We start from the raw sequence: 56,841 nt of genomic DNA on the forward strand, positions 1-56,841 counted from the left end.
AGCTCAAAGCGTTGCTCGTTCAGTGGCTGGCCGTTGAGCAGCACGAGACCGGCAGTCGGCTGCATCAGCCCGCAAAGCAGACGTAAAAGGCTGGTCTTGCCGCTGCCGTTGGGGCCGCTGATTTGCAACATTTCGCCACTGGCCAGTCTCAATTCGAGATTTTCGAAGAGCAGCCGAAGGTCTCGCTCACAAGCAAGGGCAACGGTTTGCAGGACTGGACTGGTCAAGAGATCACGGGCCTTTACGGTTCAAGTCGGCAGCGGTGCGGCCGCTAAAGAGATGCAGGATAAATGCATTCGCGGCCCGTTCTAAGGAGCCAGATCAAGTTTTGCAAATGTTTTCAGCGCTCCGGTTGCAACGGGGCCGCATTATACATGCCATGCCCTACTCTAAAGAGGGCAATTTCCTCAGGTTGTGACCGCGTATGACAGGCGAAATGAACATCCTCCCGCTACCGCAGACCACGCCTGCGACTTCGCGGCCGCAGGTGGTGAGTGGCGATTTGCTCAAGCTGCTGACGCCCATGGAGGGCCTGATCGCTGCCGGTCAGACTGCCCGGGCCGAAGTGCTGTCGCTCAAGCAGGCGGATCAGACCTTTCAACTGTTGCTCAAGGTCACCCTCGACAGCGGCCGTCAGACCACGGTCCAGGCCACCAGCAACCAGCCGTTGGCCCAAGGCACCAGCCTGGCGATCACCCAGCCGTCGGCGGGTAATCTGGCCGTCACCGTGCAACAAACCATCGCCTCCAGCGTTGCCACCCTCACCCGTATCGACACGGCGCAACTGTCCGTTGGCACCCTGCTGCAAGGCAAAGTGCTGACCTCTCAGGTGATGCCGCAGGTCCCGGGCCAGCCGACCGTGTTTCGCTCGATGGTGGGCTTGCTCAACACCGCGTTGAGCGGCAGCACCCTGAGCATCGACAGCCCGACACCGCTGCGCATCGGCACCTTGCTGAGCGCGCTGGTGCAGGACACTCAGACGCTGAAGTTCGTGCCGTTGAGCAGCCGTCAGGAACAGTTGGCCGTCACGCAGCAACTGGTCAGCCAACAAAGCCGCCAGGGTTCGCTGGACGGCTTGATCAAGCTTCTGCAAAACCTGCCAGCATCGGACCAGACCTCAAGCGACCTGCGTGCCGCCGTCGACAAACTGCTCGCCGGCCTGCCCGATGTTCGGCAACTCAGCACGCCCAAAGGCCTGGCCCTGGCGTTGGCCAATAGTGGAATGTTCCTGGAAAGCAAACTGCTCGCCGGACAGAACCCCACGCTCGCCCCGGACATGAAAGGCGATCTGCTCAAGCTGATCGCCCAACTGACGCCAGGCCTGCCGGCCAACACCCATTTCAACGCGATCATTGCCGCCAACACACTGGCCCAAGCCATGCCGAACTTCGTGCGCAGCGCCCTTGGCATGCTCGGTCAGGTCAGTGCCAAACCGCTACCGACTAGTTTCCCACTCCCCGAACGCCTGTTGCAGAGCCAGGACGGTGAAAACGATCTGGAGCACCTGCTGCGTTTGGCGGCAGCGGCAGTTTCGCGCCTGCAAAGCCATCAACTGTCGAGCCTGGAACAGACCGGCGTCACTGACGACGGTCGGCTGATGAGCACCTGGCAGCTGGAAATCCCGATGCGCAATCTGCAGGACATCGTGCCGTTGCAGGTCAAGTTCCAGCGCGAAGAAGCCCCCGAGAAAGAACAACCAAAAGAACGCAATGAAGAACGTCCCCCGAAGCAACAGCTCTGGCGGGTCGATCTGGCTTTCGACATGGAGCCGTTAGGCCCGCTGCAGATTCAGGCGCAACTGATCAAAGGCAGCTTGTCCAGCCAGCTGTGGGCCGAACGACCGTACACCGCCAGTCTGATCGAAAGTCATCTGGCCGAACTGCGCCAGCGCCTGCTAGCGTCCGGCCTGAATGTCGGCGATCTCGATTGCCACCTCGGCACACCGCCACAAGGCCCTCAAACCCGTCTCGAACAACGCTGGGTCGACGAAACCGCATGAGAAACCCCAACGCCCCGCGCCAAGCCATCGCCCTCAAATACGACGGCAGCCACGCCCCTACCCTCACGGCCAAAGGTGACGACGCACTGGCCGAAGCCATTCTGAAGATCGCCCGCGATTATGAAGTGCCCATCTACGAAAACGCCGAGCTGGTGAAACTGCTGGCGCGGATGGAATTGGGGGAGAGTATTCCGGAGGATTTGTATCGCACGATTGCCGAGATTATTGCGTTTGCGTGGAATTTGAAGGGTAAGTTTCCTGAGGGGCGTGATCCGGAAGCGGGAATGAGGGAGAAGGATGTGACCGAGCGAGGGGATGATTATTGATCACCTGTAAACATAAGAGCTAGTGCTTCTGCTAAGAGGTAAAATCGTCAATTGCATTTCGGTATGCTCGGCCTTCGGTTTTCGCCTTTCACTCACGTAAATCAGAATTAAATATATCTACCACGAGAAAGACAACTGACGCCCGAAGAGTGGATCTCGCAAAGTTGCAATCAAACCAATCAATCGGACGCCTCGTCCATTACGCCGAGATTCCCAAACAAAATGTGCCGCCGACAATAGCCCTGCAAAATCCAAAATATGATACGCATACTCATGAGACGTGAGATAAAAATCATCAAATTTTATTTTTACACCTTGCCGAGAAACGCTCAAGTCGGGGCTATATTGCCTTAACCTTCGCATTAACTCTGGATACAAGTGGCCTATTATTTTTTTGCATTGTTCCCAATCGTGTATGTCTTGAGGCAGCGTAATTTCGATGCCGACAGTTTTCCGTAAAGAGTCTGCGCAAACAGTACGTTCATCAATACCGTGACAACGGTTCCAAATTTCAACGCCAACCTTTCCAAACTCTTTTATAACTGTAGATATACTGGCCCTTTGTACATCCGCACACGTGTTCAGACCAAGATCGTATAAGCGCTGTGAAGTCTTAGGCCCAACGCCCGGTATTTTGCATAGAGGAAGCGATCGTACGAACGATTCCACTTCATTCGGAGCAATTACAAATTGACCATTTGGTTTATTGACATCGGATGCGATTTTGGCAAGAAACTTGATTGGTGCTACGCCAGCAGAGGCGGTTAAATTCAGTTCATTATTTATAGAAGTTCGTATTTCTTGAGCGATCAAAGTAGCTGATCCGCGACAAGCCTCGCAGTCAGTAACATCAAGATAGGCCTCATCCAACGAAATCGGTTCAAAATTTGATGTATAACGGGAAAAAATCTCCTGTATTTGCAATGACACTGCTTCGTAAACTTCCATTCGAACAGGCAACACTTTGAGATCAGGACACAACTTAAACGCTCTTGCCGTAGACATAGCACTGTGTACACCATAGCGTCTTGCTAGATAGTTAGCCGTGCAAATGACCCCCCTGCTTTCTACGCTACCGCCTATCGCAAGAGGTATACCCATAAGCACCGGATCATCTCGCATCTCTATGGCTGCGAAAAAACAGTCCATGTCTACGTGAATGATTTTTTTAAAGAGTTCCGTCACATCAGGACTCGGCTGATTCTTTTACTACATATCCGTAATATATTTTTTTTCCATCGCCGCCAACTTTTACATGCACGCCTTGTATTTCAGGACTTAAAACTGGGTGCGTGTTCATCAGGTGTTCAGCCACCAATACATATTCAAGCACTGCGCCACCCCACATTTCGCCAGGAGCCAAACATAGAATGCCTGGAGGATAAGGCACTACCCCTTCAGCAGCTACTCTTCCAGCGGCTGACATTAAGGGTATCAATTCTACATCCCCCCTCACCAAGTGACAATTAGCATTGTAGGAAGACATGACAACATCAGGAAAATTACATTCTGCGAACATATCGCCCTGAAGTTTTACCAAACAAAAATCCGAATACAGCTTACTCAACTCTTGACAAAGATCCCTAACACCACAGCCATGGTAGCGCAGAGGATCACTGTTATAAATAGAGGGAACCACATCAATCAAAAGTGAATTTAATTTCACATGACATTCAAAACGACAGAGTTCAGTAACGAGAATTTCTAATTTATCAATACTCGTCGCGGGAGTGAGCAAAAACACAATTAAGTACAAGTCGCTTTTTTCTGGAACAATCCCTTGATCTCGCAGGTAATGCGCCAAAATTATCGCTGGAAGCTCGAAGACTTTATTGTCTCCTCCCTGCGCGTTAGCTCTGGAAGTCGTTAACAACAACTTACACGGATCAATAAAATATTGAGACTCACCATACCCTTTGAAGCCATGCCACTTCTCATTGCTCGAAAACTCAAAAAAACGAAAATCGCTAGCAATAACATCAGTTTCGTAATCTTTCCAAGGCTTACCATCAATGAGTGATGGAACAAATGGCAAGATGTTCTCGCAAGCAGAAAAAATCATTTTACGCGCCTCAATGCCAACGTGAACACAATCCTCCCAAATACGCTCCCCATTCCCTTTCGAATGAATTTTTGCGTTTACATCAAGGGACGCGAACAATGGGTAAAAGGGACTCGTCGAGGCATACAGCATAAAAGCATTGTTAAATCGAGCATGATTGCAGTATCTGTTTTGCAATTTAATGTGATTGTCTTTTTTATGGATCTGAGATGTTTGAGAAAAACCCGCCAGTTGTTTGTGCACCGACTGTGTGACAATGATACCTGGCGAGTCCTCACCTAAATCCAGCAAAAGAGGTGAGCAATCGTGCATAATTCTGATGAATTGTTCATAGCCTAGCCACGCAGAATCAAAAAGTATGTAATCGCATAAATGCCCTATCTTCTCAACAACCTGTTTTACATTATAAACGCTGCCATCCCATGTTCCTGATTGGAGAATCGCAAGTCGAAACGGACGGTCCTCATCCGCTTTTTCTGGCGCTACTTCTTTAAGTCTTGCTCGGAGATATTGCTCGTCAAAACAATGTGCCGGTACGCCGCCTATGACCCCATATGCGTTTCGCATGGCCTCCAAATACACGGGCGTTGCACCTGCTTGAACCAATGCACCGTGATAGCAAGACTTATGATTGTTTCTGTCAAATAGCACAACGTCGCCCTTAGTCAGTAACGCGTTCGCAACTATTTTATTTGATGATGATGTGCCATTAAGAACAAAATACGTTTTGTCGGCATTAAAAACAGAAGCCGCGTGTTGCTGGGCCTCCCCCGGAGGGCCGAAATGACTTAACAAATCTCCAAGCATGGGATCTGCATGCGGCACATCAGCTTTGAACAGGTTGTGACCAAAAAAATCTAAGAATTTTTGACCCGCAGGATGTTTTGACAAAAAATTGCTTCCCTGGTGACCAGGACAGGCGAACGTTATATTATCTCTAGAGAGATATTCAGCAAGCACTTTAAAAAACGGAGGCAGTACTTCGTTTTCATACCATTGAGCCGTACACTCTACTTCTTTGCTCAAGTTCACTATGTCACCAGACCCGACATGACGACCTCCTAACAGTTTCTCAAACCTCAAATCTTCCTCTTTAAATTTTTCGATAACCAATTCAAATATGGGAATATTTTCACTCAACCCGCACATCAGTTTTGCTACACGACTATCCAATTCCTCACTGGTTAAAACGATAACTGCAATATCACTAAAATCCCACACACAAGAAATTAGCACCTTCTCTCTGTCAGTTTTAAAATAACTTGCAGCTTGTAAGCTAGTGGCGACCTTGAACCTACCTTTTCCATTCATATTCAATCCTCTTGATTCTTGAAATCACAGTTTTTGCCGATACCGTAATCAACAAAGAAATTACGGAAAAAGAAGCGCCACCTAGCAATATAAAAAATAATCCGGAAATAAGACCAGACACAGCTTCGCTAGCATTAGCTAGGGTTGAATACAGCGCGTAATTTTTGCCTAAATCACCTTTAAGTGAAAGAAATTGAATATTTGTAATAATAGAAATATCAACTATTGCCCCGCAAAAACCAAGAAAAAATATCATTAAAAGAACACCAACAAAGTGTACGCTTATAGCGATGGAAGTGGCCAAAAAAAACACGCCGTATATCATCCACGAAGTCATCAACTGGATGGGACTAGAATGCCTGACTATTCGCACATAACAAAAACCGCCAACAACAGTACCCAATGACATGACGGAGTAGATATATCCAACCAATGCCTCATCATCATAGACGTTCATTATAGAAGACGGTAATACAAATCTAAGTAATGAAGCAGTAAATAACACGCACATTGATGTACCAGCGATGACAAAGAACAGATTTGGGTTTTCTGCCCGCATCTGTGAAGCGGTTGTTTTGGCGTCACAAAAAATATCCAGTAGAGATAACTTCTTCTTTCCAGAGGGTAAATTCGCTCTCAAAAACACCAACATAAAAACGGACAAAACATAAGTGATGGGATACATGTAAATCACATACACTTTCCCGCCCAGAGAAATAAAAAGAGCACAGGCCAATGGACCGATTATCGATGCAATATCTTCAATTATTTGAAGCACACTGTTTGCAACAGGCAAATCTTTTTGTTCAAGTGCCGTGGGTAGATATGATCTAAAACTGGGCTGGAACAGACTTCGCCCTACAGTGATTAACATAGAGCTTATTATTAACACATACACATTCAGGCTGTCATTAATATAGAACACAGACAACGATGCAGCCACACCCAATCGAAAAAACTCACTGAACAACATATTGTTTTTTTGAGGGTAGCTATCTGCAATCCACCCTCCTATTGCACCAAAAAATACGTATGGCATAAATCTGACAAAATAAACCAGTCCCAAATAGAAATAATTAGAGTCAAGAAATTCAATTGCAAGGAGCGCAAAGACTACTTCATAAGCAAATTCACCGGTTTTTGAAAAAAAACTAGAAAAGCAAAGTGGCCATATTTTGTTAAAAATAGTTGGGCATTGCATTGACCACCTCAAATAAATAAATATGTTTTCCTCGCGTAAAAAGTGCACAGCATACTTCTACAGTTCTAACCACCTCTCAGTATTTTTGATTGAATGACTTCCATTGGTTTAAACATCTCAACCAACGACTCAAGAATCAGATCAGGCTTACAAACTCCGCATGTAAAAATATCAAAAAATAGAAAACCATCTTCGGGATAGGTGTGAATGGATGCATGGGATTCAGACAAAAGAACCAAGGTAGTAACACCATGGGGAGAAAATTGCTTTGATACATAGCCACAGACGGTTGCACCGCCGGCGGTTATTGATTTAATTAAAGAGCTTTCTAGCAATGGCAAATTATTCAGCAACTTGAAATCCAGGCCCTTCAGCTCACCAAAAATATGAACCCCTGGATATGCACCGCTAGAATTAGTCATACTGAAACTCCTAGTAATTTTATAGCTATTTTCCCGCAAAAACTTCTCCAAATCGACATTCGAGATACCCCAACATTACATACATACAGCTAATATTTGAAGACGAAGAAGTACAACACATGGAAAACCATCCATATTCAACATAATATTCGAATACAGCGCCCCAACTAAGATAGGTATAATAAATCTATATTCTAAAAAACACCTCACTCTCCGTAATATCTCGGACTGAGCCTTCTAACTGTTCCGCTACAAAACTGTCCATAGCCTGCTGCTCAACTACGGGTTGCAGGTAGTACATGATATTTACGTAATTATACCAACCTGTCTTTGTCAGAAAAAAATGGGTTTCAGTTTCAGAAATCAAACCTACCGCCTTGAGAGATGTAATTTTTTGCTTGGTCTCTTCTGAGAACAACTGCGTAGCGACTCTGCTTTTATCAACCGTGCCAAAATATGGAAGCCTTAAAGCCAACGGACGTAAATAGTCCAACTCGCTGTTATGTTTAAATATTTTAAAGGTGCTACTTATATCATCTAGGGATGTAAACTCAGCTATGTATTTACTACGCAAGTTGGTATTTATTAGTTTTGCATTGTACGTACTGCTGATAGCGCTTACACCAAAGCCAATTAGGTCGTGATCATGGTATCCATATACATGTTCGTGATACTCAAATTTGTAACCTTCGTAAATCACATCTGTATTGACCAGCAGGTTCCCGACCTTACGATATCCATGCCCATTGTGTGGCATGTAGCCTCTTGAACGCATATAGGCATCAACCAACATGTTCATTGTGAATTTTTTGGTCGCTGAAGTTGGAATGTACTTCATCTTGGTCAAAACTTTATGCAGCGAGGGCTGAGTCATTATGTTGTCAATTGGATAAACATCAATGTTACTTACCCCTGTATCACAAGCCTTGCTCAGATCCAGAAGAAGTTCTTCCTCGGTATGACCGGACATCCCGTACAAAATATCAAATGACACATTGTCAAACCGATCAGACAAAATATCAACACCCTGCTTAATCTGATCGATGGTTGCAGTTAGTGTAAATAGGTCACGCCATTTTTTTGAGAAAGTCTGTAAACCAAATCGCGGATGAGTTACACCTATGCTTTTCATTGCCGAAGCTTTTTCCGCGCTAAGGCTTTTAACTTCGATCTCAAAAGAAAACTCTTTAATTTTTGTTAGGTCAAAATTTCTGTGCAAAACAGCGCCTACTCTATGTATCTGCTCCGCCGACATCATGGACGGAGTGCCCCCGCCAAAAAAAACGGCATTAATCGGGACACAATTCAAATATAACATTTTGCTTTTTAAATTAATCTCGTTAATCAATGCCTGGACATATAGTTCAATTACATTAATGTCGGTAACCCGACCTCGCGTGAATGGGCAGAACGAGCAAATGGTGTCGCAAAAAGGAATATGTATATACAACGCTCGCTTTTTAACCGTTACATTCGCCAGCGACAATATTTCATCAAGCTCCCGAAAGTCCGTAACAACACCGGAAGCAGGATAAAAGAAATTGTAAATAGGATACTGCATGTCAAAAGGAAACAGGTCTGCTCTGACGATATCCATATTAACCCCTTATCATTATAAGATATTGCGATTATTCAAACCGCAATATCTTAATTACTTCTTACCAGGCTCGAGTTGCAAACTCTTTAACAGCACTGCTATCTGGGGTTTTCTTGAAGACTTCTTTCGCACTTTTCATGGTGTTTCTCCGATAGATATATTTTTTGTCCGAGAGATTCTTGGACGACCCCAAACTAAGTATCACGCTGTAACCTGTCAATGAAAAACAGATGACAGATAAGGACCCATAAGATCAAACTCGTTAAATAACTGCAGCTCATGTAGGATACTTCATACATTGATTGTAGGACGAAATCGATGGACCCGCTCTAGACCGAGATATCTAAAGTAGGACGGTAATTAACCAATCTGGGAAACATTTGAAATCATTTGTAATAATCTATACAAAGAATCATCGCAACCGACGTTAGCTAATCGATCTCGTACACCGCCAGTCTGATCGAAAGTCATCTGGCCGAACTGCGCCAGCGCCTGCTGGCGTCCGGCCTGAATGTCGGCGATCTCGATTGCCACCTCGGCACACCGCCACAAGGCCCTCAAACCCGTCTCGAACAACGCTGGGTCGACGAAACCGCATGAGAAACCCCAACACCCCGCGCCAAGCCATCGCCCTCAAATACGACGGCAGCCACGCCCCTACCCTCACGGCCAAAGGTGACGACGCACTTGCCGAAGCCATTCTGAAGATCGCCCGCGATTATGAAGTGCCCATCTACGAAAACGCCGAGCTGGTGAAACTGCTGGCGCGGATGGAATTGGGGGAGAGTATTCCGGAGGAGTTGTATCGCACGATTGCCGAGATTATTGCGTTTGCGTGGAATTTGAAGGGCAAGTTTCCTGAGGGACAAGATCCGGATGCGCCGATGGTCGAGAAAGACATCACCAATCGCGGCGACGACTACTGATCGTTCCCACGTAGAGGCGTCGAACCGTCTGCGTGGGAATGCAGCCCGGGACGCTCCGCGTCCCATGCAAAGCCGAACGCGGAGCGTCCGTTGAGGCATTCCCACGCAGAGCGTGGGAACGATCCTCGATCGTTGGGAGGCGTCAGTTCTTGTGTACCTTACTCATCAACTCCGCCTCAGCCTGGGTCAACCCGCAGGACTGAGTCAGTTCGTCGACGCTGGCGCCCATGCCCACCAATCGCGCCGCTTGGGCAAACGACAGGCTCGACGGATCGCGCTGTTCCAGCTGAGCCAGTTTGTCCGGTAACGGGCCCACCACCGCGCGCAGTTCGTGCAGGTCTTCACCCATGCGCACGTTGCCGCTCTGGTAGTCCTCGACACGCCGGGCCAGGTCTTTGATGCGCTGATCGCGCAGCGCATCACCCTGAGCCTGTTGCGCAGCGATCAGTCGTTGGCCACGTATGTACGCCAGAAACATCGCCAGTGTGCCTGCCCAAAAGAGGAACAGGACAATGACCGCCACCTCAAGAATCAATCAGATGTTCTCCAGGTCCGACCATTCTTCTTCGCTCATCATCTTGTCCAGCTCGACCAGAATCAGCAGCTCGTTGTTCTTGTTGCATACGCCTTGAATGAACTTGGCGGATTCTTCGTTACCGACATTCGGCGCGGTTTCGATTTCCGACTGACGCAGGTAAACCACTTCGGCCACGCTGTCGACCATGATCCCGACCACTTGCTTGTCGGCTTCGATAATGACGATACGGGTGTTGTCGCTGATCTCGGCATTCATCAGGCCGAAGCGCTGACGGGTGTCGATCACGGTGACCACGTTACCGCGCAGGTTGATGATGCCCAGCACGTAGCTCGGGGCACCCGGGACCGGGGCGATTTCGGTGTAACGCAGGACTTCCTGAACGCGCATCACGTTGATGCCGTAGGTTTCGTTGTCCAGTTTGAAGGTTACCCATTGCAGGATCGGATCTTCGGAACCCTTTGCAGACGACGCCTTATCATTCATACCCTGACCCCTCGAAAAACCGCCCTAGCGGTGTATGTTCTGTGTGACGGCAGTCACTGCCGCCACCTGTTTTTATGTCGGTTTATGCACTGGTTTAATGCTGCTCATGTGCTTTGCCCCACCGCTGGCGATCAACTCGGCCAGTGCTGAAACGTCGAGCAATGCACACATGTGTTCAATCACGGTGCCCGCCAGCCATGGCCGTTGACCACGCTGGCTGCGCCATTTGATTTCGTTCGGGTCCAGGCGCAATGAGCGGCTGACTTGATGCACCGCCAGCCCCCACTCGTAACCCTGAACCGAAATAACGTACTGCAGGCCCTGACGGAAATCGTCGCGGTAGCGGTCAGGCATGACCCAACGCGCGGTGTCCAATACTTTCAGGTTGCCGGCCTGGCTTGGCAGAATTCCGAGGAACCATTCCGGCTGACCGAACAGCGGCGTCAGCTCGTGGCCGGCCAAGGAGTAAATCGAGCCCAGGCACACCAGCGGCACCGCCAGGGTCAACCCGGCGACATCGAACAACAGGCATTCGAATGGCTCGGAGGCCCATGACGGACGACCATCGGTTTCCACCGGTGGCGGCGTGTTGCTCGGCGGCAAGTGGACTTCGACCACCGGCGGCACCAGGGCTTGCAGCAGCGGTGCGATAGTCGATACCGGCGCCAGAACCGGTGCCGGTGCTTCTTCGATCACAACAGTTGCTTTCACCACGGGTGCTACCACTGGCGCTACCTTCAGCGCGGCGACCGCGGCGGGTTTCTGCGCATCACGAGCCTGCTCTTCAAGCACTGCCGCCTGGAATTCGTCCAGCGCAGCTTCAACCTCCACAACCTCGGGCAGCGCCTCGATTTGTGGCGGCAACTCTTCGGTCGCCTCCATCAGCAAGCTGTCCAGATAAGACTGGAGCGCGAGTTGCGGGCGCGAGGTGATTTTTACCGGGCGGTTCATGTCACGCCACCTGCGGGACAAGTTGTGCTGCCAGCAAATGCTTGAGCAGTGCGCGGTAGGCGAGAACACCACGGCTCTTGCCGTCAAATTGCGAAGGCGTCACGCCGGCACGGCTGGCGTCACGCAAGCGGGTGTCGACTGGAATGTAGCCCTGCCAGATTTCTTCCGGGTACTTGTCGCGCAACACCCGCAGAGTGCCGAGGGAAGCCTGCGTGCGGCGGTCGAACAGGGTCGGCACGATGCTGAAGGGCAACGCCTGTTTGCGTGAACGGTTGATCATCGCCAGGGTGTTGACCATGCGCTCCAGGCCTTTGACCGCCAAGTGCTCGGTCTGCACCGGAATCACCAATTGCTGGCTCGCCGCCAAGGCATTGACCATCAGCAAACCGAGCAACGGCGGGCTGTCGATCACGGCGTAATCGAAGTCCTGCCACAGTTGCGCCAGACTCTTGGCAATCACCAGGCCCAAGCCACTCTGACCCGGCGACTGGCGCTCGAGGGTCGCGAGTGCAGTGCTCGATGGCAACAGAGAAATACTTTCGTGGCTGGTGGGCAACAACAATTGACCGGGCAAACCTTGCGGCACGCTGCCCTTATTCAGGAACAGGTCGTAGCTGCTGTGTTCCAGGCTGTCGGGGTCGTAACCGAAGTAGCTGGTCATGGAGCCGTGAGGATCGAGATCGACCACGACCACGCGCTTGCCCGCCTCGGCCAGTAAACCGGCTAAAGCGATAGAGGAAGTGGTTTTACCGACACCACCCTTTTGATTGGCGACTGCCCAGACTCTCATTCGGATTGTTCCTCCCGGTCGAAATGGTCGACCGAGAAATAGCTCAACGTATTAATGCGGGTGACGGAGAATTGACGGCGCTCTCTCGTCCCGGCGACTTGACCGGGGTCGGTGCAGTTTGTGTGCCAGCACGCTTCAACGCGGCATCCGGATGCGCATTGGCCGTTCCGGTACCGGTGAGACTGCGGCGTACATCAAGATTTCGTGACACCACCAGCACCACCCGACGGTTGCGCGCCCGCCCCTCGGCAGTCGCGTTGTTGGCCACAGGCTGGAACTCGCCGTAACCCACCGACGCCAGACGACCAGGGTTCACACCCTGCATCGCCAGCATGCGCACGATGCTCGCCGAACGGGCCGAGGACAGCTCCCAGTTGGTCGGGTACTGCGCGGTGCGGATCGGTTGATCGTCAGTGAAGCCTTCGACGTGAATCGGGTTATCGAACGGCTTCAGAATCGCTGCGACCTTGTCGATGATGTTGAACGCGATGTCACTGGGCATGGCGTCGCCACTGCCGAACAACAGGCTGGAATTGAGTTCGATCTCGACCCACAGCTCATTGCCGCGAATGGTCATCTGATTGGAGCTGATCAAGTCGCCGAACGCGGCGCTGATGTCGTCGGCGATGCTCTTGAGCGGATCGCTGGCACCCGCAATGCCGGCGTCGACCTGCTCGGCGTCTTTAACCAGCGGCTTGGCCGGGGTCACGGTCTTCGGTCGCTCGTCGCCAATCGGGATCGGCTTGAGCGCACGATCCGAATCGGTGAACACGCCAATCAACGCTTCCGAGATGACCTTGTACTTGCCTTCGTTGATCGAAGAGATCGAATACATCACGACGAAGAAAGCGAACAGCAACGTGATGAAGTCGGCGTACGAAACCAGCCAACGCTCATGGTTTACATGTTCTTCAGGTTGGCGACGACGTGCCATGGTCCATGTCTCCCATCAATCCATGAAGCCCTGAAGCTTCAACTCGATAGAGCGAGGGTTTTCACCTTCGGCGATCGACAGAATGCCTTCCAACAACATTTCGCGATAACGCGACTGCCGCAAAGCGACAGACTTGAGTTTGGCGGCAATCGGCAGCAGCACCAGGTTGGCACTGGCCACGCCATAGATGGTCGCGACGAAGGCCACGGCAATGCCGCTGCCCAGTTGAGATGGATCGGCCAGGTTGCCCATCACGTGGATCAGGCCCATCACCGCACCGATGATGCCGATGGTCGGCGCGTAGCCGCCCATGCTTTCGAAGACTTTGGCGGCTTCGATGTCGCGGCTTTCCTGGGTGTAGAAATCCACTTCCAAAATGCTGCGAATCGCTTCCGGCTCCGCGCCGTCCACCAGCAGTTGCAGGCCTTTGCGCGAGTAGTTGTCGGGTTCGGCGTCGGCCACCCCTTCCAGACCGAGCAGGCCTTCCTTGCGTGCGATCAGGCTCCAGTTCACAACGCGATCGACGCCACCGGCCAGGTCCACGCGCGGAGGGAACAGGATCCATCCCAGAATCTGCATGGCGCGCTTGAAGGCGCTCATCGGCGCCTGCAACAGCGCCGCACCGACGGTCCCACCGATCACGATCAACGCCGCCGGGCCGTTGGCCAGTGCGCCGAGGTGACCGCCTTCAAGGTAGTTGCCGCCAATGATGGCGACAAACGCCAGGATGATCCCGATAAGGCTTAAAACATCCATCAGATACAAGCCTCGACCAGATGCTTGCCAATATCGTCCAGGCCGTACACCGCGTCGGCGAGTTCGGCTTTGACGATGGCCATCGGCATGCCGTAAATCACGCAGCTGGCTTCATCCTGGGCCCAGATCGAGCTGCCGCCCTGCTTGAGCAGACGCGCGCCTTCGCGACCATCGGCGCCCATGCCGGTCAACACGACCGCCAGAACTTTGTCACCGTAGGTCTTGGCCGCGGAACCGAAGGTGATGTCCACGCACGGCTTGTAGTTCAAACGCTCGTCGCCCGGGAGGATTTTCACCGCGCCACGGCCGTCGATCATCATTTGCTTGCCACCCGGTGCCAGCAGCGCCAGGCCCGGACGCAGGATGTCGCCATCCTCGGCTTCCTTGACGCTGATGCGGCAGAGCTTGTCCAGACGTTCGGCGAAGGCCTTGGTGAAGGCGGCCGGCATGTGCTGGATCAATACGATGGGGGCGGGGAAGTTGGCCGGCAATTGGGTCAGAACCCGCTGCAGGGCAACCGGACCACCGGTGGACGTGCCGATGGCGACCAACTTGTAGGCCTTGCGTTTCGGCGCTGGCGACGACGAGGCGGATGCGTGCGTACGCGCCGGAATCGGCGCCGGTGCCGGACGCGCAGGCGCGCTGCTGCCGTAGCTACTGACGCTCGAAGGCGCAGGCGTCGGGGCTGGCGCGGCGACGGGTGCCGGAGCGCTGTAAGTGCTGGCACGACGGTTACTGCGCGAGATGCTGAGAATCTTCTCGCACAGCAGTTGCTTGACCTTCTCCGGGTTGCGGGAGATGTCTTCGAAATTCTTCGGCAGGAAGTCCACCGCGCCGGCGTCCAGCGCATCGAGAGTGACCCGAGCGCCTTCGTGGGTCAGCGAGGAAAACATCAACACCGGGGTCGGGCAGCGCTGCATGATGTGCCGCACCGCCGTGATGCCATCCATCATCGGCATCTCGTAGTCCATGGTGATCACGTCTGGCTTGAGGGCCAGCGCCTGATCAATCGCCTCTTTTCCGTTGGTCGCCGTGCCGACGACCTGGATGTTCGGATCCGCTGAAAGAATTTCCGAGACGCGGCGGCGGAAAAACCCCGAATCGTCCACCACCAGGACTTTGACTGCCATAAACACTCCGTTAGACGGAGCGAGGCTCAGTCGCCCCGCTCCACCAGAATCAAATACGCCGTGCGGCGTAACGCTTGAGCATGCTCGGTACATCGAGAATCAGCGCAATGCGGCCGTCACCGGTGATGGTGGCGCCGGACATGCCTGGGGTTCCCTGGAGCATTTTGCCCAATGGCTTGATGACCACTTCTTCCTGGCCCACCAATTGATCGACGACGAAGCCGATCCGCTGAGTGCCCACCGAAAGGATCACCACATGGCCCTCGCGCTGCTCTTCGTGAGCGGCGGAGGCGACCAGCCAGCGTTTGAGGTAGAACAATGGCAGCGCCTTGTCCCGCACGATCACCACTTCCTGGCCGTCCACCACGTTGGTGCGCGACAGGTCGAGGTGGAAGATCTCGTTGACGTTCACCAGCGGGAACGCAAACGCCTGGTTGCCGAGCATGACCATCAGCGTCGGCATGATCGCCAGGGTCAACGGCACCTTGATGACGATCTTCGAGCCTTTGCCCTTGGTCGAGTAAATATTGATGGTGCCGTTGAGCTGGGCGATCTTGGTTTTCACCACGTCCATGCCCACGCCGCGTCCGGAGACATCGGAAATTTCGGTCTTGGTCGAGAAACCCGGCGCGAAGATCAGGTTGAAGCAGTCGGACTCGCTGAGGCGATCTGCTGCATCCTTGTCCATCAAACCTTTTTTCACCGCGATAGCGCGCAAAACATCGGCGTCCATGCCCTTACCGTCATCAGAGATGGACAGCAGGATATGGTCGCCTTCCTGTTCAGCGGACAGGATCACCTTGCCGCTGCGAGGCTTGCCCATCGCTTCGCGCTCGGCCGGCTCTTCGATACCGTGGTCAACCGAGTTGCGCACCAAGTGGACCAGCGGGTCGGCCAGGGCCTCGACGAGGTTCTTGTCGAGGTCGGTTTCTTCGCCGACCAGTTCCAGGTTGATCTCTTTCTTGAGCTGGCGAGCCAGGTCGCGAACCAGACGCGGGAAGCGTCCGAAGACCTTCTTGATTGGTTGCATCCGGGTCTTCATGACCGCGGTTTGCAGGTCGGCCGTGACCACGTCGAGGTTCGACACCGCCTTGGACATGGCTTCGTCGCCGCTGTTGAGGCCCAGACGGACCAAGCGGTTACGCACCAGCACCAACTCGCCAACCATGTTCATGATTTCGTCGAGACGCGCGGTATCGACCCGCACGGTGGTCTCGGCTTCGCTGGCCGGTTTTTCCGCCGGTGGCGCGGCCGGGGCACGAGCCGGAGCCGGTGCAGCAGCAACAGGCTTCGGCGCTTCGGCTTTAGGCTCGGGCGCTTTGGCGACGGGTTTCGGTGCAACAGCCTTGGCAACCGGGGCTGCAACCGAAGCGCTGGCGCCCGACGCGTTTCCGACTTCAGTGAACTTGCCTTTGCCGTGCAATTCGTCGAGCAGCGATTCGAACTCGTGATCGGAAATCAGATCGCTGCCAGCCGCTTTGGCGGTGGGTGCGGCCGGGACAGGAGCCGCAGCAATGGCCGATTCCAGCGCATCAACGGCAAAGTTGCCCTTGCCGTGCAGCTGATCGAGCAGTGCTTCGAACTCGTCGTCGGTGATATCGGAGCTGTCGCCTGCCGCTTTCGGGGCAGCCGGTGCGGCTGGCGCCGGGGCTACCGCATCGACGGCGAACTGGCCTTTGCCGTGCAACTGATCGAGCAACGACTCGAACTCGGCATCGGTGATTTCGTCGCTGGCAGCGGCATTACTCGCTGGCAGTGGAGCCGCCGCCGGGGCCTCGGCCTGCGCCTTGACGGCGTTCAACGAGTCCAGCAGTTGTTCGAATTCGTTATCGGTGATGTCGCCCGACTCACTGTCAGCAGCCGGTGTTTCGACCCCTTCGGCAACCGGTGCGGCTTCTTCGGTTTTCGGCTCGGCCAGACGGGCCAGAGCTGCCAGCAATTCAGGCGTGGCAGCCGTGATCGGGCTGCGTTCGCGGACTTCGGTGAACATGCCGTTCACCGCATCCAGCGCTTCGAGAACCACGTCCATCAGTTCCGAGTCGACGCGTCGTTCACCCTTGCGCAGGATGTCGAACACGTTCTCGGCGATGTGACAGCACTCCACCAACTCATTGAGCTGGAGGAAGCCGGCGCCCCCTTTTACAGTGTGAAAACCGCGAAAAATTGCATTGAGCAAGTCCGCATCATCGGGTCGGCTTTCAAGCTCGACCAGCTGTTCGGACAGTTGCTCTAGAATCTCGCCGGCCTCAACCAGGAAATCCTGAAGGATCTCTTCATCGGCGCCGAAGCTCATGTGTATGGGTGCTCCTACAGGTCTAAAAACCTAAAATCCAAGACTGGATAGCAAATCGTCCACATCGTCCTGACCGGACACAACGTCTTCTCTTTTATCGGCATGAATCTGCGGACCTTCACCCTGAGAGAGATGTTTTTGCGGATCTTTTTCAGCCAGCATCGCTTCACGGTCATGTTCGATGCCCGCAAAGCGGTCCACCTGACTGGCCATGAGCACGAGCTTGAGCAGGTTGCTTTCAACTTCGGTGACCAATTGGGTCACACGCTTGATCACCTGACCGGTGAGGTCCTGGTAATCCTGAGCGAGCAGAATGTCGTTGAGGTTGCTCGACACAACGCGATTGTCTTCGCTGCTGCGTGTCAGGAAACCGTCGACTCGCCGGGCCAGTTCGCGGAACTCTTCAGCCCCGACTTCGCGACGCATGAACCGTCCCCAGTCGGTGCTCAAGGCCTGCGCTTCATGGCTCAGGCCGTTGACCAGCGGCGTGGCGTTTTCCACCAGGTCCATGGTGCGGTTGGCCGCGGCCTCGGTCAGCTTGACCACATAGCCCAGACGCTCGGTGGCGTCCGTGATCTGTGACACTTCCTCGGCTTGCGGCATGTTCGGGTCAATCTGGAAATTGACGATCGCACTATGCAGCTCGCGAGTGAGCTTGCCCACTTCTTGATACAGGCCGCGGTCACGGGTCTGGTTGAGCTCATGGATCAGTTGCACGGCGTCGCCGAACCTGCCTTTTTCAAGACTTTCGACCAGTTCGACAGCGTGTTTTTTCAGGGTCGACTCGAAATCGCCCTGTGAAGATTCGTTATGCTCCATAGCTCCCCCGTGGCGCAGTTTCTCAACCGATGCGTTCGAAAATCTTTTCGATTTTTTCTTTCAACGCCTGGGCCGTAAAGGGTTTGACCACATAGCCGTTAACACCGGCCTGGGCTGCCTCGATGATCTGCTCGCGCTTGGCTTCAGCGGTCACCATCAGCACCGGCAGATGCTTGAGCTTTTCATCGGCACGCACATGGCGCAGCAAATCGATACCGGTCATGCCAGGCATGTTCCAGTCCGTTACCAGAAAGTCGATGCTCCCGCTGTTGAGCACCGGAATGGCAGTGGTGCCATCATCGGCCTCGACCGTGTTGGTGAACCCAAGGTCACGCAACAGGTTTTTTATGATCCGCCGCATCGTAGAGAAGTCATCAACGATGAGGATTTTCATGTTCTTGTTCAATTCGACCTCCAAGCAGTCTTAAACGCGCCCAGCACCTGGACGCGCCATTTCAATCAATCCGGCAAAGCACTCAATGACTGTCTGGAGCACAACAGATCGGGACCCGTGCGGTTCAACACCCCACCAGCCGCGTTCGCAGTGTCCCCACACTGCCTTCAGCGCGCTCGCCACTCCCCCAAACGCCCCCGCAAACGGGCCGCGCACTGGCTGTGTAACTGGCTGACCCGCGATTCGCTGACCCCCAGGACTTCACCGATTTCCTTGAGATTCAACTCTTCGTCGTAGTACAGCGCCAACACCAGTCGCTCACGCTCCGGCAAATTGGCAATCGCGTCCGCCAGTGCCATCTGGAAGCGTTCATCTTCCAGATCGCGCGACGGCTCCAGATGAGCACTGGCGCCATCCTCGTGCAGCCCTTCGTGTTCGCCGTCCTGCAACAGATCGTCGAAACTGAATAACCGGCTGCCCAGGGTGTCGTTCAAAATCCCGTAATAATCGTCGAGACTCAATTGGAGTTCGGCCGCAACCTCGTGATCTTTAGCGTCACGACCGGTTTTAGCTTCAATCGAGCGAATGGCGTCGCTGACCATCCGGGTATTGCGGTGGACCGAACGTGGCGCCCAGTCCCCCTTGCGTACTTCATCGAGCATCGCGCCGCGGATTCGTATGCCCGCGTACGTCTCGAAACTCGCGCCTTTGCTGGCGTCGTATTTGGTCGACACTTCAAGCAGGCCAATCATCCCGGCCTGGATCAGGTCTTCGACCTGGACACTGGCCGGCAGACGCGCCAGCAAGTGGTAAGCGATGCGTTTAACCAGTGGCGCGTAACGCTCGATCAGCTCGTACTGCGCGTCACGTGCCGACTTCTTGTAGAGGTTGTAGCCGCTGGCTGTCATAGCACCGGTCCTGCCGTTTGTTGCACGAGGCGCTCGACGAAAAACTCCAGGTGCCCACGCGGGTTGGCAGGCAACGGCCAGGTATCGACCTTCTGTGCAATGGCCTTGAACGCCAGGGAGCACTTGGAACGCGGGAAGGCTTCATAGACGGCGCGCTGCTTCTGCACAGCTTTGCGCACGCTTTCGTCGTAAGGCACCGCGCCGACGTATTGTAAGGCGACGTCGAGGAAGCGATCTGTGACCTTGGTCAACTTGGCGAACAGGTTGCGACCTTCCTGCGGGCTCTGAGCCATGTTGGCCAGGACGCGGAAGCGGTTCATGCCGTAATCGCGGTTTAGCAGTTTGATCAGTGCGTAGGCATCAGTGATCGAGGTCGGTTCGTCGCAGACCACCAGCAAGACTTCTTGCGCTGCGCGAACGAAACTGACTACCGAGTCACCAATGCCCGCAGCGGTGTCGATCACTAATACGTCGAGATTGTCGCCGATATCGCTGAACGCCTGGATCAGGCCGGCGTGTTGGGCCGGGCTCAGATGAACCATGCTTTGAGTGCCGGACGCGGCCGGGACGATGCGGATGCCGCCAGGGCCCTGCAACAGAACATCGCGCAGCTCACAGCGGCCTTCGATCACATCGGCCAACGTACGTTTGGGTGTCAGTCCCAGCAGGACGTCAACGTTCGCCAGCCCCAGATCGGCGTCCAGCAGCATGACGCGCCGGCCGAGCTCAGCTAGAGCCAGGGACAAGTTCACTGACACGTTAGTTTTCCCGACGCCACCTTTGCCGCCGGTCACCGCGATCACCTGTACGGGATGCATGCTGCCCATGAATTTTCTTTACCTTGTCTTACTTAGACGGAGGCCACATTACTGGCTGCGCGTTCACAAAATGAACAATGCATGGCAGACCATCGATGTAGGTACAAAAACGGTTCATTAATACCTCAGCCGACCTGCTTGGTCGGGCTGTGGTAAATATCAGCGAACATGTCAGCCATGGCTTCTTCGCTGGGTTCTTCTTGCATTTGCACGCTGACGGCGCGACTGACTAACTGATGACGACGCGGTAGATGCAAATCATCCGGAATCCGCGGGCCATCGGTCAGGTAGGCCACCGGCAATTCATGACTGATGGCCAGGCTCAACACCTCGCCCAGACTTGCCGTTTCATCCAGTTTAGTCAGGATGCAGCCAGCGAGGCCGCAGCGTTTGTAACTGTGATAAGCGGCCGTTAGAACCTGTTTCTGGCTGGTGGTTGCCAACACCAGATAATTCTTCGATTTGATCCCACGACCGGCCAGGCTTTCGAGCTGCATGCGCAGTGCCGGATCGCTGGCCTGGAGGCCCGCGGTATCGATCAGCACCACGCGTTTGCGCAGCAAGGGCTCCAGCGCCTGCACCAGCGACTGACCCGGGTCGACGTGAGTCACCGACACATTGAGGATCCGGCCAAGGGTCTTGAGCTGCTCCTGAGCACCAATACGGTAGCTGTCCATGCTCACCAACGCGATATTCTGCGCGCCGTACTTGAGCACGTAGCGGGCGGCGAGCTTGGCCAGCGTGGTGGTCTTGCCCATGCCGGCAGGGCCGACCATGGCAATCACACCGCCCTCTTCCAGCGGCTCGATTTCCGGTGTGGCGATCATCCGCGCCAGGTGCGCCAGCAACATGCGCCAGGCCTGACGAGGTTCTTCAATATCAGTAATCAGGGCCAGTAAATCGCGCGACAACGGGCCGGACAAGCCGATGCGTTGCAGGCGACGCCACAGATTGGCCTGGGCCGGACGGCTGCCTTGCAGCTGATTCCAGGCCAGGGAGCCGAGCTGCACTTCCATCAGTTCGCGCAAACTGTTGAGTTCGAAACGCATCGAGTCGAACGCACGCGGGTCAACGCCACCGGAGGCTGGCGCAGCGGCCGGTGCAGGCCGACGGGGTTCGGCGTAAGTCGGTTCGATCAGCGGCTCGGCGGCGGTCAGTGGCAGGCCGGCGAACAACTGGCGATTGGTGCTCTTGTCGCTCTCGCCTTCGCCTCGCAGGCTCAGTTCGGCCTGGGCGGTAACGATCCGCGACTGGGTCTTGCGCAACTCGTCTTCGAGCTCCATGTTCGGAACGCGCGGGGCCAGCGCTGATAATTTGTAATCCAGTGCCGCCGTCAACTCGACACCACCGGCGATCCGGCGGTTGCCAATGATGGCAGCATCAGCGCCCAGCTCATCACGAACCAGCTTCATGGCCTGACGCATATCGGCGGCGAAAAAACGCTTAACTTGCATAAACCACTACCTCAGCCGTTGGGCCCTACTGTCGCAACGATGGTCACTTGCTTGTTGTCAGGAATTTCCTGATACGCCAACACGTGCAAACCCGGGACTGCCAATCGGCCGAATCGCGACAGCATCGCGCGAACCGGACCGGCTACCAGCAGAATCACCGGCTGACCTTGCATTTCCTGACGCTGCGCCGCATCGATCAACGAACGTTGCAGTTTTTCAGCCATGCTTGGCTCCAGCAGAACGCCCTCTTCCGAGCCTTGTCCTGCCTTCTGAAGACTATTGAGCAATATTTGTTCCAACCTTGGCTCCAGGGTGATCACTGGTAGCTCGGAGTCAGTGCCTACGATGCTTTGCACGATAGCGCGGGATACGCCGACGCGCACGGCAGCCACCAGCGCGGCAGTATCTTGACTCTTGGCGGCATTGTTGGCGATGGCCTCGGCAATGCTGCGAATGTCCCGTACTGGCACCTGTTCGGCCAGCAAAGCCTGCAAAACTTTCAGTAGCTGCGACAGAGAGACCACACCTGGTACCAGCTCTTCAGCCAGTTTTGGCGAGCTTTTGGCCAGCAATTGCATGAGTTGCTGCACTTCTTCGTGACCGATCAACTCGCTCGAGTGCTTGTACAAAATCTGGTTCAAGTGGGTTGCCACTACCGTACTGGCATCGACCACGGTGTAACCGAGGGATTGCGCCTGGGCACGCTGGCTGATTTCGATCCAGACTGCCTCCAGACCGAAAGCCGGATCTTTGGCGGTAATGCCGTTGAGCGTCCCGTAGACCTGCCCCGGGTTGATCGCCAGTTCGCGGTCCGGGTAAATCTCCGCTTCGGCCAGGATCACCCCCATCAGGGTCAGGCGATAGGCACTCGGCGCCAGGTCGAGGTTGTCACGGATATGCACAGTCGGCATCAGGAAGCCCAGATCCTGCGACAGCTTCTTGCGCACGCCTTTGATTCGCGCCAGCAACTGACCACCCTGGTTGCGGTCCACCAGCGGAATCAGCCGGTACCCGACTTCCAGGCCGATCATGTCGATCGGGGTCACGTCGTCCCAGCCCAGTTCCTTGGTTTCCTGGGCGCGAGCCGGGGATGGCAGCTGTTCCTGTTGACGCTTGACCTCCTGCAGAGCTTGAACCTTGACCACGTTCTGTTTTTTCCAGAACAGGTACGCGCCGCCGGCCGCCAGGGCCGCCATGCTGAGAAAGGAGAAGTGCGGCATGCCGGGCACCAGGCCCATGACCGCCATCATACCCGCCGCCACTGCCAACGCTTTTGGCGAGGCGAACATCTGGCGACTGATCTGCTTGCCCATGTCTTCCGAGCCGGACGCACGGGTCACCATGATCGCCGCCGCTGTCGATAACAACAGTGATGGCAATTGCGCCACCAAACCGTCACCGATGGTCAATAGCGCGTAAACCTTGCCAGCGTCGCCGAAGCTCATGCCGTGCTGGAAGATACCGACGGCCATGCCGCCGATCAGGTTAATGAACAGAATCAGCAGGCCGGCAATGGCGTCACCACGCACGAACTTGCTGGCACCGTCCATCGAACCGTAGAACTCGGCTTCCTGGGACACTTCCATCCGGCGCATTTTGGCTTGGTTCTGATCGATCAGGCCGGCGTTCAAGTCGGCGTCGATTGCCATTTGTTTACCCGGCATCGCATCGAGGGTGAAGCGCGCGCTCACCTCGGAAATCCGCCCGGCACCCTTGGTCACTACGACGAAGTTGATGATCATCAAAATCGCGAAGACCACGATACCGACCACGTAGTTACCGCCGATCACCACCTCACCGAAGGCCTGGATCACCTTACCCGCGGAGGCGTGACCGTCCTGACCGTGGAGCATCACCACCCGCGTGGAGGCCACGTTCAACGCCAACCGCAGTAGCGTTGCCACCAGCAGAATGGTCGGGAACACCGCGAAATCCAGCGGTCGCAAGGCATAAACGCACACCAGCAACACCACGATCGACAAGGCAATGTTGAACGTGAAGAACACGTCCAGGAGGAACGGCGGGATCGGCAACATCATCATCGCCAGCATGACCAGCAGCAACAACGGCACACCCAGATTGCCCCGACTTAAGTCGGCAACGTTTGTGCGAGCACTGTTGAGTAACTGAGAGCGATCCACCGGTTTTCCCCGTTCCTATAAAGCAAACTTTTGACGCCTGAAGCACGCGCAAAGCGGCTACTGCAAGAAACCTTCCAACTTTTGCGGGGGGTTGAAACAGGGGGAGGTTATTGATGGATTTGTAGCGCCTGAACCGGCGCCTTCGCGGGCACTACCCGCACAAAACTCAGGAATCGCGCCGCAAGTCCGGTGGTATCGGCAGATCGCCCTTGAGCGGATCCGGGCGCTTGCCCTTGCCGGCGCGGTGCTGGCGGATCTGGTAGACGTAAGCGAGCACCTGGGCGACGGCAAGATAGAGCCCGCCAGGGATTTCCTGATCAAGTTCGGTGGAGTAGTAGATCGAACGCGCCAGCGCCGGCGACTCAAGCAACAGCACGTCGTTGGCCACAGCGATTTCACGGATTTTCAAGGCCAGGAAGTCGCTGCCCTTGGCGATCAGCATCGGCGCCCCGCCCTTGTCCGGATCGTACTTAAGCGCTACGGCGTAGTGGGTCGGGTTGGTGATGACCACATCGGCGTCGGGGATCGCCGCCATCATCCGGCGCTGGGACATGTCGCGCTGTAGCTGGCGAATCCGTTGCTTGACCTCCGGCCGCCCTTCCTGATCTTTATGCTCGTCACGCACTTCCTGCTTGGTCATCAGCAGTTTCTTGTGACTCTCCCAGAGCTGCACCGGCACGTCCACCGCAGCGATGATGATCAGCCCGCAAGCCATCCACAAAGTGCTCCAGCCGACCACTTGCAGGCTGTGAATAATCGCCTGGTCCAGCGGTTCGTGCGCAATGCGCAACAGGTCGTCGATGTCGGCGGACAACACTGCCAGAGCTACGAATAACACGATCAGGAATTTTGCAAAGGCTTTGATCAGTTCCACCAGGGCCTTGGTGGAGAACATCCGCTTGAGACCGCTGAGGGGATTCATGCGGCTGAATTTGGGCGCCATGGTGCTGGCCGAGAACAGCCACCCCCCCAGAGAAATAGGGCCTATCAACGCCGCCAGCACTAGGGAAATCATGATGGGCTGAATCGCCCACAAGGCAATCTGCCCGGAGTGCAACAGGTAGGTCGCCATCGAGCGCTGATCCAGAATCACTTCCCGTGACAGCGAGAAGTTCATGCGCATCAGCTCCATCAGATCCTGAGCCAGGGCACCGCCAAAAATCAGCAACGCGCTGGCACCGATGAGCATGATCGCCAGCGTATTGAGCTCCTTGGAGCGGGCAATCTCGCCCTTCTCACGGGCGTCCTTCTTCTTTTTCTCCGTGGGGTCTTCTGTTTTGTCCTGACCGCTTTCGCTCTCGGCCATGGCTCAGCTCGCCCGTGCCATTTCGCGTAAAAACTGCAGGGCCTCGGAGGCCAGCGGTTGATACTGATTGAGAATGTCCGCCAGCCCAACCCAGACGATGAACAGTCCGAGCACCAGCGTCAGCGGGAAGCCGATGGAAAAGATGTTGAGTTGCGGCGCCGCCCGGGTCATCACCCCAAACGCAATGTTTACCACCAGCAACGCGGTGATCGCCGGCAGCACCAGCAGCAGTGCAGCGCCAAGCACCCAGCCGAGCTTGCCCGCCAGCTCCCAGAAATGATTGACCATCAACCCGCTACCGACCGGCAATGTGGTGAAGCTTTCGGTGAGGACTTCGAAAACCACCAGGTGGCCGTTCATGGACAGAAACAACAGCGTCACCAGCATGGTGAAGAACTGCCCGATCACCGCCACAGACACACCGTTGGTAGGGTCGACCATAGACGCGAAGGCCATACCCATCTGGACGGCAACAATTTGTCCCGCCACCACAAAAGCCTGAAAGAACAGCTGCAAGGAGAATCCGAGCACCCCGCCCACGAGGATCTGCTCGGCAATCAGCAGCAGGCCGCTCAAGTCCAACACACTGACCGGTGGCATGGGGGGTAGACCGGGAGCGATGACCACGGTAATGGCCACCGCGAAATATAGACGGACCCGCCGGGGCACCAGAGTCGTACCGAACACCGGCATGAGCATCAGCAACGACCCGACGCGAAACAGCGGCAACATGAAGGTCGCCACCCAAGTACCGATCTGGGTATCGGTTAGCTGGAGCAGTGACATGGCTTAACCGATGACCTGAGGAATGCTGCCGTACAACTGCAGGATGTATTCCATGAAGGTCTGCACCAGCCAGGGGCCAGCGACGATCAGCGTCACCAGCATCACCAGCAGGCGCGGCAGGAAGCTCAGGGTCTGTTCGTTGATCTGGGTGGCGGCCTGGAACATCGCCACCAGCAGGCCCACGATCAAACTCGGGATCACCAGCACAGCGACCAACAGGGTGGTCAGCCAGAGCGCTTCCCGAAAGATGTCTACCGCCACTTCCGGCGTCATGGCGATACACCGCCGAAGCTGCTAGCCAGTGTGCCGATGATCAACGCCCAGCCATCCACCAACACGAACAGCATGATCTTGAATGGCAGAGAAATGATCAGCGGCGACAGCATCATCATCCCCATGGCCATCAGAACGCTCGCCACGACCATATCTATAATCAGGAACGGTATGAAGATCATGAAGCCAATCTGGAACGCGGTTTTCAGCTCGGAGGTCACGAAGGCCGGCACCAGAATGGTCAGCGGCGCCTGATCCGGCGAGGCGATGTCGGTACGCTTGGACAGGCGCATGAACAGCTCAAGGTCGCTGCTGCGTGTCTGCGCAAGCATGAAGTCCTTGATCGGCACCTGAGCCTTGGCCACAGCATCCTGGGCGGTCAGTTTTTCCGCCAGATACGGTTGCAAGGCATCTTGATTAACACGGTCGAACACCGGCGCCATGATGAACAGCGTCAGGAACAGCGCCATGCCTGTGAGGATCTGGTTAGACGGTGTCTGCTGCAGGCCCAGGGCCTGTCGCAGGATCGAGAAGACGATGATGATCCGGGTGAAACTGGTCATCAGCATGACGAACGCCGGGATAAAACTCAGCGCGGTCATGATCAGCAGAATTTGCAGGCTGACCGAATATTCCTGAGCGCCTTCGGCATTGGTACCCAGGGTGATCGCCGGGATCGACAACGGATCGGCGGCGAACGCCAGCGGCGCGGCCAGCATCAGGGCCAGCGTCAAGACGATGCGTAACGCACCCATTACTTCTTATCCTTCTGATCCTTGCCCATCAGCTCCATCAGGCGCTGGGCAAACTCCGGGGTCGCTTTCTCGGTGACCGGCACTTGCACCGGTTCTTTGAGCACATGCAACGCAGTGATGGTGCCGGGGCTCAGACCGAGCAGAATCTGCTCGTTGCCGACTTGCACCAGCATCAAACGGTCACGCGGGCCCAGAGCGCGGGAGCCGATCAACTCGATCACCTGCCCTTTGCCGGCCGGCCCGGCCTGTTGCACCCGACGCAGTAACCAGGCTAGGAAGAAGATCAACCCCAGCACCAGCAGCAAACCGAACACCAACTGTGTCAATTGCCCGCCCACGCCACTGCTGACCGCGGGTGCGGCGGCGGTGGCAGCCGTCGCCACCGGCTCGGCAGCCAGAACGCTGAACGGCAAGGCAAAAAGAACGCCCAGAACCTTTTTCACTTAGCGCAGCTTCTTGATGCGTTCGCTTGGGCTGATCACGTCGGTCAGGCGGATGCCGAACTTCTCGTTGACCACCACCACTTCACCGTGAGCGATGAGCGTGCCGTTGACCAGCACGTCCAGCGGTTCACCGGCCAGACGATCGAGCTCGATCACCGAACCCTGGTTGAGTTGCAGCAGGTTACGGATGTTGATGTCGGTGCTGCCGACTTCCATGGAAATCGACACCGGAATGTCGAGAATCACGTCCAGGTTCGGACCGTCCAGGGTGACTGGATTGTTGTTTTTCGGCACGCTGCCGAATTCTTCCATCGGCAGACGGTTGGACGGCGAACTGGCGGCGTCGGCGGCCAGCAAGGCGTCGATGTCGTCCTGCCCGGCATCGCCGGTTTCTTCCAGGGCAGCCGCCCATTCATCGGCCAGCGCCTGGTCGTCCTGGGTGTTCATGTCATTAGCCATCATTTGTCCTCGGCGGGCGACCATTCAATTAGAAGCGGTCAGTCAAAAAGCGAATTGGGGGGCGCCGCTCAGCGGCGCTCGATCGGCTCGATCACTTGCAACGCGAGGTTGCCTTTGTGCGAGCCCATCTTGACCTTGAACGCAGGCACGCCGTTGGCGCGCATGATCATCTCTTCCGGCATTTCGATCGGGATAATGTCCCCCGGCTGCATGTGCAGAATGTCCCGCAGGCGCAACTGACGACGGGCAACCGTGGCACCGATCGGTACGTCAACGTCCAGCACGTCCTGGCGCAAGGCATTGACCCAGCGCTCGTCCTGATCGTCGAGGTCCGACTGGAAGCCGGCGTCGAGCATTTCGCGTACCGGTTCGATCATCGAGTACGGCATGGTCACGTGCAGGTCGCCGCCGCCGCCATCGAGTTCGATGTGGAACGTCGACACCACAACGGCTTCGCTCGGACCGACGATGTTGGCCATGGCCGGGTTCACTTCCGAGTTGATGTACTCGAAGTTCACTTCCATGATCGCCTGCCAGGCTTCCTTCAAATCGACGAAGGCCTGCTCCAGCACCATGCGCACCACACGCAGTTCGGTCGGGGTGAATTCACGCCCTTCGATCTTGGCGTGGCGGCCGTCGCCGCCGAAGAAGTTGTCCACCAGCTTGAACACCAGTTTGGCGTCGAGGATGAACAGCGCGGTGCCGCGCAACGGTTTGATCTTGACCAGGTTGAGGCTGGTCGGCACGTAAAGAGAGTGTACGTATTCGCCGAACTTCATCACCTGCACGCCACCGACAGCAACGTCCGCCGAGCGGCGCAGCATGTTGAACATGCTGATGCGGGTGTAGCGGGCGAAACGCTCGTTGATCATCTCCAGGGTCGGCATGCGTCCACGGACGATGCGATCCTGGCTGGTCAGGTCGTAGCTTTTGACGCTGCCGGGTTCGGCAGCGGTATCGGTCTGCACCAGACCATCGTCGACACCATGCAACAGCGCATCGATCTCATCCTGGGACAGCAGGTCCTGCACGGCCATGTCGTGTTCCTACTGCAGTACGAAATTAGTGAAAAGCAACTGTTCGATGACCACTTTGCCGAGTTCTTTCTGCGCCACTTCCTGGACGCTGGCCGTGGCTTTCTGACGCAGCATTTCCTGGCCGACTGGCGACGCCAGGGTGGCGAAGTCCTGGCCGGAGAACAGCATGACCAGGTTATTGCGGATGACCGGCATGTGGACTTTGAGCGCTTCCAGATCAGCCTGATTGCGACCCTGCAGGGTGATGCTCACCTGCATGTAGCGCTGACGACCGCTCTGGCTGTAGTTGGCCACGAAGGCCGGAGCCATGGGCTCGAAAATCGCTGGCTGCTTGCCGAGCGGGGCGGTTTCGGCCGTCGCGGCAGGCTTGCTCTGGGCGCTGTGCATGAAGAACCAGGTCGCCCCCACAGACAAACCGATCGCCAGCAGCAGGGCCACCACGATCACGATGATCAGCTTGAGTTTGCCTTTGGTTGCGGGGTCTTTTACTGCTGCTTCGCTCTTCGCCATGCCAATAATCCGTCACTATTCGGGTTTTCACAGTCGCACGGCAAGGCAAGAGCAAGTGTTATGCCAGAAGTGTCTGAGGGAAAACCGGAAGGACAGTTTGATCGTTCCCACGCTCTGCGTGGGAATGCAACCCGTGACGCTCCGCGTCACATGCAACAGCGGACGCGGAGCGTCCATTGAGGCATTCCCACGCAGACGGTTCGACGCCTCGACGTGGGAGCGATCGGAGAGAAATCAGGCGTAGTAGTCGACTGCGCTGGAACCAATCACGCTGGTGGTGCTGGCCGCAACTTCGGCAACGCTAACCGCAGCCTCGTCGTCCATGGAATCGAGGCGACCACCGCTGGCGTTGGCACGCCCGCCCTGGCCTTGGCCCTGTTGAGCCTGATCCTGCCCCTGACCTTGCCAGCCACGGGACTGGTCGGACACATTGACGTCGATCTGGCCCATGCCCTGCTGCGCAAACATGTCACGCAAGCGATGCATTTGCCCGTCCAGCGCTTCGCGAACGCTTGGATGGGCGCTCATGAAAGTCACCTGAGTCTGCTGATCCGGAACCATGTTCACCCGAATGTCCAGGCGTCCCAGTTCGGCCGGTTGCAACTGGATGTCGGCCGCCTTGAGATTGGCACTGGACAGGTACATGACCCGGTTCACCACTTCTTCGGTCCAGCCGCTCTGGTGCATGGCGATTGGCTGGTTCACCGGCAAGGCATTGGCGGTTTTCGGCGTGGCCGCCTGGGTCAGCGCCGCCAGACGGTTGGCAAAATCATCGACCCGGGTATCGCTGGTCGCGGACTTCAGATCCTTGAGACCGTCATCGATAAGACCGCTGAAGGCCTTGTCGCCGCCCTGGCCGGTGCTGTCCTTGTCGGCTTGCACGTCGAGCATGCTCGCCATGCCCGCGGCAAAATTCTGCGCCGAGGTCGATTCGCCGTCAGCCTGAGCCTGGGTCGAGGTCGGTGCCGCTTTGGGCTGAGCCTGGCTGGAAGCGGAAACGTGACCGCTCTGCTCCATGGCCATGCGCACGGCTGGCAGGGCGTCGAGGGGATCGGCTTCGGGGTCAAAATCGGTGTCAGTGGTTGCGGCGGGAAAGATTGCCGCTGTAACGGCCGCAGCAATTGGCGCTTCGACCTGCGCGGCGACTACCACTGGCGGAGTCGTCGGCACTGGCGCTGCCGGCTGGGCTGCCTGCATCAATACAGGATCGAGAGTCGGGTCAACAAGCGCGGCATCGGCGACCGACGCTTCAGCAGAATCCGAGGCTTCATCGCTGGCAGCCTTGTCGTCAGCCGGCGCCGGTTTATCGGCGGGCAAGGATTTGCCGCTATCGGCAACCGCGGGTTCCGGGGCGGCAGACTTGTCGTTGTCGACGTCCTTTTTGCCGGGGCTGTCGGGGGTTCTATCGCGTATTGGTTTGGCCGATCCCTCACCCTCCGCAGAGGGTTTGTTCCGGGCTTGATTGGCGTAGACCTGAGCGAAGCTGGACGCCATGTCCCCAGGCTCAGCGGCCAGCGCCGGTGTATTGGCGGAGGCAGCTTGAGTCTTGGCCTGCGCGGCGGCCTGAAGCAGCATGTTGGGGGTAACGGGCATGGAACGGTCTCCGCTGCACTGGGATCGTAGGTACAGTTGACGGAGATCACTGCAAGGGTCGCGCCAGGTTTGAGTAACAGACGCTAAAAGCGCCGGACGGTCGTCTCAATCAGCAAGAGAACGCTGGCGCTCGGCCTCATAGAGCGGTCGAACAATGGCGAACTCTTCGTCAATTTCTCCCACCAGTTTTTCAATTCCGGCAAGGCTTTCTTGCTTGGCGCGTTGTTCCAGCTCATTGCACAACTCAGTCAGGCGAATGGCGCCCATGTTGCTGCTACTGCCTTTGAAACTATGGGCAGCATTCATGAGTTGCGCGGCATCTTCGGCGTTACGCAAGATGCACAAACGCTCTTCGGAATCGGCGATGAAGGTCTCCAGCAACGCCGGATACTCATCCTCCATGACCTCTTGCAACGCGTTCAGCACGTCGCGGTCCACGTGTGTGTCAGCCACTTGCTCACTCCTTGATCAAGAATGCGTGGATTATGCCAGAGCCTCCCAGAAAAATTCCACGCGGGCGCTTCGACCATCGTCCGACCAACTCGCGTTGTGGCCCAATTGACGGATCAGACTGACACCACGTCCCGACAGACGGACGCCATCGACGGGCTGCGCCATCACTCGCGCGACATCGAACCCCTTGCCACTGTCTTCGACCCGAACCGTCAGGCAGCCGCCCTCGCCCCTCGGGACAACCTGCAAATGCACCCGAACGAAGCCGTCCTGCAAATCGTCCAGGCGCGTTTTGCGCTGTTGATAATAACGGGTAAAACCCGCGGCATCGCGCTTGAGCGCCGAATCCAGCCCCAGCACGCCATGCTCCAGGGCGTTGGAATACAGTTCGGCCAAAACACTGTAGAGCGCCCCGCTCTGAGCCCGCAGACCGTGGACCTCAAGCAGCAACTGCAGAAGATACGGCAGTGGATTGAAACGTCTGAGTGTGGCGGCGCGACATTCGAAACTCACTGACCAGTCCAGCGGGCAGGACTGGCCGCTGTCGGAATACACCAGCGCCGGCGGGCTCAGTTGCGCGGCGTCCAGCAGACTGACCTCGACCATGCTCACGTCATCGCGGGCCTCGCCACGAAAGTCCTGCAACGCCTGCTCGATCTCTTCGAACAACTCATCACGCTGACGATTGGCCGCAAACACCTGCTGCAATCGCTCCACACCAAACAACTGTTCGTTGGCATCGCAGGTATCGATCACCCCATCGGACAACAGGAAGACCCGATCCCCAACCGCCATCGGAAACACCTCGGTGCGGTCATCAAACGATTGTGGGTTCAGCACGCCGAGCGGCAAATGCCGAGCCTTCAGCGCCGTGCGCTGACCACTGGCGATGCTGTGCAGGTACCCGTCCGGCATCCCGCCGTTCCAGACCTCCACCGAACGTCGCTGAAAACTCAGGCACAGCAGCGTTGCACAACAGAACATGTCCACCGGCAGGATGCGCTTGAGCTTGGCATTCATCTCGCGCAAGGTTTCGGACAGGCCATAACCCTTGGCGGTCATGCCGTAAAAGACTTCGGCCAGGGGCATCGCACCGACCGCGGCTGGCAATCCATGGCCGGTGAAATCACCGAGCAGCACATGCATGTCACCGGCCGGGGTAAACGCAGCCAGCAGCAGATCGCCGTTGAACAGCGCATAAGGCGATTGCAGGTAACGGATATTGGGTGCATTCAGGCAGCCGGAGTGGGCCACCTTATCGAACACGGCCTTGGCCACCCGCTGCTCGTTGAGCAGGTAGTCGTGGTGCCTGGCGATCTGGTCACGCTGCTGCAACACCGTGGCCTGCAACCGCCGCAAGCGATCCATCGCCTTGATCTTGGCGGCGAGGATCACCTGGTTGTAGGGCTTTGCCAGAAAGTCGTCGCCCCCAGCCTCCAGACAGCGGGCCAGCGCTTCGCTTTCGGTCAGCGAGGTGAGGAAGATGATCGGCACCAGGGTTTCCCCGGCCAATACCTTGATCTGTCGCGCCGCCTCGAAACCGTCCATCACCGGCATCATGGCGTCCATGAGTACCAGATGCGGTCGCTGCTGGCGAAACGCGTCAACGGCTTCGGCACCATTGGCGGCCGTCAGCACCTCATGCCCCTGGCGACGGACAATGGTCGACAGCAGCATGCGATCGGCCGCGCTGTCTTCAGCGATCAGGATCGTCAGCGGCTCGAACAAGGACTGCATGGCGGTCACGCCACGTCGAAGATTTGTTCAAAGTTGGAGATGGCGAGGATCTTGCGCACATCTGCATTAGCGTTGGTCAACGTGATCTCGGCACTTTCGCCACCCGCGTGATCACGCAATAGCAACAACATGCCGAGCGCTGAGCTGTCGAGGTAGGTAGCGTCCTTCAAGTTCACTTCGAAGGAGTCGGGTTTTGGCTCAAGATTCTCATAGGACTCACGAAATTCCTGATGCTTGGCAAAATCGAATCGTCCCTTGATCGAAATCGTCAGCTTTTGCCCATCTTGAGATACTTCTGTAACAACTGACATTGAACGGCTTCCTTGTCATGGGTGAGCGTACGTGTACAAGGTTTAGCATCTGCCGGGGACTGGAGCAAGGCACGAAATTGTTGAGCGCTGCCCGATCAGTAAGGATCCTGACGCGGTAACCGCTGGGACAACTCATCCAGCAGCTTTTGCTCGCGCCGGTCTTCCAGCCGCCGCGCCTCATCCATGTAGCGCGACACCAGTTTGCGCAAGCCTTCGACCCGGGCATAAGCCTGTTGCCAGGTTTCGCGCGCTTTGTTCAGATTGTTTTGATGCCACACGAGGCTTTGTCGCTGCTGGTCGATGGCGGTACCCAGTTGCGCAAGGAAGCCTTGATAACCCAGCAGCCATTGGCCCGACACGCCACTGCTGCCGCGCACGATCCATTGCTCCTGATAGTCGAGGCGAAAGGCTTCGAGGTCGGCGAGTTTACTTTCTGCCAGACGGACCTGCCCCTGGAAGTGCCCCAGGCGCTGGACCGCGGTTTTCTCGACCTTTTCAGCCATTTCGACCACGGGGGCCAGGCGTGATGCTCGGCTCTGGGCCATGGCCGGTTACCCGCCGGCTGCGGGGGCGAAGATCGAGCCGAGATAGGCTTCGCTTTCGCCCAGGCTGATGCTGTCGTTCAGGCCCTGGCGCAGGTATTTGACCAACTGCGGTTGCAGGGAGATCGCCAGATCGGTTTCCCGATCACCACCCGCAACGTAGGCGCCGACGCTGATCAGGTCTCGACTCTGTTGATAACGCGACCACAGCTGCTTGAAATACTGGGCGCGAGTCATGTGCTCCGGCGAGACTACCGACGGCATGACCCGGCTGATGGACGCTTCGATATCGATGGCCGGGTAATGACCTTCCTCGGCCAGGCGCCGGGACAGCACGATGTGCCCATCGAGCACGCCCCGCGCGGCGTCGGCAATCGGATCCTGCTGGTCATCGCCTTCGGACAATACGGTGTAGAACGCAGTGATCGAACCGCCGCCCTTCTCGGCATTACCGGCCCGCTCAACCAGTTTCGGCAGCTTGGCGAACACCGATGGCGGATAACCCTTGGTCGCCGGCGGCTCGCCGATGGCCAGGGCGATTTCCCGCTGGGCCTGGGCGAAACGAGTCAGGGAGTCCATGAGCAACAGGACGTTTTTGCCCTTGTCACGGAAATACTCGGCGATTCGCGTGCAGTACATGGCCGCGCGCAGACGCATCAGCGGCGCATCGTCCGCCGGGGACGCCACGACGACAGAACGCTTGAGCCCTTCTTCACCGAGGATGTGCTCGATGAACTCTTTAACTTCACGACCCCGCTCACCGATCAACCCGACGACGATGATGTCGGCCTCGGTGAAGCGGGTCATCATGCCCAGCAGCACACTCTTGCCCACGCCAGTACCGGCGAACAGGCCAAGACGCTGGCCGCGACCGACCGTCAGCAAACCGTTGATGCTGCGAATACCCACGTCCAGCGGCTCGCTGATCGGTTCGCGCTTGAGCGGGTTGATGGTCGGGCCGTCCATCGGCACCCAATCTTCGGCCTTCATCCCGCCCTTGCCGTCCAGCGCGCGACCGGCGCCATCGAGCACGCGCCCGAGCATGCTCATGCCCATCGGCAGACGACCGGTATCAGCCAGAGGCACCACACGGGCACCGGGAGCGATGCCGGCCACGCTGCCGACTGGCATCAGAAACACTTTGCTGCCGGAGAAGCCCATGACTTCGGCTTCGACTTGCACCGGGTGATAACTGTCGTCATTGATGACCATGCAGCGGCTGCCCATGGCGGCGCGCAAGCCCTCGGCTTCGAGGGTCAGGCCGACCATGCGCAGCAAGCGGCCTTCAAGGATCGGCGCGCCTGCAAGCGTAGCGACCTCGGCGTAGCTGCCGAGACGCTTGGCGAAGCTGGTGCGATCAAGGCGCATCGGGATCGTCCAGTTCGGGTTCAACCGGCGCGATCGCGGGCTTGTCGTCAATCGGCAGTTCCAGGCTCAGGTCCGGCGCGGCCGGGTGCAATGCCTGTTCGTGCAACTGATCGAACAGCTTGTCCATGACCCGCGCAACGCGGGTTTCGACCGTGGCGTCGATACGACTGTGTTCAGTCTCGACCCGGCAACCGCCGGGCAACAACGCCTCGTCCTCGACGATGCGCCAGGTTTCTTCATGGCGTTCGCGCAGGGCTTTGACCTGTTCGAAATCTTGCGGATTGATGTACAGCCGCACATTGCCCACGCCCAGCGGCAAGAGCTTGAGAGCCTCACGCATGACGTGTTCGATCTGCGTCGAGTCGATGGCCAGTTCGCGCTGAATCACCTGTTTGGTGATGTGCTGCACAAGGTCGACCAGAGACTTTTCGATCAGGGTGTCCTGTTCGGCAATGGGCTCGAACAGATGCCCCATCAGTTGCTCCAGAGCGGCAATCTTGGCGGTCAGCGCCACTTCGGCTTCCTGACGGACCTTGAGCGTGGTGCTGTGAAAACCTTCTTTCTCGCCCGTGGCGAAGCCTTCGTTGTAGGCCTCCTGGCGAATGCTTTCGAGCTCTTCGAGGGTCAGTGGCTGGACTTCTTCCAGCGGCACTTCTTCCATTTCCGGAGGCTCGGGCTCAGGTTCCGGCTCGGGCTCCGGCACAAAAGGGTCGAAACTGGGCAGCGACCAGACGTCAAAACCACCGACGTCCTTGGCACGGATCAGGTCGGTGTTGGACTCATCATGTTTGGACGACATAGTGACCTTAGATCATCTCTTCGCCGCCCTTCCCGCCGAGAACGATTTCTCCGGCTTCGGCCATACGGCGGGCAATGGTGAGGATTTCTTTCTGCGCGGTTTCCACGTCGCTGACACGCACCGGGCCTTTGGCCTCGAGGTCGTCGCGCAACAGTTCGGCCGCCCGTTTGGACATGTTCTTGAAGATCTTCTCTTTGACGCCTTCGTCCGAACCCTTGAGGGCCAGCACCAGCACGTCGGAGGACACTTCGCGCAGCAGCGCCTGAATCCCGCGATCGTCGACATCGGACAGGTTGTTGAACACGAACATGAGGTCTTCGATTTGACCGGACAGGTCTTCGTCGACTTCGCGGATCGAGTCCATCAGCTGACCTTCGATCGAGCTGTCGAGGAAGTTCATGATATCTGCCGCACGCTTGATGCCACCCAGGGTGGTGCGCGCAGCATTCGAGTTGCCGGAGAACTGCTTCTCGAGAATCTGGTTGAGTTCTTTCAGGGCCGCAGGCTGCACAGTGTTCAGCGAGGAAACCCGCAGAATGATGTCCAGACGCACTTTATGGTCGAAGTTGCCCAGCACTTCACCGGCCTGGTCCGGATCGAGGTACGCCACGACGATCGCCTGGATCTGCGGGTGCTCGTAACGAATCACGTCGGCGACGGCGCGCGGCTCCATCCACTTCAAGCTGTCGAGGCCGCTGGTGTTGCCGCCCAGCAGGATGCGGTCGATCAGGCCGTTGGCCTTGTCTTCGCCCAGTGCCTGGGTGAGCATTTTGCGCACGTAGTCGTCGGAGCCGACGCCGAGGCTGGTCTGGTCGCCGACGATGTCGACGAACTCGCTCATCACCTGCTCGACTTGCTCGCGGTGCACGTTACCCATTTGTGCCATGGCCACACCCACACGCTGGACCTCTTTGGGCCCCATGTGGCGCAGCACCTGGGCGGCGTCGGTTGAACCCAGCGACAGCAGCAGAATCGCGGCTTTGTCGACCTTGGACAGTTTGGCGGCAACGGCTCGGTTATCACTCATCTGCGTTAATCCACTCTTTCACGACCTGGGCCACGCGACCCGGATCTTCTGCCACCAGGCTCTTGATTGCGTTCAACTGTGCGTCATAGCCTTCGCTCGGGCTCGGCAGCAGGATGCTGGTCGGGCCACCGAGGCTGACGCGGTCATTGGCCAGTTCGCCGTCCAGACCGCCCATGCCACCCAGTTCGACGTCGCTACCCAAACCTGCCAGCTGCTTGCCTTTGCCGCCGCCGGTGATGTTGTTGAGCACCGGACGCAGCACACCGAACACCAGCACCAGGATGAACAAGACACCCAGCACTTGTTTGACGATGTCCCAGAACCATGGCTGGGAGTAGAACGCAATATCGGCAATCACTTCACCGCGCTCGGCGGAGAACGGCATGTTGATCACGCTGACGCTGTCGCCACGGCTGGCGTCGAAGCCGACCGCGTCCTGTACCAGACGGGTGAAGCGCGCCAGTTCATCGGCGGTCCACGGCGCGCGGCTGGTTTCACCGTTGGCCGCGTTGATCTTGACCTGGTCGTCCACCACCACGGACACCGACAGGCGATTCAAACGACCCTGCTGTTGTTTGGTGTGGCTGATGGAGCGGTCAAGCTCGAAGTTCTTGGTGGATTGTTGACGCTTGTCGGCCGGGTACGGTGCGAGCATGGGCTGGCCGGTGGCCGGGTCCATGATTTGCTGACCGTTGGCATCAATCAATGGCTGGCCTGGCTGCACCATGCCGGCCGACGCGGTAGCGCCACCGGTGGTTTGCGGCGCGGAGGCTGGCGCTGGTGGCTGGTTGCTCAAAGCACCCGGCACACCTTGCGGGCCATTGCTGGCGGTGCGTTGTTCATTGACCGACTGCTCGCTGCGCAAGGCAGGTTGATCCGGGTTGAACTGCTCGGAGGTCGACTCGACAGCACTGAAATCCACGTCGGCCGAGACTTCGGCTTTATAGCGATCGTTGCCCAGCACCGGTTGCAGGATGTTGTGCACGCGCTGAGTGAGCATGCTTTCCATGCGGCGGCTGTAATCGAATTGCTTGCCGGCCATGGTCAGTTCGGAGTTCTCCGCCTGATCGGAGAGCAAGGTGCCCTTCTGATCGACGACGGTGATCTGGGATTTGCTGAGTTCGGGAACGCTGGTGGCCACCAGGTTGATGATCGCCAGCACCTGGCCAGGCTCCAGCGAGCGGCCGGAATACAGCTCCACCAGAACCGAAGCGCTCGGCTTGCGCTCGTCGCGCACGAACACCGAACTCTTCGGAATCGCCAAGTGCACGCGGGCACCCTTGACGTTGTTCAGGCTGGAAATGGTGCGGGCCAGTTCGCCTTCGAGACCGCGACGATAACGGGTCGCCTCCATGAACTGGCTGGTACCCAGGCCCTGGTCCTTGTCGAGGATTTCAAAACCGATGTTGCCGTCGCTGGGAGTGACACCAGCGCCCGCGAGTTTGATTCGCGCACGGGACAGGTCATCGGCCTTGACCAGCAAGGCACCGGAATTCGGTTCAACGGTATAGGGAATATCGGCTGCAGCCAGCGTATCCATGACCTGCTTGGCGTCCATACCGGCAAGGCTGCCGTACAGAGGCCGGTAGTCCGGTTGCTGGGACCACAACACCACGGCGAAGCCAATCGCCACGCTCGCCGCCAGGCCGACCAACAGGCCCACCTGACGCAACATGGTCATCTCGGAGAGGTTTTCCAGGAAGGACAACCCGAACAGCGGCGGCTTGCCGTCTATTGGAGTGGTCTTGGCCGGAACATTATCGGCGACTGCTTCTGCCATGACTCAATCTCGTCCTTAAACCGGCATCTGCATGATGTCTTGGTATGCCTGAACCAGTTTGTTGCGCACTTGGGTCAACGCTTGAAAAGACACGCTGGCCTTCTGCGAGGAAATCATCACGTCCGTCAGGTCGACGCCGCTCTTGCCGATCTCGAAGGCACTGGCCAACTGACTGGACGCCTGCTGGGTGTCGTTCACTTTATTGACGGCCTGACCGAGCATGTCGGAAAAGCTGCTGCCACCCAGTTGAGGGACGGCGGCAGTCGATTTCGACGCAGACATGGCATCCATTTGCATGGAGCGCATGTCCAGCATCAATCGATTGAATTCAATACCTTGGCTCATGGTTTCTCTCTTTGACGAGCTACGTCTTTGGCGACCCGCATTTTTTTGACACTCACTCGGCGGGTAGTGAGGTGTTAGCAACAAGGGTGCCAGCTCCGTGGCCGCTCTAAACAAAAGCCGTCCCGGGCTTTGCATGGCTAACGAATCAGGTGGCGAACAAATAAGCTTCCACGTCCATTCCGGCATCACGCATCTGCGCCAGCTTGTAACGCAGGGTGCGCGGACTGATGCCCAAACGCTCGGCGGCCTCTTTGCGACGGCCGCGCTCGGAGCGCAAGGTGTCGATGATCATCTGGAATTCACGGCGACGCAGGTCATCACCCAATGCCCCGGCCGGCACGGATTCGACCTCCACGGCTCGCACGGACGTCGGCACCAAGGCTGGCAACGGCGCACAGGCGACCGGCCCGGCCAGGCAGAAATCCTCAGGCTGTATCAAACCGCCCTGCTGCAGGATCAGCGCCCGTTGAATCGCGTTATCCAGTTCACGCACATTACCCGGCCACGGATAACCTATCAGGCACGCCTGTGCCTCTGGCGACAGCCTTGCCGCGGCATGCTTCATTTTATTGACGTACTTGGCCAGCAGACGCTCGGCCAGCGGCAGGATGTCGGCGGTACGCTCGCGCAACGGACGCCAGGCCAGCGGAAACACCGACAGGCGATAGTAAAGGTCTTCGCGGAAACGCCCCGCGGCCACTTCCCCCGCCAGGTCACGGTTGGTGGTCGCGACGACCCGAATGTCCAGCGTGATCGGCTTGCGCGCCCCGACCCGCTCGACTTCGCGCTCTTGCAACACGCGCAGCAACTTGGCCTGGAGGCCCAGTGGCATTTCGGAAATTTCGTCGAGCAGGATGGTCCCGCCATCAGCCTGTTCGAACTTGCCGGCCTGAGCCGCGATGGCGCCTGTGAACGAGCCCTTCTCATGACCGAACAGCGTGGCCTCGAGCATGTTGTCGGGGATGGCTGCGCAGTTGATCGCAATGAACGGCTGACTGGCACGATGGGAGTGCTGATGAATGTAACGCGCCAGCACTTCTTTGCCGGTCCCGGACTCGCCGGAGATCAATACCGTGGAATCACTGCGCGCCACTCGCGCAGCCAGTTCCAGCAATTGCGCACTGGCCGGCTCGAACGCTACAGGCCCCTCGCCCTCGGTCGCGCCGAGACTGCCCAGCGCATGTCGCGCCACCAGATCGAGCAACGCCTTGGGCTCGAACGGTTTGACCAGGTAATCCGCCGCGCCTTGTCGCATCGCATCGACTGCCCGCTCCACGGCGCCGTGAGCCGTCATCAGCAACACCGGCAGCTGCGGCTGACGAGCGCGCAGCAATCCGAGCAGTTGATGGCCGTCCATGCCCGGCATGTTGACGTCACTCAGTACCAGGTTGAACGCCTCGGCACCGACCGCCGCCAGCGCTTCTTCCGCCGAACCGACGGCTTTGAAATCGTGCCCGGCGAGCAATAGCGTATCGGCCAATGCTTCGCGTAGTGCGCGGTCATCCTCGACCAGTAAAACCTTGATTGCCATGTCCTTCACTCCGCGCCCTGAGCGCCGGGCTTTTCACCCGAAAAAAGCGGCAGGATCACCTGCGCACATGTGCCGCGACCCAGCCGCGAGCGCAGCTGCAATTCTCCCTGATGCGCACGTGCCACTGCCTTGACCACGGTCAGGCCGAGGCCGGTTCCGGTGGTTTTAGTGGTAAAGAAGGGTTCACCCAGGCGCGCCAGAACTTTCGTATCGATGCCGCTACCGCTGTCGCTGACCGATACACGCAGGTTGTTGTCACGGGTATAGAAATGGACTTTCAAACGAACGTCGCCGGCACTGGCCTGGATGGCGTTCTCGATCAGGTTCAGGATCGCCCCGACCAGTGTGTCGCGATTGCACAGCAACTCGCCGGAATGACTGTCGCATTGCCAGCGAATCGGCAAGTCCTGCACATGGGTCAGTGCGGCCGCCTGCAGCGACTGCATCAGCACTCTGGGCGTCACGCGATCGGTCAGCGGCAGCTCGCCGCGAGCGAACACCAGCATGTCACGAACCTGATGCTCCAGCTCATGCAGACGCTCTTTCAGGCGCCCGGCAAAACGTTGCTGGGTTTCAACCGGCAACGCCTGCTCGGTCAAATGACTGGCGTAGAGCAAGGCGGCGGATAAGGGTGTACGAATCTGATGAGCCAGCGAGGCAACCATCCGGCCGAGGGACGAGAGTCGTTCGTGGCGGGCCAGTTGATCTTGCAGATGACGGGTTTCAGTCAGGTCGTTGAGCAACACCAACTGGCCGGGCTCGGCATCCAGCGAGCGAGTGGCGATCGACAAGCGCCGACCGTCCTTGAGAGAGATTTCATGGCCGTCGTCCTCACGAGGCGCAAAGCAGCGGGCAATGACATGGCGCCACAACTCGCCTTCGAGGGGCAGGCCGAGCAGTTCGCAGGCAGCGGGGTTGGCTTCGCGCACGATGCCTTGGGCGTCGATAACGATGACACCGCCGGGCAAAAGGTCGAGGAGGTTTTGCAGCCGGTTGGCCAAGCGCTCTTTTTCCGCCAGCTCCTGCATGCGCTGAGCGCTGACCACCGCCAGCTCACCCTTGAGCTCAGTGACCCGGGCCTCAAGCATGCTGTAAGAGTCGGTCAATTGGCTCGACATTTGGTTGAACAGCGTAAACGCCTGCTCAAGACCAAGCCGGCTCGCCTGCTCTACGGACGACGGTTGCCCCGAAGCGTCAGGGACAGGAGACATCTGGGCGGCTTGGGGCATCGTGCTCTCTCGCTTGGCTGACCGTCAGTTAAACGGAACGTTGCGAGGGACGTAGCAATACCCGTGCCTAAAAAAAACCACCCATAAATGAAGGACTTGAAAAACAGGCGTCAATCATCCGCCTGTTCATCACCGTCACGACGGCTCATACCGTACTTGCGCATCTTCTCTACCAGTGTGGTGCGACGAATTCGAAGCCGCTCTGCTGCGCGAGCGACGATGCCATTGGCATCATCCAGCGCTTGCTGAATCAGCCCTTGTTCCAGACCACCGAGGTAGTCCTTCAGGTCCAGGCCTTCCGGCGGCAGCAGGGCGCCGGCAGAGAAATCCGGGGTGTGACCGTTGATGGCCACCCGCTCTTCGAGATCACTGCGCAGGCTGTCGACCAACTGCTCGTCCTCATCGTCGACGTAACGGAATTTCTTCGGTAACTCGACCACGCCGATCACGCCGTACGGATGCATGATCGCCATGCGCTCCACCAGGTTGGCGAGTTCGCGAACGTTGCCCGGCCAACCGTGACGGCACAGCGACATGATCGCCGCGGAATTGAAACGGATCGAACCACGCTTCTCGTGCTCCATGCGCGAGATCAACTCGTTCATCAGCAGAGGAATGTCTTCGACACGTTCGCGCAGTGGCGCCATCTCGATCGGGAACACGTTCAGGCGGTAGTACAAGTCTTCGCGGAAGGTGCCGATCTCGATCATGCTTTCGAGATTCTTGTGGGTCGCGGCGATGATGCGCACATCGACGCTCTGGGTCTTGTTGCTGCCCACGCGCTCGAAGGTGCGCTCCTGCAACACGCGCAGCAGCTTGACCTGCATCGGCAGCGGCATGTCACCGATTTCGTCGAGGAACAGGGTGCCGCCGTTGGCCAGTTCGAAACGCCCAGCGCGGCTGGTGATTGCACCGGTGAACGCGCCCTTTTCGTGGCCGAACAGTTCGCTTTCCAGCAACTCGGCCGGGATCGCCCCGCAGTTGACCGGAACGAACGGCGCGTCACGACGCTTGGAGTGATAGTGCAGGTTGCGCGCGACCACTTCCTTGCCAGTCCCGGATTCGCCGAGGATCAGTACGCTGGCGTCGGTGTCGGCGACTTGCTGCATCATCTGACGGACGTGTTGAATCGCCCGACTGGTGCCGACAAGACTACGGAAAAGATTGGGTTCGCGATGACGACCGCGCTCACGGGCCTGGTCGTACATCTCGCGATAGACCTGGGCACGGTGCAGGGAGTCGAGCAATTTGCTGTAGCTGGGTGGCATCTCGAGGGTCGAAAGCACTCGGCGACGCTGGTCTTCTGGCAAGTCAACGGAAGAATTATCGCCCATTAACAAAACCGGAAGGAACTCATCCCAGGTTGAGAGTGTCTTTAACAAGCCCGTCAGTGCGCCAGGTGCATTGACCGTCCCGATGAGGACACAGATCACTTCACGACTTGATGACAATGAGCCGACAGCCTGCTGCCAGTCATGACTACCGCACGGTAAATTTTCTTCGCCAAGAAAATTTAAAATCACGGCCAAGTCGCGGCGACGGACGCTATCGTCATCAATCAGCAGAATTTTGGTTTCACGCCACATGCAATTGCAACTTCCCTAGTCAACTCAATGCCCGAAATGAGGGGGCAAGCTAGACGCTTGCAGACACGTTGATGCCTGTAGACGCCTGAAATGTTCAACCAGCCACTAGTTAAGTCAAAAAACCGCGCACAGTCAAATTTATGGCGCACTCTGTTTGTATTAACTGACGGTTAATCAACCAAACAGATGGTAAACCTTTGCCGCGCTCTGTGCTTGGTGGATCTGCGACATCTCATCGACTATCGCTTGCCTCTCCCCTGTCGCCGCCTCCAGAAGCTGTTTATACACCCCCAGCAACTCCTCAAGGTTATCGCGCAACGCGGCCTCGTCCACCGAAGCTTCACTCAAGACATCTTCCATGCAGGAACGGCAAGCCAGGTCCAATTCACCAATGGCTTCCCAGTTGCGCTCTGCCAAAGCACCGACCAGCCCATCACGGGTTTGTTCGATTCGCTGCAATACAAGACTCATGGTGATCTCCTTAGAACTGCGGACCTGGCGCGGCGATAGCATCCCAACCTTCTTTCACCGTACGAAGCAAACCGGCAACCTCATCGAGAATCCGCGGGTCGCTTTTGATGTTGGCCTCGGCGAGACGCTTCATCATGTAAGCGTAAAGACGATCGAGTTCGCCGACTGTTTCAGCCGCCTTTTCAAGATCCAGACCTTCACGCAATCCGCCGATGATGCCGATCGCCTTGCTGATCGACACACCTTTGCCAGGAATGTCTTTTCGCTCCATCGCACCTTTGGCCTGAGCGATACGATCCAGACCGCCTTCCATCAGCATTTGCACCAGACGGTGCGGACTCGCTTCGGACGTCTGGGCTTGCGCCCCTACCTTCTGGTATTGCCGAAGGGCTAACATCGGATTCATGTTCTACCTCATTGCCACTCAATGACTCGTATGACCAGTGTATCGCCTGCGAATCAAAAAACTTTAGATCAGAAGACAAAAACCCGGCGCACCTGAAAGGGTGTTGCCGGGTTTTTGGCGTCAGCTCATGACTAGTTGGACTTCTGTGCGTTCAACGTCTCAAAGAAGCCAGTAATGTTGCTGGCAGTGGCCTTCATCTGGCCGACCAACAGGTCCATCGCATTGTACTTGGCGGTCAGCGAGGCCGTCAGGTTAGTCACCCGCAGGTCCAGTGCCGACTGCTGACCGCTCAGGTCCTTCTGGACCTTGCTCAGGCTGCTGCTGCGCTGATCGAGGATACCGCCTGTCTGGGAGTAAGGAGTAATCGCAGCCGACATACGAGCCAGCAAACCATTTTTTGCGTCAGTCCCGGTGAACAGGGCCTGCACCGAACTACTCATGCCCGGCTTCGCCATGGCGGCGGTGAACTTGGTAGAGTCGAGGGTCAGCGCGCCAGTCTTCTGGTCGGTCTGGATGCCCAACTGCGACAGTACTGACAACTGGCCGCCCGCCCCAGGCGCCACCAGTTCATTGCGCACGGCAGTGATCAGGTTACGTGGCAGAGAGTCACCGGTCATTGCCGCCCCGATGGTCGGGTTGCCTTCATCATCGAGGCTTGGCTTGGTCAGGGAGCTCAGGGTTTTGATCACGCTGTTGTAAGCATCGACGAACGATTGCAACGAGGTTTTCAGGCCGTCGGAATTGGTACCTACCGTGACCGTTACCGGTGTCGCACTTTCCGCTACCAGCGTCATGCTGATGCCGCCGACCGCCTGGCTGATCGTGTTGCTTTTGCTGGTGACGGTCAGGCCATCAATGGTGACCTTTGCATCCTTGGCCAAACCACCAATGTTGCCGGAAGCCCCGGCGGCTGGAGTGTTCCCCAAACTATTGGTACCGTCGATTTCCAGGCCGGCGATACCGCTGACCTTAAGATCCGAGCCTGCGCCTGTCACCGTTGAACCGATGACCAATCGCGAACCATTGGAATCGGTGACGATGTTGGCGCTGATACCTTTGCCTTGCAGCGTGGTGTTGATCGCGTCACGGGTCGACTGCAAGGTCGCGCCGCTGGCAATGGTCACCGGGTAATCAATACCATTTTGACTGATGTTCAATGTACCAGTCGGAATGGCACTGCTGGCACCGCCGGCAAACGCCGCGCTGGCCACTTTCGAACCGGTTGCCAGGTTGTTTACTACAACGCTATAGCTACCGTTCACCGCCGTGTTATTCGAGGTGACGGTCAACGTCGTCGGCGCGCCCGAAGTCGCGGTAAAACCCGAAAACGCAGGCGCGTCTTTTTTGCCGAGATTCGTCATGGCCGTCTGGAACGCCGCCAGAGCCGATTTCAAAGAACCCGTGGCGGAAATTTTCGCCGTGTTGATCGACGTCTGTTTGGTGATCAGCGTCTGCTTGGCCGACTTGTCGGAATTGACCAGCGCGGTCACGATCGAACCGATGTCGAGGCCGGACCCTAGACCCGAACCCGGTAAAATTGGACTTGCCATGTGCATCTCCCTATCTGTGTGTCGCCGGGCTTTTGACCACTATGCGGCCAATGAACGTACAAACACGTTTCATGCCAGTGTCAGGCTTTCACATCGAACAACACGTTACTGGCGTTATGCAGGCTTTCAGCCAGTTTCATCGCTTCCGCCGACGGAATCTGTCGAATAACTTCACCGGATTCGCTGGCGATCACCTTGACGATGACTTTGCCGGACGATTCATCGATAGAAAACTCCAGATTACGCTTGACCGACTGAACGAACTTTTCGATCTCCTGAACGGCCATTTTCAACTTATCCGAATTGTCAGAATCCGAGCTTTTACCCGTTGCAGCGACAGCCTGGGTGCTTTCGACGCGAGGCTTTTCGGCTGGCTTATCGTTAGTGCTGACCGCCGTTTTCGCGGTCGGGTAAGACAAGTTCAGCTTCACGCTCATGTCCATGACCATCACCTCTTAAACGGAAAAAGCGAGAGAGCACGCAAGCGCACTCCCCCGCCAAAACTCAATCCGAAATTACTGAAGCAGCTTCAGTACAGCGGATGGCAGCTGGTTAGCCTGGGCCAGAACAGCGGTGGAAGCTTGTTGCAGAGTTTGCTGTTTGGTCAGGTTAGCGGTTTCTGCGGCGAAGTCGGTATCTTGTACGCGACCTTGTGCAGCGGTAACGTTTTCAGTGATGTTTTGCAGGTTGGAGATGGTGCTGGTCAGACGGTTTTGCGAAGCACCCAGGTTTGCACGGGTTTTACCGATGGAAGCGATAGCAGCGTCGATCGCGGTGATCGCGTTGTCGATGTTGGTAGCGGCGGCGGCGCTGGTAGCACCGGTCAGAACGGCAGTACCGCTGCCAACCGACAGGCTGACGGCGTCGAACTTGGAGCTCAGGGTCAGGTCGATCTGGTTAGCAGTACCGGTGTTCGAACCCACTTGCAGGGTCATGGTGCCAGCCGAACCGTCCAGCAGGTTTTTGCCGTTCAGGTTGGTCGAAGCCGAGATACGGGTCAATTCGTCAGACATCTGAGCGAATTCGGAGTTGGTTGCAGTCTGGTCAGCAGTACCGTTGGTGCCGTTACGTGCTTGTACAGCCAGTTCACGCATACGTTGCAGAATGTTGGTCGATTCTTGCAGAGCGCCTTCAGCGGTCTGAGCCATCGAAATACCGTCGTTGGCGTTTTTAACTGCAACGTTCTGACCGCGGATCTGGCTGGTCATACGGTTGGAGATTTGCAGGCCGGCAGCGTCGTCTTTAGCGCTGTTGATTTTCAGGCCGGAAGACAGACGAGACATCGAAGTCGACAGAGCGTCGGAAGCGCGGTTCAGGTTTTTCTGAACGTTCAACGACGTGGTGTTGGTGTTTACTGTTAAAGCCATGACGAATTCCTCGTTGGTTGGGTACTGCGGCTTCCGGCCCTGGCAACCGCCGGGTATGGCCTAGAGAACCTTCGTAATAGTTATCGTCGGGAATGCAGGTTGCTTGAGGGCTTTTTAAAAAAATATTGCCATCACACTGCCACCCCCTAAAAAACAAAGGCTTAGCGCCCCTGACCACCCGAAAAATGACGCCATAAAACCGTCCGACGCCCAAACATCCCAACCAGAGCCGTCACCCGGCCTTCAAGCCTGCACGCTTTGCAGCAAATCAACCAATTCGTACTCCATGAAGTCAGCTAGCCCCAGCCAATCCTGGCGCTCCTGACACGCCAGCATCTGCGCGAGCACTTGCGCCCACTTAAGCTGAACCTCCCGGGGCGCCGTCGACACCAGTCGCTGCGCCTCATCGAATACATCAACCATGGTCAACGCCGCTTCGACATCGCGGCCCAGCCGAAACAACCCTGCACACTGGCGGCATTCGTTGATGCATTGCGACAGCGCACTCACTGCACGAACTCCTGATTGAACTGCGTGCCGGCAATCATCGCGCCTGCCCGGCTGCTGTTAAAGAAGCGCACCTCGGGGTGCCCGGCGATGTATCGCTCCAGCTCACACAGGTAGCTGCGGAAATTGAGCTGCGTCCTGACGCGCTCGCCATGCCCGTCGCGCACCCAGTGTCGGGCCAGATTTACCCCAGGTCCCAGATCACCATCGCTCCAGCCGGCATGGGTCTTGTTCATGGGGAAGGCGAAGTCGGCGCCAAACAGGGTAATGCGGTCGGCACCCATCTTCACCGCCAGGTCCACGGCCGGATGAATCACACTGCCGCCCACGTACAGTTGCGCCCTGCTGTGCTGGCGACGCAACGTTGCATAGATCGGGCTGGCCGAGTAACCGCCATAGCGCTTGCCCTTCCAGGCTTTCAACACCTGTGGATCGCTCATGGGCAGGTACACCAGCGGGATGCCGTCAGAGTCCTCGAAGGGCAAATGCCGGAAGCTGATGCGCTGATCGATGCTCACCACCATGTCTGGCTTGATTCCGTGTTCGCGCAACGGTCGATAAGCGGTGTCGACACACATGAACAGAGGTCGCGGCACCTGTTCGCGTATCGCCGCCAACTGCTCGAAATGCCCTTCCAGGCTCGGCCCGGTGCCGATCACATAGATTTCCCGGTCCGCGCACGTACCGAACAGCTGCGCAACATCGTCGTCGGCGAGCAGCACTTCAAGGCTGTCCTGCAAGCGCTGGAGAATCACCGGGGATTGCGGATCGAAATCGCGGTTGTTGAAACTCAGGTGCACTTCACTGACCAGGCGATCGCGAATCTTCGCGTTGAAGTCGTCTGCCAGCACCATCTCGCAGGGCAGCGCAAAAAACGGTGTGTAGATATCCGCCTGATCACCGGCATATAGCAGCTCCACCCGCGGGTCGTCGAGCCATTGCCGCTGGTCAAGCAATTGCAGCACCAACACAAACAGGGCGCCGTTGAGGATGTGTACATACAGCCGCTCAAGCTCGGCACGCTCCAGCAGGACAGTCGGCAAATCGCCGAGGCCAGTGCCATAGACATGCAACTGCGCCTTGCCAGTCGGTAGACTGGCCGCTTGTACGCGGGCTTCATGGACACGATCATGGCGACTGGTGAGCTGAATGCCGCCGATGCTCAGCGTCGAGCCTAGCCCTTCAATCAACTCAACCTGGACCGAAGCACTGTCTTCCAGCATCAATCGGACATGCAGCGCCGGCCAGCGTCGCTCTATCACCTGAGCATTGTCGTCAAAGCTTTTGCTCATGCTGCCTCGCTCTTCTTACAGGCAAAAAAATAGCGTCCAAGGTTATACCTTGAACGCTATTTTTGTATCGGGGTTGTGGTTCAAGGACGATAGATGATCGCCGAACCCCAGGACAGTCCCACACCAAAACCACTCAACGCAACGCGCTTCCAGTCGGAATCCAGGACGTGTTTTTCCAGCAGCAGCGGAATGCTCGATGACACGGTGTTACCGGTCTCGACCATGTCCTTGATGAATTTCTCCGGCTCGCCTTCGAAGCGTCGGGCGACCGCATCGACAATCGCCGCACTGCCCTGGTGGATGCAGAAGGCATCGATGTCGTCAGCCGTCAGTTGCGAGTCTGCCAGCAGCTCATGCAAATGCGCCGGGACTTTGAGCAACGCAAAATTGAACACCTGACGACCGTTCATGAAGAACACGCCGTCGGTGACTTTCAGGTGCGGGGCCCCGGAACCGTCGGTGCCGAACTTGGCTTTGCCCAGCTGCCATGGCGCGTTTTCGCCCATCCAGGTTGCGGTGGCGGCGTCGCCGAACAGCATGGTGGTGTTGCGGTCTTCCGGGTCGACGATCTTCGAATACGGATCAGCGGTGATCAGCAAGCCATTTTTCAGGCCTGCGGCTTCCATGAAGCCCTTGATCGCATAGATGCCATAAACGTAGCCTGAACAGCCCAGGGAAATATCGAACGCGGCCACGGTGGTCGGCAGGCCCAGTTTGTCCTGAACGATGGCGGCGGTGTGTGGCAGCCCTTCCTCGTCGCCGTTCTGGGTGACGACGATCAGTACGTCGATGGCTTCACGTTTCAAATCGGGGTTATTGGCGAACAGCGCGTTGGCTGCTTCGACACACAGGTCCGACGTTTCTTGCCCAGCGTCTTTGCGCGGCAGGAAGGCCGAACCGATTTTGCCCAGGATGAATTCTTCATCCTTCTCGAATTTTGCACCTTGTGCGTAATTGTCCACGCCGGCTACAGGAACGTAGCTCGCAATGCTTTTTATGCCAATCATTACGGCTTCCCAATAATAAACAGCCCAATACCACCGCTCGCAAGGAATCGAGGGGCGCCGACAAACAGAGAAAAATGTCGCCCCGAGGCGACGACAGCGGGAAGAGTAAAGGGCTATCACTGGGTCAAACAGACACCAGGCGCCACCTTCCCGATTTATACATTACAGTGAAGATGCGCGTTATGACTCACAGGTCACGCTATTTTGCCGAATCAGCCCCAGAAGGGGTTATTCGACCAACGACCAGTCCAGCGGCGTTCCACGTTTGATGTCCTGGCGGGCGCGCCGGCCCAGAAGGTTTTCAGCGTGCTTGGGGGCCAGTCCCAGGCCAGGGCGGATGGCCCGCAGATTGGCGACGGTGAAAAGCTCACCGGCGACCATATCCTGGGTGACATAGAGCGAACGGCGATACACCAGGGATTTGCGCTCGGCTTCAGTCACGCCGTAATGCACATGGCCCATGGCTTGCCAGGCGCGTTCGGTTTCGATCACCAGGCTGGCCAGCTCCGCAGGCTCCAGTGAGAAACTGGCATCCACGCCACCCGCGGCACGGTCGAGGGTGAAATGTTTTTCCACCACCGTCGCCCCCAGCGCCACCGCCGCCACGGAAACGCCTACACCCATGGAGTGATCGGACAGGCCAACTTCGCAGCCGAACAATTCACGCAAGTGAGGAATCGTCCGCACGTTGCTGTTGGATGGGGTTGCAGGGTAAGTGCTGGTGCACTTGAGCAACACCAGATCCTTGCAACCGGCCTCACGGGCGGCACGCACGGTTTCGTCGAGTTCAGCAATGCTGGCCATGCCGGTCGAAATGATCAACGGCTTGCCGGTGGCGGCGACCCGCCGAATCAGCGGCAGGTCGGTGTTTTCGAAACTGGCGATCTTGTAGGCCGGTACGTCGAGGCCTTCGAGGAAGTCCACCGCTTTGTCATCGAACGGAGTGGAGAACGCGAGCATGCCCAGCTCTTTGGCCCGGGCGAAAATCGGCGCGTGCCATTCCCACGGTGTATGGGCCTTCTCGTACAACGTGTACAGCGAAGAACCGGCCCAGAGGCTGTTCGGGTCCTTGATGAAGAATTCGCCTTCGGACAGGTCCAGGGTCATGGTCTCGGCGGTGTAGGTTTGCAGCTTCAAGGCATGCGCGCCGGCCTTGGCCGCGGCTTCGACGATCTGCAGCGCCACGTCAAGGGACTGGTTATGGTTGCCACTCATTTCGGCAATGATAAACGGCGGCGCATCAGCACCGATCAAGCGGTTGCCGATCTTGAAACTAGTCATTGCTGTGATCCTTTAAAACGCGGGTGAACACGCAAGCACTCTGGGTGAAGCCTGCTTCTCGGAAAACCCTCAGCGACCGCTGATTCGCCGGCAACACCTGCGCGGTGATGGCAACCAGTTGCGGCCAATGGGCGGTCACGAAGGCTTCGCCCCGCGCCAGCAGTGCCCTGCCCCAGCCCAGACCGAAACGGCCTTCGAACAGATAAATCGAGACGTCGGCTTCAACGCCGCGCAAGTCATAACGCAACACACCCACCGGACCGTCATCGGACTCGGCGATCAACAGCAAGCGTTGAGCATTACTCAAACTTGCGGCCAGCCAGTTTTGATGTGGCTGCCATTCAATAATTCCGGTTTCCAGTGACCAGCGCCGCACCGCCTCAGTATTGCGCCCTTCAAGCAACAACTGCGCATCGTCTATGGTCGCTTGGCGGACGTGCAAAACCGCACCCGCCAGCGCTGCCGCAACGCGCTGCGCACCACGACCATCGACCAACTGCCGCGAGTGTTCAGCCAGGCTTTGGCGTAACCCCTGATTGCCAGCGAGAAAAGCGATGGCCTGACGCAACTGTTCGACGCTGACTTGCTCACGGGTGCCCAGATACACATGGGAACCCGAGGTCGCCATTATTTCGCCGTTGGCCTGCTGATTATTCGACACTGCAATACAGATGGTTGGCAGGCCCATCGCCGCGCGCTCCCAACTGGTGCCGCCACCGGCGCCGACAAACAGGTCGGCCTCGGTCATCAGCCGGTAGAAATCGCTGACAAAACTGTGCAAACGCCAGTTCGAACGACTCGCTGCCAGCGCCTGCATCTGAGTCCAGGCAGGGTTGTCGGCACCGGCGACGAAATCGACTTCAAACTCATGAAATTCCGCCAGCGCCAGCATCGCATGGTGGGTCTGCATCGCCGCATCGAAGCCGCCAAAGTTCACCAGCACCCGTTTGGCCTGAGGTTTGATCGGGATCGCAGGGCAACAAAACTCATCGCGCAGCATCGCGAAACGTGGACCCAGCAACGTCTGGCAATTGGGCGCTACCAGCGAAACATAGGCCTGAGGCGTACCCGAAAGATTCTGATTGAGCAGCAAGTCAACGCTATACGTGCGAGTGGCGAGGTCGTCCACCGCTGCAATCCGTGGTGCCCAGCGGCGGGCCGCGGTTTGCCAGTGATGATCTAGGCCGTAGTGGTCCACGACGATCCAGTCGAAGGCTGGGCGGCTTTCCAATGCTTGCCCTAACGCAGCAATGTCCACCGGCCATGGCAGCATGGATTCGATAGCCTGCTGCGGGTCTTCATCGGGATAGCGGTCCGGCAGCGCGAAGGTTTCGAAGCCCTCGGCTTGCAGACTGTCCAGCCGATGCCCCGGCAGCAGACGACACGCGAAGGAAACGTGCGCGCCCTGCTTGCGCAACACTCTGGCCAGGGTCAGACAACGGGCGATATGGCCGCTGCCAATAGTCGACGACGCGTCGGCGCGGATCAACACTCTCATTGCAACTCCCCCCCGGCCCTCAACGCGGCGTAGAGGTATTCGGCTCGTTTCCAGTCTTCGGGGGTATCGATGTCCTGCACCAGGTAACGCGGCAGAATGACCGGCAGACTTTGCGGTGAATACACCACGTCACCACGCAACCAGGCATCGCTGCGGCCCCAGTAGAACTGCCCGGCGTCCTGATAGGCGATCGGCAAATCCTGGGAGCGGGTGTCGCGAAACTCCGGGTACAACGCGTTCAAGGCACCCTGCTCGTCCAGGGTAAGGGCTCGCTGCACAGGAAAGCCGAAATCGCACACCGAGAACGCGAAAGACCTGGCCGGATGCAGCTCCAACAGGTTCAGACCCTGTTGCAAAAACCGCGTTTGCAACAGCGGTGCCGTGGCATAGATGCAACAGGCGTAATCAAAATCGTGGCCCTGTCGATGCAGTTCTTCCAGGGCATTGACCACCACAGCGGCCGTGCCGGTGAAATCATCAGCCAATGCCGCCGACCGCATGAACGGCACTTGCGCACCGCAGGCCCGAGCCAGTTCGGCGATTTCGTCATCGTCGGTGCTGACCACTACCTGGGCAAACAGGCCCGAATCGAGGGCGGTTTGAATGGAACGGGCAATCATCGGCACGCCGTCGAACGGCTTGAGGTTCTTGCGCGGTATGCGTTTGCTGCCACCGCGAGCCGGGATGATTGCGACGCTGTTCAAGGGCGTTTTTCCAAAAGGAACCAGGTGATGTCGTCCATCGGGAATTGCGTGTCGCGGTGGTAGCCGAAACCATAATCCACCAGCTGCAAATCGTCATAACGATCAAGCATTTCACCGGCAAAATCTCGCTTGAACAACTTGCCGCTGTTACCGCGATAGGACACTTCGACCGGCGCCGGGTTGTAGTACTCGGCGATCAATATATACCGCTGGCTCAACTCATACAGCTGCGCGTATGCAGCCGGCAGCAGCTCTGGCGCCAGGTGAATCAGCACGCCTTTGCTCAGGGTCAGGTCGAAGGTGCGCTCGCGGGGAAAATCGAACAGCGAACCGTGCCAGATCTGCGCGATGCCCAGCTCTCGGGCCTGGGTATAAGCGCTGGCATTGATCTCCACGCCGAACAATTCGCATTGGGGCAACAGCTGATGCAATGCCTGCAAGTTATTCCCGGCGTTGGTACCCAGCTCCACCAGACTTTCAATGCGCCCGGCTCGCGTCAATGCCTTGGCAAACAACGCCAGGTTGGCGGCCACCAGCGGTTGTCCGACGTTGCGGTCGACGTACTGGTTACCGAAGTCGCCCTGCCAGAATTTTTCCTGCTCGGTCAGTTCACGCATCACTCAATTCCCATCAGTCGCCATGGCGGCATTTATTCGGTCAGCCGTCGCAGTTGCTCGACCACGTAATCCTGCTGTGCATCGCTGAGCAACGGAAACAGCGGCAGGCTGATGGCTTCGGCGTAGTAACGTTCGGCCTGCGGGAAGTCACCTTCGGCGAACCCCAGATCACGATAGTACGGCTGCAGATGCAGCGGAATATAGTGCAGGTTCACGCCGACTCCGGCGGCCCGCAACCCTTCGAAAACCTGTCGATGACTGAGATTGATACGTTCAAGTTGCAGGCGCACCACATACAGATGCCAAGCCGATTGCGCCTCAGGCTGAGGACTGGGCAGGGTCAGCGGCAAGTACGCCAGCGAGCGGTCATAACGTGCCGCCAGTTCACGCCGACGCTCGATGAAGTCATCGAGCTTGTCCAGCTGTGACAGGCCGAGGGCCGCTTGCAGGTCGGTGATGCGGTAATTGAAGCCCAGTTCCACTTGTTGGTAGTACCAGGGGCCGTGGCTGGGTTCTGTCATCTGCTGTGGGTCGCGGGTCATGCCATGGCTGCGCAGGCGTTGCAAACGCTCGGCGAGTTCCGGGCGATGGGTCAACACCATACCGCCCTCGGCACTGGTGATGATCTTCACCGGATGAAAGCTGAACACCGTCATCGCCGCGAACTCGCCACACCCCACTGGCCGCCCTGCATAGGACGCGCCGACCGCGTGGGACGCGTCCTCGATGACCGTAAAACCATAACGCTCGGCCAGTTCGGCAATCCTGCGCATGTCGCAGCTTTGCCCGGAGAACGCCACCGCCACCAGGACTTTCGGCAGCGTGCCGTCGCGCTCGGCCTGTTCAAGTTTAGAGGCCAACACGTAGGCGTCGAGGTTCCAGGTCAGCGGGTCGATATCGACAAAATCCACCTCGGCGCCGCAATAACGACCGCAGTTGGCCGAGGCCAGAAAGGTGTTTGGCGTCGTCCACAAACGATCACCCGGCCCGAGCCCCGCCGCCAGGCAAGCGATGTGCAACGCCGCCGTGGCATTGCAGACCGCTACCGCAAAATCAGCCTGGCAGCGTTCGGCCATTGCCTGTTCGAAACGCTCGATGGTCGGCCCCTGGGTCAGCCAGTCGGACTGCAACACGGCGACTACCGCGTCGATGTCCGCCTGATCGAGGCTTTGCCGACCGTAAGGAATCATGCCGACAACCGGGCGTGCAGGTCAGCGATCTGCCCCACCGACAAGAAGTGCGGGTTGGTGTCGGAGCGGTATTCGAAATTTTCGCTCACCGGCCTGCCGTGTTCGCCCAATTTGTCCACGGCGAAATCCACATCGACACTGGTGAAGCGGATCGACGGCTGGATCGTGTAATGATCAGTGAATTCCAGGGTCATGCGCGCATCGTCCAACGGCACCATCAGCTCATGGAGTTTTTCCCCCGGACGAATCCCCACGTGTTTGTGCGGCAAGTGCTCGGCCATGCCCAGCGCCAGGTCGACAATGCGAATCGACGGAATCTTCGGCACGAATACTTCACCGCCATGCATCCGGGCAAAGCTGTCGAGCACGAACTGCACGCCGTGATCGAGGGTGATCCAGAAGCGCGTCATGCGCTCGTCGGTGATCGGCAGCTGTGTCGCACCTTCGGCAATCAGCTTGCTGAAGAACGGCACCACGGAGCCTCGCGAACCGGCAACGTTGCCGTAGCGCACCACGGCAAACCGGGTCTGCTGATCGCCGGCAATGTTGTTGGCGGCCACGAACAGTTTGTCCGACAGCAGCTTGGTCGCACCGTACAGGTTGATCGGGCTGGCTGCCTTGTCGGTGGACAGCGCGACCACTTGCTTGACGCCGTTGTCGATCGCCGCTGCGATGATGTTTTCCGCGCCGTTGACGTTGGTACGAATGCATTCGGTCGGGTTGTACTCGGCGGCTGGCACTTGTTTCAGGGCCGCGGCATGCACCACGTAATCGATGCCGCGCATGGCCTGACGCAAACGCTCGGCATCGCGGACATCACCGAGAAAA

At 57.3% G+C, this 56,841-nt stretch carries 58 protein-coding genes and 1 pseudogene (2 of these 59 cut by a window edge); 4 read left to right on the plus strand and 55 right to left on the minus strand.

Annotated elements, in window-relative coordinates:
* Window positions 1–227, minus strand: the beginning of a protein-coding gene (gene ccmA, locus ACYZTR_RS20120; protein WP_461973469.1) for a cytochrome c biogenesis heme-transporting ATPase CcmA. 409 nt of this gene lie to the left of the window's left edge; 227 of the gene's 636 nt are visible here — the first part of the coding sequence; it begins with the start codon at window positions 225–227; its stop codon lies beyond the left edge, outside the window.
* Window positions 228–424: 197 nt separating this feature from the next.
* Here ccmA and fliK (ACYZTR_RS20125) point away from each other — a divergent pair, with 197 nt between their 5' ends.
* Together fliK (ACYZTR_RS20125) and ACYZTR_RS20130 are read left to right on the plus strand one after the other, a co-directional pair.
* On the plus strand, window positions 425–1,999 hold the full coding sequence (fliK, locus tag ACYZTR_RS20125) for a flagellar hook-length control protein FliK (protein WP_461973470.1): 1,575 nt from the start codon (window positions 425–427) through the stop codon (window positions 1,997–1,999).
* On the plus strand, window positions 1,996–2,325 hold the full coding sequence (locus ACYZTR_RS20130; protein ID WP_461973471.1) for an EscU/YscU/HrcU family type III secretion system export apparatus switch protein: 330 nt from the start codon (window positions 1,996–1,998) through the stop codon (window positions 2,323–2,325). Before fliK (ACYZTR_RS20125) ends, ACYZTR_RS20130 begins: the two co-directional genes overlap by 4 nt.
* Before the next feature lie 117 nt (window positions 2,326–2,442).
* Here ACYZTR_RS20130 and dinB read toward each other — a convergent pair whose 3' ends face one another.
* The 5 genes from dinB to ACYZTR_RS20155 form a co-directional block, all read right to left on the minus strand.
* On the minus strand, window positions 2,443–3,510 hold the full coding sequence (gene dinB, locus ACYZTR_RS20135; RefSeq protein ID WP_461973472.1) for a DNA polymerase IV: 1,068 nt from the start codon (window positions 3,508–3,510) through the stop codon (window positions 2,443–2,445).
* Between the two features lies 1 nt (window position 3,511).
* A complete protein-coding gene (speC, locus tag ACYZTR_RS20140) occupies window positions 3,512–5,698 on the minus strand; it encodes an ornithine decarboxylase (RefSeq protein ID WP_461973473.1) in 2,187 nt (728 codons plus the stop codon).
* Window positions 5,682–6,899: an MFS transporter gene (locus ACYZTR_RS20145; RefSeq protein WP_461973474.1), complete on the minus strand. Its 1,218-nt coding sequence runs from the start codon at window positions 6,897–6,899 to the stop codon at window positions 5,682–5,684. The genes speC and ACYZTR_RS20145 overlap by 17 nt, the downstream gene beginning before the upstream one ends.
* Before the next feature lie 65 nt (window positions 6,900–6,964).
* Complete coding sequence (speD, locus tag ACYZTR_RS20150) at window positions 6,965–7,321, minus strand: adenosylmethionine decarboxylase (protein WP_461973475.1); 357 nt, start codon at window positions 7,319–7,321, stop codon at window positions 6,965–6,967.
* A 187-nt stretch (window positions 7,322–7,508) separates the two neighbouring features.
* A complete protein-coding gene (locus tag ACYZTR_RS20155; protein WP_461973476.1) occupies window positions 7,509–8,918 on the minus strand; it encodes a radical SAM protein in 1,410 nt (469 codons plus the stop codon).
* Between the two features lie 444 nt (window positions 8,919–9,362).
* Between ACYZTR_RS20155 and fliK (ACYZTR_RS20160) the strand changes: the two are divergent.
* Both fliK (ACYZTR_RS20160) and ACYZTR_RS20165 read left to right on the plus strand, forming a co-directional pair.
* Window positions 9,363–9,518: pseudogene (gene fliK, locus ACYZTR_RS20160) on the plus strand (flagellar hook-length control protein FliK); the annotation flags it as partial.
* Window positions 9,515–9,844 carry an EscU/YscU/HrcU family type III secretion system export apparatus switch protein gene (locus ACYZTR_RS20165; RefSeq protein WP_461973477.1) on the plus strand — a complete coding sequence of 110 codons (330 nt, stop codon included), beginning with the start codon at window positions 9,515–9,517 and terminating at the stop codon, window positions 9,842–9,844. The pseudogene fliK (ACYZTR_RS20160) and the gene ACYZTR_RS20165, both read left to right, overlap by 4 nt.
* 142 nt (window positions 9,845–9,986) lie before the next feature.
* On the opposite strand, the gene ACYZTR_RS20170 is transcribed toward ACYZTR_RS20165, so the two are convergent.
* From ACYZTR_RS20170 to pseB, 49 genes are all read right to left on the minus strand, one after another.
* Window positions 9,987–10,379, minus strand: a complete 393-nt coding sequence (locus tag ACYZTR_RS20170) for a DUF2802 domain-containing protein (RefSeq protein ID WP_461973478.1) — start codon at window positions 10,377–10,379, stop codon at window positions 9,987–9,989.
* On the minus strand, window positions 10,380–10,865 hold the full coding sequence (locus ACYZTR_RS20175) for a chemotaxis protein CheW (protein WP_131061597.1): 486 nt from the start codon (window positions 10,863–10,865) through the stop codon (window positions 10,380–10,382).
* Between the two features lie 72 nt (window positions 10,866–10,937).
* Entirely contained in the window at window positions 10,938–11,816 is an 879-nt protein-coding gene (locus ACYZTR_RS20180) for a CheW domain-containing protein (protein ID WP_461973479.1), read from the minus strand.
* A gap of 1 nt (window position 11,817) precedes the next feature.
* The gene (locus ACYZTR_RS20185; protein WP_033056007.1) at window positions 11,818–12,606 is read right to left on the minus strand and encodes a ParA family protein; all 789 of its coding nucleotides are present in this window, start codon (window positions 12,604–12,606) and stop codon (window positions 11,818–11,820) included.
* 43 nt (window positions 12,607–12,649) lie between these two features.
* Window positions 12,650–13,540: a flagellar motor protein MotD gene (gene motD, locus ACYZTR_RS20190; RefSeq protein WP_283183576.1), complete on the minus strand. Its 891-nt coding sequence runs from the start codon at window positions 13,538–13,540 to the stop codon at window positions 12,650–12,652.
* Between the two features lie 15 nt (window positions 13,541–13,555).
* Complete coding sequence (locus ACYZTR_RS20195) at window positions 13,556–14,296, minus strand: flagellar motor protein (RefSeq protein WP_461973480.1); 741 nt, start codon at window positions 14,294–14,296, stop codon at window positions 13,556–13,558.
* A complete protein-coding gene (locus ACYZTR_RS20200; RefSeq protein ID WP_461973481.1) occupies window positions 14,296–15,426 on the minus strand; it encodes a protein-glutamate methylesterase/protein-glutamine glutaminase in 1,131 nt (376 codons plus the stop codon). The genes ACYZTR_RS20195 and ACYZTR_RS20200 overlap by 1 nt, the downstream gene beginning before the upstream one ends.
* A 49-nt stretch (window positions 15,427–15,475) precedes the next feature.
* Window positions 15,476–17,719: a chemotaxis protein CheA gene (locus ACYZTR_RS20205; RefSeq protein ID WP_461973482.1), complete on the minus strand. Its 2,244-nt coding sequence runs from the start codon at window positions 17,717–17,719 to the stop codon at window positions 15,476–15,478.
* A 30-nt stretch (window positions 17,720–17,749) separates the two neighbouring features.
* Window positions 17,750–18,538 (minus strand): protein phosphatase CheZ, encoded by a 789-nt coding sequence (locus tag ACYZTR_RS20210; RefSeq protein WP_461973483.1) that lies wholly within the window; start codon window positions 18,536–18,538, stop codon window positions 17,750–17,752.
* 22 nt (window positions 18,539–18,560) lie between these two features.
* Complete coding sequence (locus ACYZTR_RS20215; RefSeq protein ID WP_003183998.1) at window positions 18,561–18,932, minus strand: chemotaxis response regulator CheY; 372 nt, start codon at window positions 18,930–18,932, stop codon at window positions 18,561–18,563.
* A gap of 167 nt (window positions 18,933–19,099) precedes the next feature.
* A complete protein-coding gene (gene fliA, locus ACYZTR_RS20220) occupies window positions 19,100–19,840 on the minus strand; it encodes an RNA polymerase sigma factor FliA (protein WP_282377502.1) in 741 nt (246 codons plus the stop codon).
* A complete protein-coding gene (fleN, locus tag ACYZTR_RS20225) occupies window positions 19,837–20,667 on the minus strand; it encodes a flagellar synthesis regulator FleN (protein WP_008001746.1) in 831 nt (276 codons plus the stop codon). Before fleN ends, fliA begins: the two co-directional genes overlap by 4 nt.
* A gap of 116 nt (window positions 20,668–20,783) precedes the next feature.
* On the minus strand, window positions 20,784–22,112 hold the full coding sequence (gene flhF / locus ACYZTR_RS20230; RefSeq protein WP_461973484.1) for a flagellar biosynthesis protein FlhF: 1,329 nt from the start codon (window positions 22,110–22,112) through the stop codon (window positions 20,784–20,786).
* A gap of 11 nt (window positions 22,113–22,123) precedes the next feature.
* Complete coding sequence (gene flhA / locus ACYZTR_RS20235) at window positions 22,124–24,253, minus strand: flagellar biosynthesis protein FlhA (RefSeq protein WP_461973485.1); 2,130 nt, start codon at window positions 24,251–24,253, stop codon at window positions 22,124–22,126.
* 166 nt (window positions 24,254–24,419) lie between these two features.
* The gene (flhB, locus tag ACYZTR_RS20240; protein WP_461973486.1) at window positions 24,420–25,559 is read right to left on the minus strand and encodes a flagellar biosynthesis protein FlhB; all 1,140 of its coding nucleotides are present in this window, start codon (window positions 25,557–25,559) and stop codon (window positions 24,420–24,422) included.
* Between the two features lie 3 nt (window positions 25,560–25,562).
* Window positions 25,563–26,345 (minus strand): flagellar biosynthetic protein FliR, encoded by a 783-nt coding sequence (gene fliR, locus ACYZTR_RS20245; RefSeq protein ID WP_461973487.1) that lies wholly within the window; start codon window positions 26,343–26,345, stop codon window positions 25,563–25,565.
* A 3-nt stretch (window positions 26,346–26,348) separates the two neighbouring features.
* On the minus strand, window positions 26,349–26,618 hold the full coding sequence (fliQ, locus tag ACYZTR_RS20250) for a flagellar biosynthesis protein FliQ (protein ID WP_461973488.1): 270 nt from the start codon (window positions 26,616–26,618) through the stop codon (window positions 26,349–26,351).
* Window positions 26,615–27,373 carry a flagellar type III secretion system pore protein FliP gene (gene fliP, locus ACYZTR_RS20255; protein WP_461973489.1) on the minus strand — a complete coding sequence of 253 codons (759 nt, stop codon included), beginning with the start codon at window positions 27,371–27,373 and terminating at the stop codon, window positions 26,615–26,617. Before fliP ends, fliQ begins: the two co-directional genes overlap by 4 nt.
* Entirely contained in the window at window positions 27,373–27,816 is a 444-nt protein-coding gene (fliO, locus tag ACYZTR_RS20260) for a flagellar biosynthetic protein FliO (RefSeq protein WP_461973490.1), read from the minus strand. The genes fliP and fliO overlap by 1 nt, the downstream gene beginning before the upstream one ends.
* Entirely contained in the window at window positions 27,817–28,275 is a 459-nt protein-coding gene (gene fliN / locus ACYZTR_RS20265; protein ID WP_415770617.1) for a flagellar motor switch protein FliN, read from the minus strand.
* A 68-nt stretch (window positions 28,276–28,343) separates the two neighbouring features.
* Complete coding sequence (gene fliM / locus ACYZTR_RS20270) at window positions 28,344–29,312, minus strand: flagellar motor switch protein FliM (RefSeq protein ID WP_461973491.1); 969 nt, start codon at window positions 29,310–29,312, stop codon at window positions 28,344–28,346.
* A gap of 9 nt (window positions 29,313–29,321) precedes the next feature.
* Entirely contained in the window at window positions 29,322–29,822 is a 501-nt protein-coding gene (gene fliL, locus ACYZTR_RS20275) for a flagellar basal body-associated protein FliL (RefSeq protein WP_461973492.1), read from the minus strand.
* Window positions 29,823–30,056: 234 nt separating this feature from the next.
* On the minus strand, window positions 30,057–31,415 hold the full coding sequence (locus tag ACYZTR_RS20280; protein WP_461973493.1) for a flagellar hook-length control protein FliK: 1,359 nt from the start codon (window positions 31,413–31,415) through the stop codon (window positions 30,057–30,059).
* A gap of 105 nt (window positions 31,416–31,520) precedes the next feature.
* Window positions 31,521–31,868 (minus strand): Hpt domain-containing protein, encoded by a 348-nt coding sequence (locus tag ACYZTR_RS20285; RefSeq protein ID WP_461973494.1) that lies wholly within the window; start codon window positions 31,866–31,868, stop codon window positions 31,521–31,523.
* A 30-nt stretch (window positions 31,869–31,898) separates the two neighbouring features.
* Window positions 31,899–33,605: an ATP-binding SpoIIE family protein phosphatase gene (locus tag ACYZTR_RS20290; protein ID WP_461973495.1), complete on the minus strand. Its 1,707-nt coding sequence runs from the start codon at window positions 33,603–33,605 to the stop codon at window positions 31,899–31,901.
* 5 nt (window positions 33,606–33,610) lie between these two features.
* Window positions 33,611–33,916 (minus strand): STAS domain-containing protein, encoded by a 306-nt coding sequence (locus ACYZTR_RS20295; RefSeq protein WP_461973496.1) that lies wholly within the window; start codon window positions 33,914–33,916, stop codon window positions 33,611–33,613.
* Between the two features lie 95 nt (window positions 33,917–34,011).
* On the minus strand, window positions 34,012–34,461 hold the full coding sequence (gene fliJ / locus ACYZTR_RS20300) for a flagellar export protein FliJ (RefSeq protein ID WP_461965183.1): 450 nt from the start codon (window positions 34,459–34,461) through the stop codon (window positions 34,012–34,014).
* A 6-nt stretch (window positions 34,462–34,467) separates the two neighbouring features.
* On the minus strand, window positions 34,468–35,826 hold the full coding sequence (gene fliI, locus ACYZTR_RS20305) for a flagellar protein export ATPase FliI (RefSeq protein ID WP_461973497.1): 1,359 nt from the start codon (window positions 35,824–35,826) through the stop codon (window positions 34,468–34,470).
* On the minus strand, window positions 35,816–36,625 hold the full coding sequence (gene fliH / locus ACYZTR_RS20310) for a flagellar assembly protein FliH (RefSeq protein WP_461973498.1): 810 nt from the start codon (window positions 36,623–36,625) through the stop codon (window positions 35,816–35,818). Before fliH ends, fliI begins: the two co-directional genes overlap by 11 nt.
* A gap of 7 nt (window positions 36,626–36,632) precedes the next feature.
* Entirely contained in the window at window positions 36,633–37,652 is a 1,020-nt protein-coding gene (fliG, locus tag ACYZTR_RS20315) for a flagellar motor switch protein FliG (RefSeq protein ID WP_282377484.1), read from the minus strand.
* Complete coding sequence (gene fliF / locus ACYZTR_RS20320) at window positions 37,645–39,432, minus strand: flagellar basal-body MS-ring/collar protein FliF (RefSeq protein ID WP_461973499.1); 1,788 nt, start codon at window positions 39,430–39,432, stop codon at window positions 37,645–37,647. Before fliF ends, fliG begins: the two co-directional genes overlap by 8 nt.
* A 15-nt stretch (window positions 39,433–39,447) precedes the next feature.
* Window positions 39,448–39,777, minus strand: a complete 330-nt coding sequence (gene fliE, locus ACYZTR_RS20325; protein ID WP_095127774.1) for a flagellar hook-basal body complex protein FliE — start codon at window positions 39,775–39,777, stop codon at window positions 39,448–39,450.
* Between the two features lie 145 nt (window positions 39,778–39,922).
* A complete protein-coding gene (fleR, locus tag ACYZTR_RS20330) occupies window positions 39,923–41,308 on the minus strand; it encodes a sigma-54-dependent response regulator transcription factor FleR (protein ID WP_461973500.1) in 1,386 nt (461 codons plus the stop codon).
* A 5-nt stretch (window positions 41,309–41,313) separates the two neighbouring features.
* Entirely contained in the window at window positions 41,314–42,519 is a 1,206-nt protein-coding gene (locus ACYZTR_RS20335; RefSeq protein ID WP_461979814.1) for a sensor histidine kinase, read from the minus strand.
* A 128-nt stretch (window positions 42,520–42,647) separates the two neighbouring features.
* A complete protein-coding gene (locus ACYZTR_RS20340) occupies window positions 42,648–44,123 on the minus strand; it encodes a sigma-54 dependent transcriptional regulator (protein ID WP_449642404.1) in 1,476 nt (491 codons plus the stop codon).
* A gap of 174 nt (window positions 44,124–44,297) precedes the next feature.
* Window positions 44,298–44,594 (minus strand): hypothetical protein, encoded by a 297-nt coding sequence (locus tag ACYZTR_RS20345; RefSeq protein WP_046054272.1) that lies wholly within the window; start codon window positions 44,592–44,594, stop codon window positions 44,298–44,300.
* 10 nt (window positions 44,595–44,604) lie between these two features.
* Window positions 44,605–45,000 carry a flagellar export chaperone FliS gene (gene fliS, locus ACYZTR_RS20350; RefSeq protein WP_461973501.1) on the minus strand — a complete coding sequence of 132 codons (396 nt, stop codon included), beginning with the start codon at window positions 44,998–45,000 and terminating at the stop codon, window positions 44,605–44,607.
* Between the two features lie 131 nt (window positions 45,001–45,131).
* The gene (gene fliD / locus ACYZTR_RS20355; protein ID WP_461973502.1) at window positions 45,132–46,550 is read right to left on the minus strand and encodes a flagellar filament capping protein FliD; all 1,419 of its coding nucleotides are present in this window, start codon (window positions 46,548–46,550) and stop codon (window positions 45,132–45,134) included.
* An 80-nt stretch (window positions 46,551–46,630) separates the two neighbouring features.
* Window positions 46,631–46,993 carry a flagellar protein FlaG gene (locus ACYZTR_RS20360; protein WP_461973503.1) on the minus strand — a complete coding sequence of 121 codons (363 nt, stop codon included), beginning with the start codon at window positions 46,991–46,993 and terminating at the stop codon, window positions 46,631–46,633.
* Window positions 46,994–47,065: 72 nt separating this feature from the next.
* The gene (locus ACYZTR_RS20365; RefSeq protein ID WP_461973504.1) at window positions 47,066–47,917 is read right to left on the minus strand and encodes a flagellin domain-containing protein; all 852 of its coding nucleotides are present in this window, start codon (window positions 47,915–47,917) and stop codon (window positions 47,066–47,068) included.
* Between the two features lie 243 nt (window positions 47,918–48,160).
* Entirely contained in the window at window positions 48,161–48,427 is a 267-nt protein-coding gene (locus ACYZTR_RS20370; protein WP_461973505.1) for a hypothetical protein, read from the minus strand.
* Window positions 48,424–49,716, minus strand: a complete 1,293-nt coding sequence (locus tag ACYZTR_RS20375; RefSeq protein WP_461973506.1) for a motility associated factor glycosyltransferase family protein — start codon at window positions 49,714–49,716, stop codon at window positions 48,424–48,426. Before ACYZTR_RS20375 ends, ACYZTR_RS20370 begins: the two co-directional genes overlap by 4 nt.
* A gap of 80 nt (window positions 49,717–49,796) precedes the next feature.
* Complete coding sequence (locus tag ACYZTR_RS20380; RefSeq protein ID WP_461973507.1) at window positions 49,797–50,723, minus strand: ketoacyl-ACP synthase III; 927 nt, start codon at window positions 50,721–50,723, stop codon at window positions 49,797–49,799.
* 228 nt (window positions 50,724–50,951) lie between these two features.
* Window positions 50,952–52,004, minus strand: a complete 1,053-nt coding sequence (pseI, locus tag ACYZTR_RS20385) for a pseudaminic acid synthase (RefSeq protein WP_461973508.1) — start codon at window positions 52,002–52,004, stop codon at window positions 50,952–50,954.
* Window positions 51,997–53,502, minus strand: coding sequence for a UDP-2,4-diacetamido-2,4,6-trideoxy-beta-L-altropyranose hydrolase (gene pseG / locus ACYZTR_RS20390; RefSeq protein ID WP_461973509.1), 1,506 nt, complete (start codon window positions 53,500–53,502; stop codon window positions 51,997–51,999). The genes pseI and pseG overlap by 8 nt, the downstream gene beginning before the upstream one ends.
* Window positions 53,499–54,206 (minus strand): pseudaminic acid cytidylyltransferase, encoded by a 708-nt coding sequence (pseF, locus tag ACYZTR_RS20395; protein WP_461973510.1) that lies wholly within the window; start codon window positions 54,204–54,206, stop codon window positions 53,499–53,501. Before pseF ends, pseG begins: the two co-directional genes overlap by 4 nt.
* Window positions 54,203–54,823: a pseudaminic acid biosynthesis-associated methylase gene (locus ACYZTR_RS20400; RefSeq protein WP_461973511.1), complete on the minus strand. Its 621-nt coding sequence runs from the start codon at window positions 54,821–54,823 to the stop codon at window positions 54,203–54,205. Before ACYZTR_RS20400 ends, pseF begins: the two co-directional genes overlap by 4 nt.
* 32 nt (window positions 54,824–54,855) lie before the next feature.
* Window positions 54,856–56,013: a UDP-4-amino-4,6-dideoxy-N-acetyl-beta-L-altrosamine transaminase gene (gene pseC / locus ACYZTR_RS20405; protein WP_461973512.1), complete on the minus strand. Its 1,158-nt coding sequence runs from the start codon at window positions 56,011–56,013 to the stop codon at window positions 54,856–54,858.
* Window positions 56,010–56,841: the 3' portion of a UDP-N-acetylglucosamine 4,6-dehydratase (inverting) gene (gene pseB / locus ACYZTR_RS20410; protein ID WP_461973513.1), read on the minus strand. The gene runs 170 nt beyond the window's last position; only the last 832 of its 1,002 coding nucleotides appear in the window; the start codon falls outside the window, past its right edge; the stop codon is at window positions 56,010–56,012. Before pseB ends, pseC begins: the two co-directional genes overlap by 4 nt.

The sequence above is a fragment of the Pseudomonas sp. Hz4 genome (assembly GCF_054898165.1).

What these genes read in the sequence shown, in the direction of transcription:
- ACYZTR_RS20205 (WP_461973482.1), bottom strand. Translation starts at nt 17,719, where the DNA reads ATGAGCTTCGGCGCCGATGAAGAGATCCTTCAGGATTTCCTGGTTGAG.
- fliG (WP_282377484.1), bottom strand. Translation starts at nt 37,652, where the DNA reads ATGAGTGATAACCGAGCCGTTGCCGCCAAACTGTCCAAGGTCGACAAA.
- ACYZTR_RS20335 (WP_461979814.1), bottom strand. Translation starts at nt 42,519, where the DNA reads ATGTCTCCTGTCCCTGACGCTTCGGGGCAACCGTCGTCCGTAGAGCAG.
- fliS (WP_461973501.1), bottom strand. Translation starts at nt 45,000, where the DNA reads ATGAATCCGATGTTAGCCCTTCGGCAATACCAGAAGGTAGGGGCGCAA.
- fliK (WP_461973470.1), top strand. Translation starts at nt 425, where the DNA reads ATGACAGGCGAAATGAACATCCTCCCGCTACCGCAGACCACGCCTGCG.
- ACYZTR_RS20145 (WP_461973474.1), bottom strand. Translation starts at nt 6,899, where the DNA reads ATGCAATGCCCAACTATTTTTAACAAAATATGGCCACTTTGCTTTTCT.
- fliN (WP_415770617.1), bottom strand. Translation starts at nt 28,275, where the DNA reads ATGGCTAATGACATGAACACCCAGGACGACCAGGCGCTGGCCGATGAA.
- fliA (WP_282377502.1), bottom strand. Translation starts at nt 19,840, where the DNA reads ATGACAGCCAGCGGCTACAACCTCTACAAGAAGTCGGCACGTGACGCG.
- fliE (WP_095127774.1), bottom strand. Translation starts at nt 39,777, where the DNA reads ATGAGCCAAGGTATTGAATTCAATCGATTGATGCTGGACATGCGCTCC.
- ACYZTR_RS20165 (WP_461973477.1), top strand. Translation starts at nt 9,515, where the DNA reads ATGAGAAACCCCAACACCCCGCGCCAAGCCATCGCCCTCAAATACGAC.
- speD (WP_461973475.1), bottom strand. Translation starts at nt 7,321, where the DNA reads ATGACTAATTCTAGCGGTGCATATCCAGGGGTTCATATTTTTGGTGAG.
- fleR (WP_461973500.1), bottom strand. Translation starts at nt 41,308, where the DNA reads ATGGCAATCAAGGTTTTACTGGTCGAGGATGACCGCGCACTACGCGAA.
- fliP (WP_461973489.1), bottom strand. Translation starts at nt 27,373, where the DNA reads ATGGGTGCGTTACGCATCGTCTTGACGCTGGCCCTGATGCTGGCCGCG.
- pseI (WP_461973508.1), bottom strand. Translation starts at nt 52,004, where the DNA reads ATGACTAGTTTCAAGATCGGCAACCGCTTGATCGGTGCTGATGCGCCG.
- motD (WP_283183576.1), bottom strand. Translation starts at nt 13,540, where the DNA reads ATGGCACGTCGTCGCCAACCTGAAGAACATGTAAACCATGAGCGTTGG.
- ACYZTR_RS20185 (WP_033056007.1), bottom strand. Translation starts at nt 12,606, where the DNA reads ATGAGAGTCTGGGCAGTCGCCAATCAAAAGGGTGGTGTCGGTAAAACC.
- ACYZTR_RS20200 (WP_461973481.1), bottom strand. Translation starts at nt 15,426, where the DNA reads ATGGCAGTCAAAGTCCTGGTGGTGGACGATTCGGGGTTTTTCCGCCGC.
- fliF (WP_461973499.1), bottom strand. Translation starts at nt 39,432, where the DNA reads ATGGCAGAAGCAGTCGCCGATAATGTTCCGGCCAAGACCACTCCAATA.
- fliR (WP_461973487.1), bottom strand. Translation starts at nt 26,345, where the DNA reads ATGTCACTGCTCCAGCTAACCGATACCCAGATCGGTACTTGGGTGGCG.
- fliJ (WP_461965183.1), bottom strand. Translation starts at nt 34,461, where the DNA reads ATGGCCCAGAGCCGAGCATCACGCCTGGCCCCCGTGGTCGAAATGGCT.
- ACYZTR_RS20180 (WP_461973479.1), bottom strand. Translation starts at nt 11,816, where the DNA reads ATGAACCGCCCGGTAAAAATCACCTCGCGCCCGCAACTCGCGCTCCAG.
- speC (WP_461973473.1), bottom strand. Translation starts at nt 5,698, where the DNA reads ATGAATGGAAAAGGTAGGTTCAAGGTCGCCACTAGCTTACAAGCTGCA.
- fliD (WP_461973502.1), bottom strand. Translation starts at nt 46,550, where the DNA reads ATGGCAAGTCCAATTTTACCGGGTTCGGGTCTAGGGTCCGGCCTCGAC.
- ACYZTR_RS20345 (WP_046054272.1), bottom strand. Translation starts at nt 44,594, where the DNA reads ATGAGTCTTGTATTGCAGCGAATCGAACAAACCCGTGATGGGCTGGTC.
- ACYZTR_RS20290 (WP_461973495.1), bottom strand. Translation starts at nt 33,605, where the DNA reads ATGCAGTCCTTGTTCGAGCCGCTGACGATCCTGATCGCTGAAGACAGC.
- ACYZTR_RS20360 (WP_461973503.1), bottom strand. Translation starts at nt 46,993, where the DNA reads ATGGACATGAGCGTGAAGCTGAACTTGTCTTACCCGACCGCGAAAACG.
- ACYZTR_RS20400 (WP_461973511.1), bottom strand. Translation starts at nt 54,823, where the DNA reads ATGCGTGAACTGACCGAGCAGGAAAAATTCTGGCAGGGCGACTTCGGT.
- fleN (WP_008001746.1), bottom strand. Translation starts at nt 20,667, where the DNA reads ATGGGCAGCATGCATCCCGTACAGGTGATCGCGGTGACCGGCGGCAAA.
- ACYZTR_RS20175 (WP_131061597.1), bottom strand. Translation starts at nt 10,865, where the DNA reads ATGAATGATAAGGCGTCGTCTGCAAAGGGTTCCGAAGATCCGATCCTG.
- fliH (WP_461973498.1), bottom strand. Translation starts at nt 36,625, where the DNA reads ATGTCGTCCAAACATGATGAGTCCAACACCGACCTGATCCGTGCCAAG.
- ACYZTR_RS20365 (WP_461973504.1), bottom strand. Translation starts at nt 47,917, where the DNA reads ATGGCTTTAACAGTAAACACCAACACCACGTCGTTGAACGTTCAGAAA.
- ACYZTR_RS20155 (WP_461973476.1), bottom strand. Translation starts at nt 8,918, where the DNA reads ATGGATATCGTCAGAGCAGACCTGTTTCCTTTTGACATGCAGTATCCT.
- pseC (WP_461973512.1), bottom strand. Translation starts at nt 56,013, where the DNA reads ATGATTCCTTACGGTCGGCAAAGCCTCGATCAGGCGGACATCGACGCG.
- ACYZTR_RS20210 (WP_461973483.1), bottom strand. Translation starts at nt 18,538, where the DNA reads ATGGAGCATAACGAATCTTCACAGGGCGATTTCGAGTCGACCCTGAAA.
- fliQ (WP_461973488.1), bottom strand. Translation starts at nt 26,618, where the DNA reads ATGACGCCGGAAGTGGCGGTAGACATCTTTCGGGAAGCGCTCTGGCTG.
- flhB (WP_461973486.1), bottom strand. Translation starts at nt 25,559, where the DNA reads ATGGCCGAGAGCGAAAGCGGTCAGGACAAAACAGAAGACCCCACGGAG.
- ACYZTR_RS20340 (WP_449642404.1), bottom strand. Translation starts at nt 44,123, where the DNA reads ATGTGGCGTGAAACCAAAATTCTGCTGATTGATGACGATAGCGTCCGT.
- ACYZTR_RS20280 (WP_461973493.1), bottom strand. Translation starts at nt 31,415, where the DNA reads ATGCCCGTTACCCCCAACATGCTGCTTCAGGCCGCCGCGCAGGCCAAG.
- fliL (WP_461973492.1), bottom strand. Translation starts at nt 29,822, where the DNA reads ATGGCGAAGAGCGAAGCAGCAGTAAAAGACCCCGCAACCAAAGGCAAA.
- ACYZTR_RS20375 (WP_461973506.1), bottom strand. Translation starts at nt 49,716, where the DNA reads ATGAGCAAAAGCTTTGACGACAATGCTCAGGTGATAGAGCGACGCTGG.
- pseG (WP_461973509.1), bottom strand. Translation starts at nt 53,502, where the DNA reads ATGAGAGTGTTGATCCGCGCCGACGCGTCGTCGACTATTGGCAGCGGC.
- flhF (WP_461973484.1), bottom strand. Translation starts at nt 22,112, where the DNA reads ATGCAAGTTAAGCGTTTTTTCGCCGCCGATATGCGTCAGGCCATGAAG.
- fliI (WP_461973497.1), bottom strand. Translation starts at nt 35,826, where the DNA reads ATGCGCCTTGATCGCACCAGCTTCGCCAAGCGTCTCGGCAGCTACGCC.
- ACYZTR_RS20215 (WP_003183998.1), bottom strand. Translation starts at nt 18,932, where the DNA reads ATGAAAATCCTCATCGTTGATGACTTCTCTACGATGCGGCGGATCATA.
- ACYZTR_RS20295 (WP_461973496.1), bottom strand. Translation starts at nt 33,916, where the DNA reads ATGTCAGTTGTTACAGAAGTATCTCAAGATGGGCAAAAGCTGACGATT.
- fliM (WP_461973491.1), bottom strand. Translation starts at nt 29,312, where the DNA reads ATGGCCGTGCAGGACCTGCTGTCCCAGGATGAGATCGATGCGCTGTTG.
- ACYZTR_RS20195 (WP_461973480.1), bottom strand. Translation starts at nt 14,296, where the DNA reads ATGGATGTTTTAAGCCTTATCGGGATCATCCTGGCGTTTGTCGCCATC.
- ACYZTR_RS20380 (WP_461973507.1), bottom strand. Translation starts at nt 50,723, where the DNA reads ATGATTGGCATAAAAAGCATTGCGAGCTACGTTCCTGTAGCCGGCGTG.
- ACYZTR_RS20130 (WP_461973471.1), top strand. Translation starts at nt 1,996, where the DNA reads ATGAGAAACCCCAACGCCCCGCGCCAAGCCATCGCCCTCAAATACGAC.